Here is a 57671-nt window from a genome sequence, read left to right as displayed (position 1 = left end):
GTGATTCCTCGGCGGATACCTGGTGCGCCTCCACGTGGCGCGGGGACGGCCACCCGGACCACGAAGCCACCGGAGACGCGGCGGCGAGGGCGTGCGCGGACACTGGATCGCGCTTGATCGAGTATCCCATCTGGGCGTGGCATTGGGCCGCGCCGGATCATGCGGCAGTCCCGTGGGAAAGAGCACGAAAGGTGACCTTGCCCTCCGACGTTCAGGCTGCGAAATCTGCTGCCACCAATGAGTTCACTTCACAGATCGCTCCGCTTTCCGATCATCCCGCGGATGCACCCATCCTCCCCCGCCACGCGATGGAACGACTACTGAGGCCGTACGAGACGGTGTTCGTATGAGCGATCGTGAACTCCCCGCGGATTACTTCGCCAAGATGTATGCCGCACAGTCCGACCCATGGGATTTCGAATCCCGCTGGTACGAGCAGCGGAAGTACGCACTCAGTGTCGCTATGCTCCCGAAACCTCGATACCGTCGCGCATTCGAACCGGGGTGCTCGATCGGGGTTCTCACCGAGAAGTTGTCCGAGCGCTGCGACAGCGTTCTCGCCACCGACATCGTCCCGACCGCACTCGAGAGCGCTCGAGCGAGGCTTACCGGACATGACTCCGAATTTCGGCTCTGGGCGTTGGGTGACGACTGGTCCGACGAAACCTTCGACCTCGTCGTCATCAGCGAAGTCGGCTACTACCTGACCTTCGAAAAGCTCATCGAGGCAATGCTGCAGGTCGTCGAGCATCTCGAGCCTGGCGGAACGCTGCTGTGCGCCCATTGGCGTCACGTCGTACCGGAGTATCCGCAAAACGGTGACGCTGTTCATTCGGCTGTGCGCCAGACCCCGGGGTTGGCGCAGTTCGCGTCGTACCAGGACGAGGACGTGCTGATCGATGTCTTCGTGAAGGGTCCGCCGTCACCACCGTCGGTAGCTCGTTCCGAAGGTCTGATCCAGTAGACCTGTGCGCGGTTGAGGAGTGTGGGGACTCCTCGACCGCGCACGGGGGTCAGTCTCGCTGCTCCAACGCGAGGTCCGTATCCGACTGCAGTTCACCGACTTCGGACTTCAGGATCCGCATCGACCTGCCGAGGCCCCGGGCCGCGTCGGGCAGCTTCTTCGAACCGAACAGCACCACGAGCACTACTGCGACGATCGCCCAGTGAGTCGGGCTGAGCGCGCCCATCAGGCGGGTTCCTTGCCGTCGGGGTACACCGCATCGACCTCTACCTCGACGAGCCAACCGGCAACGGGCAGTCCGGCAACCTCGAGGGCGAAGCGGGTGGGCCGGGCGCTGTTTCGCTCGATCGGAGCGATCGGCTCGGCCGTGCCCATCGGCACCAACTCGGTGTCACCCGTGTCGAGATTGGTGTTGGCGAAGAACTGCCGGTACGCGCGATTCCATCCGGTGTAGTCGGCCTTGTCCGATCCCGGCGCGTTGTCGAGGAAGACGCGCATCGTCACGACGTCTTCGAGACTCAATCCCTGAGCTTCGAGGTTGTCGCGGATCTTCTTGAGTACATTGATGCCCTGCGCCTCGGTGACGGTGACACCGGTCGGCAGAACACCGCCGGAGAACTGACCGTCGATGTACGACTCCGGCGAACCTTCCGGCGCCGCCTTGTTTCCTGCCGACGGACCGATGCCGCTGGTCTTGTAGATTGCGGTGTCGCCGCCGATCGCGACGCCCTGAGCGATCATCGGGTTTGCCTGCCCCGCTTCGAGAATCGATTTCGAGACGAACGAACTCGATGTGGTCTCGGCGTCCGCCTCGTCAGACGAGCAGGCAGTGGCGAAGCCCAGTAGCGTGGTGGCGGCGAATGCCGCTGCAAGGACCTTGGTGCTGCGAGATTTCATGATTAGACCTCCAGAAAAAGTGATGGGAAACGAAGCACGTCAGGCAGTTTGCGCAACACGCTGATGCAGGTGGGTCACGACGTCCTGCGCGGACGTGAAGGCCCCGTGCTGCCAGGCGATGGCGTTGGAGAGGTGATCGCCGGCGAAGTAGATCCGGTCGACGGGTTCGAGCAGCTTGGTGTACTCGGGAGTTGCCATGCCGCCGTGGGAATCTCCCGCGCCGGCCCATGATGCCCAGGCGGATTCCGAATACTTGGTGCGACGCCAGCTTCCGGAGAAGGACGACGAGATGTCGCGAGTGTATTTGTCGCCGTGGATTTCTGCGCCTTCGGCGATGGCCTTTGCCAGCCGCTGACGGTGGGTGAGCGATTCGAAAGCCTGTTGACGCTTACCCGAGCTGTAGTACGCGACGACGACGCCGCGGTCGGAGTTGTAGTGATCGTAGGGGAACATGATCTGGGAGATGTCGCGGTCGGTGTTGGACGCGCCACCGTAGATGCGGTCCTCGGTCTCCCACCACCGACGCGAGTATTCGATACCGAGCTTGCCCGACGACGACGGCTTGGCTGCATCCAACGCGAGCAGGATGTCGGAGGGCAGGTTGTTGTTCAGCCGCTTGATCAGGTGCGGTGGGATCGTGCAGATTGCGTAGTCGGCGGTGATCGACTTGGATTTGCCGTCGACGACGTAGTCGACGGTGACGCCTTCCGGCACGTTCTTCATGCCGCTGACCTCGGCGCCGAACTCGATGTTGTCCATCCCGATCGCGTCCTGGAACTTGTAGTAGATCCGGTCCATGCCACCGACGGGGGTCATCATCGTCATGGCCTGGTCGTAACCGAACTCGAAGGAGAATGCACGCCCGATGCCGCCCTGGATGACATCGCTCATCCCGAATGGTTCGATCTCGGTTCCGAAGTTGAGGCCGGCGCCCGGCTCCGCGGAGTGCCCTCGACGCGAGGATCCGACGTAGCGGCCGTCGCTGGAGAGATCACCGAAGTCGGTGAGGAAGGACGAGAGTGCTTCTTTGTCTTCCTTGCTCAAGACCTGGTCGAGAGCGCCCTGATTGGTGGCCTTCTGCAGCAGCTCGGACATGTATCCGTAGGTGTCGGCTTTGGCTGCTCGGTAGGTGATCGACTGATTCGCCAGCGGCTTGTTGCCGGTGTAGTTGACGAAGGTGTTCGCGTTCTGGTTTCCGAACATCTGCAGTTCGACGCCCAGTTCGCGGCAGTAGTCGATGGTGTTGTGATTTTGCGGAATACGCGTCGCACCGAGGTTGTAGAAGTGCCCTTCCGAGAACGTACAGGTCTGTGTCTCACCGTTCAGGTCGGTTTCTTCGGTGCCGTTGCGGATCGACCACACCCGACCACCCGGGCGGTTGCGTGCTTCGAGGACGGTGACCTTGTATCCGGCCTTCTGCAGTTCGTAGGCAGAGCACAGCCCGGACGGTCCGCCGCCGAGGATCACGACGGAGTGATTTCCCTTGACCTTTCCGATCAGGTCACCCGCAGCAGGTGCCTGAAATCGCCTCGGCGTCGACGCCACTGCCGGCGCCAGGCCGATGGACGACATAGCACCGAGTGCCAGGCCGGCGCCGCCGGTGATTCCCAGGCTGCGCATGAAAGATCTACGTGTGTATGGCATTCGAGCTCCCCAGTGTGCTCCCGGTGACCCGGGTGGTTGGTGTTGAACACAGACTTCAGGAGCGTTGGGTCCGGAACTTGACGCGCAGGAAACAGTCGGTGGGGACCGAGTGAGAAACGTGCGAGCGTTCGCATCTTGCTCTCTCACCCGAGTGCGATCAGCGGAAGCATGCCCGCAATATCGGCGTTACAGAACCGGACTAGCGTGACGCGACATGTCCGCTCTCACCGAAGCCATCGCGCGGTCCTTCACCACGCGCGAGAAGCAGCCCCCGGCGCGATCACCGCTGCGGGCGTTGGGCCGTCGGCAACTCTCGGGCGCCGAAGTGCTGGCCCAGTCGGTGGCAACCACTGCCCCTGCTGTGTCGATGGTCGTTCTGCCCGTCACCATGCTGACACACGGCCGATTGTTGAGCGGGATGATCACCATCATCGCGGCCACCGTGCTGGTGACGCTCATAGCCTTCTGCGTTTCGCAGTTCACTCGCCGAATGGCTGCGTCGGGCGGATTGCACAGCTTCGTCTTTCGTGGCCTGGGCACCCGGGCAGCATTGACCACCGGCATCGCCATGCTGGTCAAGTACGTCGGCAGCGCGGTGATGACGCTCTATCACGGCGGACAGGCCGCAATCGCATTGCTCGGCTTCGCGGGTGTGCACGTGGACAAGACTTTTCACGTCATCGCGCTCTATCTGGGGATAGCCTTGCTGATTCTCGGCGCTCTCGTGCGAAGTGTCAGATTTGCCGCGCTCGCGATCCTCGTCGTCGAAAGCTGTTCACTTCTGTTCATCGTCGGGCTCATGATCCTGGGCGGTTCCGGAAGTCAACAAGCACAGATCGTTCCACCCACCTCCGGCCACGGGTTGTTACTCACCGCCCTGGCTGCCGTGTTCGCTCTCGCCGGATTCGAGAGCGCGGCCTTCTTCGGCCCCGAGGCCCGTCGTCCGCTGGTAACCGTCACCCGCACAGTCCTTCTCACTCCGATCATCTGTGGATCGCTCTTCATCTTCGCGGGCTGGGCCGCTTGGTCCGGGCGCAGTGACACCCTCGTCAACGCCTATCTCCACGGAACGGCGACGGGCGTGAGCCCCGGTGTCGTGATCGCGCTCAACGTCGGTCTGGGGTGCTCGTGGCTGGCGTCCTCGATGGCGTCGTCCAATGCTGCGTCACGCCTGGTCTATTCGTTCGGTGTCGAGCGCCTACTCCCCCGCCGGTTCGCCTCGGTTCACAGTGCCTTCCGTACGCCCTACTTCGCATTGACTACCGTGGTCTGCACCGTCCTGCTGGGCGGCGGAACCTTTGCCGTTCTCGGGCGCGGAGAAATCTTCGACGACGTTCGACTGACTGTTCGCGGCGCCGTCATCGTGGCCTATGCACTGACGGCTATCGCATCCGTTGTCTTCCTGACACGGATCGGCGAGCACACTCCCGGCGTTCTCGCGGCCGCGTCGTGTGGCAGTGGTGCCGGAGCGATAGTCCTCGGTTACCTGGTTTATGCCAACACGATCGACCACGCGTACGTTGCACCGATCGCCGTACTCGTGATCCTGACTTCGGGCACACTCTGGCAGTTCTACCTGCGACGCCGAAGCCCCAAAAGTCTGCTGCACGTCGGAGCTTTCGACAGTCCCGAAACCGAGGACGTACTACCAGGAGCTGGGGTGTTCGCCACCGACGCAGCCGGAAACATCGTGCTGGTGGGCGAGCCGACTGCCGGCGCCCGCTGATGGTGGGCCGACCACGCGACCTCGGTGGGCACGAACCCCGAGCGGTTCAGCGCGCCCTTGCCCTCCTCGAGTCGGCGGCCAGGCTCGGATCGGGAGCCACCGCCAAGGACATTGCCGCCCTGGCCGACATCCCACCTGCCACTGCCTATCGGTTACTCAACATCCTTGTCGCCGACGGTTACCTGGTTCGGATCGCCGACCTCTCCGGCTTCGCACTAGGCCGACGCACCCGTGAATTAGCCGGGGCTGCCGCCGAACCCACACCCATCGACAATTCGGTGCTCCTCGAAGAACTCCGCGAACAGCTACGGTTCGGCGTCTACCTCGCGTCGTTTGCAGAAAACAGAATTCGGCTCGTCGATCGCGATCCCGACCACGAACTCAGTGGCGAACGGACACTGGTCACAGCCGTTCACGCGTCGGCTATCGGGAAGCTGCTCCTCGCCAACCGACCCGAATTGGCCGAGGCCCCACTGCGAAAGGTCACCGCACACACCATCACCGACGGCGACGCGTTGGAACTCGAGCTCTCGCGGATCCGGCGCGGTGAGGCCGCCCGTGAGGTCGACGAGATTCGTGTCGGACGCTCCGCCGTCGCCGTCCCGATCCACGACGCGGAAAGGTGTGTCGTCGGTGCCTTGGCTGCGATAGGTCCGACCGGCAGACTTTCCGTCGACGACGCAGACCTGGTGGCACTGCTGCGGGAGTACGCGGAACGCATCGTTGCACCGACGATGTCGAAGGCAAGCTGAAAGTCAGAGGCCGAACACACGTTTGGCAAAGCCGAGATGCTCGTCGGCCCAGCCGATGACGCCGAGCGTGGAATCGAGATTCTGCGGCGGAGTGCGCACCAAGGTGTCGCGTCGGACGAGTCGGTCGAAATCGATCTGAGCGCGGTCGAACTGGACCCCTGCCGTGACCATGATGTTCGCCAGTTCTTGCGCCATCACCCCGTACGCGACTGTCGTGGGATGAACGCCGTCGAGCGAGAAGAGGCCGCCCGAAGCGCGGCCGCCGCGACCGTCGGCGGAGAGGAACAGCGAGTCCGGCACGGGTTGCAAGTCGGTCAGCGCCTTGGGAAGGGGGTACGGCGTCCACCATGACGGCCGCGCATTGACGTCGGTGACGTAGCGCCGTGAGGCCACGCGCTCGAGCAACCCGGCAATATCGCAGAGGTACCAGTCCTTCCCCACCCGACGGGCATTCGCGACGGCTTGCTCGATTCCGTCGTTGTACATGTCGATTGCGGTGTCGACGGCCCACGCCTGCGCGCCGGTGATGTGCTGATCGCGTTGTGGGTCGAAGTCGGTGTCGCGCACCCACGGTCGTGCGTAGTACGGGAAGTAGCGGGATCCGATTTCGATCTTCCCCCCGAGCCCGTGGGCGATCGGTGCGATGGTCACGTGTGGGACGGTGCAGAGGATGACGTGCTGGGCGTTGATCTTGCGGATCGCGGCCAGCACCTCGGCGTACTCCGACGCGAAGTGCTCAGGCCGCCACACCGTGTAGTCGCGCTTGCCGCCCGGATCACGGAAGTTGTTGCCGCTCCACTCGACTCGAAGTTCGGTGACGGTGCGGAGCGCGTTGTTGGCACCGAGGAAGACGATCAGAGTTTCGATGCCTTCCTTGCCCAACTCCGCTGCTGCGTCGAACGCGGTCATACGCTTCTCGGCGTCGGAGCCTCGCGGCAGAACTCGCAGTGCGGCGCGCTCGCCGTTGTTCTCGACGATCTGGCTGATCAAATCGTCGTGCGGTTGGTGAAGAGCATCCTCGCAGCCCTGCGCCGTCTTGGTCAGAGCGTCACGAAGATCCCACCCGTACACCGAGAGGTTGTGGTTGATTGTCGAGAATGTCGGCGCTTCGCTGCCCGGTCCGCGTTCCCAATAGTCCTCTACCTGATCCATGAACGCGCGCGCAGCAAAGAGTGCGAGCGGCACCTCCCAGAGGTCGAGCCGTGGGCCGAAGCGCTCCTCGAGGGTGCGGAGCAACAGTTCGATGTTGAGCGGAAGCCCGCCCGGGCCGCCGTAACGGGGAAAGCGGAACTGGTCGAGCCGGCCCAGCTGGTAAGCAATGATCGCCGGATACGACAGATCGGTATTGAAGATCGCCCCGCTCTGGAATCCCTGAGACAGCGAATCGCCGATGACCACCAACCGGTGGGGAGCATCTCCCCCTGGCGGAACTACCGGAATCCCCACTGTGGGATCGAACTGCGGAACCCTTGGTCCGCCGGCGGCCGCGGCCACGACGTCGTCGGGAGTATCGGATGGAAGTTCCATGCCCACTCACCTCCGGAAAAGTCCAGCTGGTCAGCTTATCAGTGGTGGCTTACGCCGATCGGCATTGTCCTGCTCCGATTGCTTCTCGATCGACCTGACAACCTCGTCGGCCCACTGTTGATTTCGCCCGTCGAATTCCGCGCGGTCCCGACGCGCGATACCCCGCCCCACCAGGATGGCAATCGGAATGGAACACACGACCCATACGAGTAGTACGCCTCCGACAATCCACCACATAACCAGTAATTGTGCCCGATTCGACGACTGTTGTGCTCCAGGTCGAAACATCTGTCCGAATCGTGGCGGTCAATCCAGGTGAGCGCGCAGGTCAGAAACGATCTGCGTCGACAGTTTCACGGGCTTTGCGAACCTGATTCCAACCACGAGCGGCGATGCCGAAGGCAACAAGCGACATCAGATCCGAGACCGTCAGACCGTGTTCTCTGTTCAACGACCACAAGACCTGACCTTCCAGCGGTCCATTGAAGAACAGCCACGCCACCCCTGCACAGACGGTCACAACAACACTGGCTTTGGACGGCTTCATCAAACACACGGTGCTGGTCACGAACAACAAGTTCATGAAAACCAGACCGTAGAAAATTCCGATCATGCGACTCCCCCCGAAGTTCGTTCGTTCAGCCGCGGTTGAAGTTCAGGTACGCCTTCGACGGTGTCGGGCCGCGCTGGCCCTGGTATTTGGATCCGGCCTCGGAGCTTCCGTAGGGGAACTCTGCAGCGCTCGAGAGCTTGAGCAGGCAGAGCTGTCCGATCTTCATTCCCGGCCAGAGCGTGATCGGCAGGTTTGCGACGTTGGACAGCTCCAGTGTGATGTGGCCGCTGAAACCCGGGTCGATGAAACCGGCGGTGGAGTGCGTCAAAAGGCCCAGGCGCCCGAGGCTCGACTTACCTTCGAGGCGCCCGGCCAGGTCGTTCGGCAGCGAGCACACTTCGAGAGTCGAACCGAGAACGAACTCGCCGGGATGCAGTACAAACGGCTCGCCCTCTGCCGGTTCGACCAGGCTGGTCAGCTCGTCCTGGCGCAGTGCCGGGTCGATGTGCGTGTACCGCGTATTGTTGAACACCCGAAACAGACCGTCCAGTCGGACGTCGACGCTCGACGGTTGCACCATGGAGTCGTCGAAAGGGTCGATACCCAGACGTCCAACGGAGATTTCGGCACGGATGTCACGATCGGAGAGCAGCACAGGTAGAGGTTACCGGTTCTGCGGGCAGTGCCGACCCATCGCCGGGGCGATCACACTGTGGTTACCGAACACGATGCGCGGGTTCTGGACTCCCACGGCAGAGCCCAGCCCCACCTGTCTCAAGTTCTCCATGCCGAAAGGCTTTCCCGCGCAGAACTTGTGGGCAAATCATTTACCGATGGCGCCGACTTCCACACGCCTGTGTTGATCAATGACGGCCGGGGACACCGCTGCTTGAAAGCTCGTCTGATAATGTTCGGAAAGCACGTTGATCGGCGGTGAAAACACGTCCGGTCGGCTGCGACGCCGATGTAGTTCAATGGTAGAACATCAGCTTCCCAAGCTGAATACGCGGGTTCGATTCCCGTCATCGGCTCCACAGATTCTCCGCAGTTCAGAGCCCTTTTGGGGCAGTCGAACTTCGCTTGTTTGGGTCCCAAATCCTGTGACAGGTACACGGCAGGTACACAACCCCCTCCATTCAGTGATCAGTCAATGTGAATCCAACGAAAATGGGGGTGCTAGAGGACCGCGTCTCGGAATTCTGCAGTTCATCGATGCCGTCCGACTGGTCGTGCCCCGGCCTGAATCGGTGTCCATTGCGCGCACTGTCAGGAGAGTGCTGTCGACCTCGAAGCCGATGGTCGCCGGTACCTCGGTTCGTTTGCCGTCCATCAGTGATTCGAGCGCGACTACCAACCGATGGGGTTGGAAACTGTCTCCGCTCGGACTCCGCCCGCTTATCAGTTGAAGTTTTTGAAACCGATCTGCCGTAGCGCACCCGGACACCGGGGACCACAACTCACGCAAGAATGCAGATCTTCTCACAATCACAACTGTGAAAATACCCAAGTCCGTCAAAAATCACCTTCGAAAAGCATCAAGTACGTATTCTTCCTAAGTATCGGACAGCCCTAACCGTAAGTCCCAATGCACGACCATCGCTCTGCACGGATCCGGAGAGCCGGATAAAGCTCGAAGAAATACCCCAGTTTCGAGGACTGTCACATTAGCGTCGTGCTACCTTCCCGACGATCTTTAGAAACCGGCAGATTGGCCCCAATTCGATAGAAGGCCGTAAGTGTCCAGAGTCGAAACCTTATTCCCCGCAAGCATCGCAGCGCCTTCCCTGGTTATGACGTTCGGAGCTACGGCTTCTCACGCAACTCCCAAACCGGGCAACTTTGGCGCAGGTGCTTCTGGTGGACCTTGGTTGGTGGACTACAACTCCTCGAATCGCCTCGGATATATCAGGACAGTCACCTCATTGTCCAGGCTCGCCCGCTTACATTGCAGGTCCCAATTTCGATAGCAGGACATCTGCCCTGTATGCAGTAGCGAATCTTGCCGGGCCCTAGACGGAGCGAGGAGGTGAATTCAAATGGATAACGTCCTCTTTGCTATCGTCAACGTGATCGTGGCGATGGCGAACGGTTCCACGATCCCCTTCTCACTAGAAGGCGCAGGGCCACTAACCGCTCCCGACTTGTAGAGAAGATCGGCCGACCGCATGTGGATGACATTTTCAGCTCTGCCTGAAACCTGCATATCAGAAGATGCGTGGATCGTGCGGTGGTCACAAACATAAGCTCCCCTTCCTGGCCAGGAAGGGGAGCTTATGTTTGACAGGTCCCAAATAGTCGGTCGAGGCCGCCCCGAATAGGATCAGCAACCGAATGTCACAGCGCCGACTGGTTTGATCACGCGAGTGTGCACCGTGAGCAGAATTCACACAGAGGTCGATTAATGTGCATCTGCTGAATCAGCCTTCTCAGCTCCGTTTGATCGAATAAGTCTGCTGGCTCGAGTGCCCTTGCTACGGGGAGGCAAGCTACCGATCTCGGACGCGGGCGCTGTCTCTTGATGTTGATGTTGACCACGATGGACCTGTACCTAGTTGGCACTGACCAATTTAGGTCGTCGAACAGGTAGCCCGTGGAAGCGCTTCACTCTTCGGCGTGATCACGAGCGGCCGCTATGTGGTGAGGATCGGTCGGTCTCCTCTTGAAATGTAGTCGGCAAATCGTTCAATTCCTGCTTGTGAGAAGCTTCCTCGACCTGCGCGTCTAAGTGCGGCTTCGACGAATGGGAGCGGTTTCCTGCGGTATGTGCGGTAGATGCTGTCGAGTACTGGTTGCAGTGCCCGGCGTGCGAGGTCTGCTGTTTCCGGGTCTGAACCCCCGAATTTCACTGTCACATTCGGCATAGATACCCCTGCTGGTCGAGTGTCCGATTCCCTGGCCGGAAGCGTACGTATCGGGATTGCAAATCAGTACAGAAACACCAAAACGGGGCGCTAAGTCCCTACTTGCGGTGGATACGACTCCGTCTTTGGGTTGACGAAAAGGGGCCCGACCGCCGCGTGCGGTCCAGCTTCCGTTCTACGACTACGGGTTACGCCCCGAAGCCGAAGCTTCTGGTTTCGCCTGCTTCACGGGTGGGTGGCGAACTGCCGATGCTGACGGGTGTTTGCGTCAACACATAGCGAACTCTCCATCGACAACGTCCATGCAGAATGACCCCCGCGACATAGTTGCCGCCTTCGACGAGGTGGCCGAATTCATTGAGGCGATAACTACCGGCCACCCGAAGGTGCCCCGTCCCGTGGTCGACCACCTAGATCGGCGGTTCCATGGTTCCGAAGAAGCTCAATGCCTGTGCGCAACGCCCCGGGATCTGGAAGTTCGTAGCCGGTCTGCATCCAAGCTGTTCCATCAGCCTCTGCGATGAATGTCCCGATAGGCAGCGCTCGGAGACCCAAGTCATCGGTGCCAGATTCCGCGATCTCATTGCCAACATGCCCCACGACGTTCTATGGTTCATTACATGAGTAATGAACCAGTGAACATCGGGCATCGATCATCGTGATCGACGACGGACGACCACTGTTCCAGCAGATCGCCGAGCAGATCGAAGGCTCGATCATCGACGGCTCCCTGCCGGAAGACGGGCAGGTGCCCTCAACCAACGAACTGGCGGCGTTCCACCGAATCAATCCGGCGACTGCAGCCAAGGGCCTCAATCAGCTCGTAGGCGAGGGGATCCTCTACAAGAAACGGGGAATCGGAATGTTCGTCACGGTCGGTGCCCGCGACGCACTCAGGTTCAGACGCCGAGAAGCGTTCGCGCGCCAGTACATCGAGCCGCTGGTCGCGGAGGCCGACCGGCTCCAGATTTCCCTCGGCGAACTCAAATCCATGCTGGACGACAGGAAGGCGGACCGATGAACGCAAGCACGACAACGACCGAGCCCCGAGTCAGGCGTTTCGACGAGACCGAACTCGTCGCCTCGATGCGTTCGGTGGACAGAAAGTACGGGGATGTCGACGCGCTCGCGGACGTCTCGTTCGAGATCAGCCGCAACAAGATCTACGGCCTACTCGGCCGTAACGGCGCAGGCAAGACGACGATCATGCAGATACTGACCGGGCAGGACCTGCACACCAGCGGCGACGTCGAAGTTTTCGGGGCCGCCCCTTTCGAGAATGCCGACGTCCTGGCGAACGTGTGCTTCGTCAAGGAAAGCCAGACGTACCCCGAAGATCTCAAGGTCAAGCACGTATTCGTCGCCGCCGGCCATCTACTCCCGAATTGGGACCACGCGTTCGCCGAGACACTGCTCGACGACTTCCAACTTCCCTTGTGCCGCAAGGTGAAGAAGCTTTCACGCGGCATGCGGTCGGCATTGGGGGTGATCATCGGACTCGCCTCCCGCGCGCCCCTGACGCTTTTCGACGAGCCGTATCTCGGTCTCGATGCCGTTGCACGCCAACTGTTCTACGATCGACTGCTTGCCGACTACGCCGAACATCCTCGCACTGTAGTGCTTTCGACTCACCTGATCGACGAGGTAGCCAATCTGCTCGAGCACGTGATTGTCGTAGACAGCGGCCGGATTGTCGTCGACGCAGACGCGGATGCACTGCGTAGCCGCGCCGTGGTGGTATCCGGTCCCATTGATGCGGTGGATGCCGTTGCTGCGTCCGGCAGGGTCCTGCGCCGGGAGACACTGGGCGCCCACAGCCGAATCATGTTGCAGGCCGATGTGACAGAGACCGAGCGAAACCGACTGCGGGAGGCTGGAGTCCAAGTGGAACCGGCATCTTTGCAGGAACTTGTCATCGCGACTTCGACGCAGCGCAAGGAGATCACCGTATGAGTATCGCAACGACAGAGCCACGGACGGTCCCGAAGACGCCCGCTCGGTCCAGGATCGGTGCCGTCCTACAACTGCACACGGTCGCGTGGCCGTTGCTGATCGCCTGGCCGGTGGGCATCCTGTTGATCTCGTTCCTGATCAGCTTCACTATCTACGCGATCGTCGGGAACGAGGAGGGTGAAGGATTCACCGGCAGTGTGTTCTCGGTCTACGGTTTCGTGCTGGCGTTCTACCTCCAGTCGATGACGCAGACGTTCCCATTCGCGCTCGGACTGAGCGTGACTCGCCGCGAGTTCTTCACTGCCACCACGGTTATGGCGCTGGCACAGTCCGCAGTCTTCGCAATCGCGCTGCAACTGCTGTCCGTGCTGGAGTCCGCCACCAACGGCTGGGGTGTGCACATGCGCATGTTCGGCATCGCACGCTATTTCACCGACAACACCGCCGTACAGTTGCTCGCACTGTTCGCGACGCTGCTGCTGACCAGTTCGATCGCAATGCTGGCAGGTGCTATCTACCAGCGGTGGAGGATCACCGGTCTACTCGCCTCCCTCACCGGGCTTTTCGGCTTGCTCGGCTTGTCAGCGATCGCGATCACCTGGGCTGGGTGGTGGCCGGCGATCGGTTCGTGGTTTGTCGATACTCCCCGAGTGGTACCGATGGCACTACTCCCTCTGGCCCTTGCCATCGCGTGCATCGCCGGAGCCTGGGCGACGTTGCGTCGAGCAACGCCGTGACCGCGCAATCATGTGCGACGCCACATGTCGCGTCGTCTCGAAGTGCTCGTCGGATCAAACCCGTCTAGACAGCTCGTCCCCCTCCCTGAGTCAGGAAAGGGGGACGAACGTCGCAACAGGGTGCTATCTCGTCCCCGATTTGGTCCGCTCTACTGCCGAGCCACCCGCTCGACAAAACTCGAAGCCCGCAGCACCAGTTCATCTTTCCGGTTCTGGCGCGCAGCGGCGGCATCGTAGCCGGCATACGGGAGCGGGGGGTCGTTACGAACATTGGACGAGCACTGGAAGTCTCGGCAGATCAGTGTTCCGACCGTGCTGCCACGTCGACCGGCGGGCCCGGCCAACTTGGCGCCGTAGAAGACGACCTCGTTGGGGAGTCGCGTGTCGCGGCACCAGGAGCACTGGGCGCGCGATCGCGGAGTGGCCTCGGCTTGAACGAGCAAGACTCCGATGGTCTCCCCGTCGAGTGTCGGGACGATCGCGTAGGCGCGTCGGCCCATTTTCGGATCTCGCCAGCCCAGGTAGTCGAGAGCGTCGAAGTCGATGGTGCCGAAGCCGTCCGGCAGGGTGAGATCGGACTTCTCCTTACGACTCGCGTTGACGAGGCTGGAACGAATAGATGTATCGGTCAAAATGATCATGGGTGTATACCAATCGTGGCTCGGTGAAGGTGGGTACAGCTCATGGCCCGATCAGCACCAAGTGCTGTCGGGTCCGAAATGCGCTATCTGTCGCCGGCGAAGACGACGCCGACAACCCCCTCACGCCCATGGGGCGTCACCGTATACGTATCCACACCGCGATGGTAGCTACAGGCCTGCGTTACAGGCCACTCGATTTATCAGTCACGCCATACCGCCGTGAACTCGTACCAAGGTCCGCCGAGGTGAGTTGCGGAGAAATCATCGAACCCCGATGGTGGGCCGCTGGGCGAGTACACCCACCCACTCGAGGTGATGAACATGCTGTCGTTGTCGATGAAGTAGACCTCATCCGGCCGCACGACATGGGCACTACTGATATCGAACTGGCCGATCTCGAGCTCTTCCACGGTCGATTCAGGCTGCTCCAAAAGACCAATCGCGATGGTCTCGAACTCTCCGCTCTTGTCGAGGAAAGTTGCCGGCGGCATCAACAACACCAGAGCTACTGCAGCGATGACGGCGATCGGGGAGGACAGAATCCACCACGACCACCGCCGGTCCTGGCCAAGGGCATAGAGGGTGCGGATCGCCCACACCAGACCGACCACGATCAAGATGAGCAGAGCCGCGGCGCTGACGAGGAAGGGATCCAACCATCTGTACTCCCCGAACGGCGAAGGCCACCAACCGTAATGCCGGCAGACCAACGCAATGAGCGGAACAACGGTGAATGCCAAAAGAATCGGCCCCGGTGGCTTGGACGACTCCGGAGGGTCAGCTACCAACCATTCACCCAGCGACTTCGGCCTTCTCATCACCCCACCGTATCTGCAGGTCATGGCAAAACTCAGCTACACGGCGAATACCTTTGCAGTACACGCACTCTCGTTCCACTCACATCAACCAACGCAGCGATCGGCACTCTGCGCCACAACCGACACAAGTAGACAATCCGCACAATCCATACAAACAATGCGAATCGTGCGACAATCGGACGGTGAACGAGACCGCGAGTGGAGTTTCGCACCCGCACCGACCGCGACTGCTGAGCGTCGGCGTCCTACTCTCCGCCGCCCTCCTGTGGTCCACTCCCCTCGCCGCTGCCGCGCCCACCGAACCTGGGCCGGCCAGTTGCATATCATTCGGAACCGCCCAACTGCCACCAGGTGCGCCCTCCGGTGGAGGTCGAGTCGGGTTGGCAAACCTACCGACATTCACCGGTTCAACCGCCCCCAGCTCGGTCCAGATCCGCACGCCAACTACGCAATTCAATCGTTTCTGGGACTTCGCGCTAGTCGACCACGACTTACTCGCTCGGCCGCGAGAGACAGGCGCATCAACGGCTCAACCGTGGCGTTTCGTGCCGATGCCCGAGTGCCTGCGTGGACGACTGGTCGGGATATCACTGGACGACGACGAACTCGTCGCGGTCGACGACAACGGCTGGATCTACACGATGGACAACGCATCCCAGGATCCGCTGGTGTGGGATTGGACCTCGGCATGGGGCGCACCGCTGTGGAGCGGTCCCGGCCGACAACTCCCCGGAGACCACCCGAACGGGTGGGCACTGAGCGTCTCGTCGCCTTGGGACAACCAAACTTTCACCGACGTCGCAGGACGGATTCACTTCGTCGGACTCGCCAAGATGACGATGATCCCCACGTTGACCGGGGATGGCAGCCGGATAACCTACGCGGACCCGTGGCTGCCCAACGACGACAGCTACGAGATCGGCGGCCCGCTCGGCGGGCGATTCCAGGCGGACTCGCTGTCGGCGGCCGGATCAACCACTTTCGTGATGAACAAGTACGGCGACATGTACACCCGCACATTTGATTTCGATTCTTCGGGATCGGACTCGATCTTCTTCCGATACAGCTGGGAAGATCAGTCGGACAAGCCCAGCGCACCCAACCTCGTGGCCGAAACACTCGACCGCAGCACCGCCGCGATCCGACTTCCGGCCCCAGACTGGGTGCACCAGCCCAAAATTCCCGGTGAAGTCACATCCGCGATCAGTGTGCACTCACTCGGTCCCGGCCCGAACCGGCGGGAGTTGCGTGTCGAGGGTCTCCGCGGCGCCGAATCCGGCTTCTGGCACAAGGATCTCGTCGGCAGCAACTGGGAGTTCACGCCGACCGGCGCGTCCCTCCTCGGCACACTGATCGAAAACGCGCCGACAGACCGGTCGACGGATACCCTGTCCACCGCTGCCCCCTGGCACTTGTCCACGACCTTGCCCGCCCGCGACGGTGCCATCGACGGTCAGACTCTGATCGACATCGGGTTTCCGTACTCTGTGGTGGATCCGCGCATGCTCGACGCGATCGGCCAGCACGCACAACCGTCCGGATACCGACTGGACGTGGACCATTTCGACCCGGTCGCCACCACGCGGACCGCGACCGTGACTGCACCGGATGGCACGGTTCTTCCGGTCGTCCTGCACACCGCCGACGGACTACGGATGACTCCCCGCGCATCCGGCCTCGATGCCGATCCGCGCCACCTCGTCGGGGCAATCGAGATCCCGTCGGACGCGTACGCGGATCGGGCATCGAACCCCGCTCTGGACGCGTTCGTGCAGGACTGGATGCACGGAAACCCCATTGCCGCGATCACGCTCAGCGCCACCGACCACGACTTGGTGATCCGCTAGCCGAAACCAGCGCCGTCCACCGTGTCGCCTCGATTAGGCTCAGCAGATGGTCGACACCACACCCGATGTGCCGATATCACCCGTCGACGCTGCGAGCTTCCAGCTCGGTGTGCACGTCCAGCCCTACCTGGTCACTATTGCCGGACTGCTCGCTCCTGGCGGCTTCGTCGATCGAGACGGTCGACCTGATCTAGTGCGACTTCACCGCACTCTCGCCGCTCACATCGCGCAGGAGCCGTTACTGCGGCAGCGACCGATCATGCGGAACGGGTCATGGTGGTGGACGGAAAACGACATCGACTTCGACCTCCATCTCTCGCTTGACGAACGCGGGCCTACAGAACCCGACTTCGAATCCGTCTGTGGTCGACTCGTGATGCAACCCCTCGACACCACCCGACCGTTGTGGCACATCGCCTTCGTTCCTGCAGCTCGACCGGGTCTGTGCGGCATTGTCATCCGAGTGCATCACGCGGTTCTCGACGGCGCCAGAGCCAGCGACCTTTTCGAGCGCTTGTTCGCCTCACCTGATTCGAAAAGTACCGACCCGGGCGCTCCCGTGCCGAACATCCCTCCGAAGGCCGCCGGTTCCCTCGACCTCCTCCGATTTCGAATCGGTACTTTCCTGCACCGGCCAATCCGATCACGGGTGTTGCTGGGCGCCATTGGTCCCACGAGATCGATCTCGTCCGTCAACGTCCGCACCTCTCTGATCGAGCATGCCGCGCAGCAAGCGGGAGGCACTTTGAACGATGCCTATCTCGTTGCGGTGGGCGGCGGACTGCGATTCATCCTCCAAGAATGCGGCGAGCCCATCCCCAAGTCGATTGCGGTATCGGTACCCGTCGCAGTCACAGCGATCGGTAGCGCACGCAATGCCGTCGGGTTCATGATCATCGACCTTCCACTTCGTGAAACCGACCCACAACGCACAGTCGCGATCGTCGCGAAGCAAACCGCTGCGGCCAAACCTTCCGCACGCGCTGCGGGAACAACCTTTCGGTCACCGCGTATCGCCGGCGTTTTCGACAAGCTCGCAAAGCGGCAGCACATGATCGGTGCAGTCGTGTCCAACGTCCATGGACCGCGCGGCCCGCTCACGCTCGACGGGGCAGCGCTAGTCGAACTCTGGCCTCTGGGCCCGTTGGCGGGCAATGTCCGCGTCGGCTTCACCGCAGCGTCCTACAACGACACATTCTGGATCGGAATCCAGGCCGATGCCGAGCATCTCCCACCTGCAAGCAAGATCGCCCGAGCCGTCGAACGGACTCTCGACGAAATAGCCGGCACTGCACACTGACTGGATCTACTGCCACTATCCGATGCACCTCGCCGCTTGGGCAACGGATACTGTCGAGACGTCTCGACAACATCTCCACTGATTCGAGCCTGCAAGCCGGTGTCGTCACGACACGATCGTCACGAGGAAGGCGAAAGATGTTCACACCTGCAGAATTCGGCAAGGTCTCGGTACTGGTTCCTGCGAACGGTGGTGCCGTCCCCTACGGGAACACCGTGGTAGTGCACGGATCTGAAAGCACGCTCGTGATCGACCCTTCGCTCTCCCTCGACCGCGATCCCGTCGGCGCAGACCTCGTATTCGTCAGCCACGGGCACGAGGACCACATCGCCGGACTACGCCATTTCGACACCCCGGCCTATGCGCACCATCTCGACGCACCCGCAGTCGCATCCCTCGACACGATGCTCACCAATTACGGCCTTCCTCCGAACGAACGAGTCGAGGTCCAGCAGTCGATTGCTACGCAATACGGCATACCCCCGACCCACGAGGACGTGTCGGGGATCGCGGGCGGCCACGTCTTCGACCTCGGCGACCGCACTGCGACAGTCATTCATTTGCCAGGGCACACCCGCGGACACTGCGGGGTCCTCGTCGAACCAGACGGCTTCTTCTACGTTGCCGACATCGACCTCACCTCCTTCGGCCCGATGTACGGCGACCTGGGTAGCAGCGTCAACGACTTCCTCGACTCCATCGACCACGTCGCAACGATCGACGCACGCTGGTACGGAACATTCCATCAGAAGGGCGTGGTCGAGGGCAGCGACGAGTTCCGTCGCCGGTTGTCCGCATACCGCGACAAATTACTGAGCCGCGAGGACCGTCTCATCCAATTCCTCGGCGAACCAAAACTCTTGGAAGATATAGTCGCTCATCGACTCGTCTACCGCCCCCACGTATCGGCCCCGTACGTCGACGCCGTCGAACGACGGACAGCTCAGCTACACCTCGAACGACTCATCGCATCCGGTGCCGTCACAGTCGACGAAGACAAGGTGTTTCGCCGGACCCTCTGACATCCCTGGCGAACTGATCGCGCCATTTCGGATACTTCCGAAAATCGGACCGAAGTTCACCGAAAAAATCTGGCACTCGAGGTTGCAGAGTGCCAGTTTGGCTGGTTATCATGTTCTCGCACAGTAAGTTCGGTCGCCGTCGAGGTGACGGTGACCTTTCTTAGACGATACGGGAGGTGTGTTGCTGTGCTTCGTTTCGATCCTTTCACCGACATCGACGCGATCACCAAGTCCCTGCTTGCCACCGGAACCGGCAGCAGCCGAAGTCCACGCTTCATGCCGATGGACCTCTACAAGATCGATGACCACTACGTCCTTCACGCCGATCTTCCCGGCGTCGACCCAGGATCAGTGGACGTACAGGTAGACGGCTCGACCCTCACCCTGACCGCGCACCGCAGCGCCATTTCCGAAGAGGGAGTGACGTGGCTGGCCGGTGAGCGTTTCACAGGAACATACAGAAGGCAGCTGTCCATCAGTGAGGACATCGATTCCGAACGGATCGTCGCCTCATACGACAACGGCGTGTTGACCGTGACCTTACCGATCGCAGAGAAGGCGAAACCGCGGCGGATCGAAATCTCGTCGGGACCGCCGTCCCGCACCGCAAACTCCGAGGTGAAAACCCAAGGACAGATCGAAGCCTGACCTGAACGGCTTGGCACGAAATCGACTGTACGAGAGCCTTTCATCCAGGAGGTCCACAATGCTCGCGCCAATCATGGCCCCCGCCGCAGCTCTGGCTGAACCGGTCGTCTGGAACGAAGACCCGCAGCGGCAAGGCTGGTGGAAGCGCATCCTCGCGGCCACCCCGCCCGAGAACCCCACCAACGAAGAATTTCAACCCTGACAAAACCAGACCGTGTTCGCCGAATACGGTCACCCACAAATGAATTGATGCCTTCCGTCCGTCCACCGAGGCGGACGGAAGGCATTTACAGGCGCTCTACACACGTTCAGCTCGATGAAGCATTCCGGCCGAACCGAAGAGCCATCACCTGCAGCAGGTCAGGAACCGCCCGAAATGGGCGAAGCAGGACGAAACACTCACACAACAAGGACGAAGCTCGCCGCCACCCTGCCAACCGTGACTCGTACGGTTGAAATGTAGACGTCAGTGACTGCGCTGACGCTTACCGACCTCGTCGGTCCCCTGAATTGTGTGGCCGTCGAGGTCGTCTCATGTCTATACCCAAACTGAAAGTGGTCAGCCCTCAACCCTCGTCGGAGGAGATGCCGTCGCCAGACCCTCCAGAAGGATTGCCAGACCGCGCTCGAGTTCGTCCTGCCCGTCGTAGTGAGCCATGATCGTAGCCATCGACCGCAGTCTCGGAAACTCGGCAAGCGCAAGCCGATGCAGACCGAGCCGCAAGAGATCGTCCGTCTCCTCGGGATTTTCGACTATTTCCTGAAGCTCGTTGAGAATGTGCCCGTTGAGGAAGCCGAACACTGCTCGGTAGATGTGTAATGCGTCTTCAGGAGTGAAACCGGCCCGTATCAGCAGTTCGAGAATCGCTTCGACGTAGCGCAACGTCCCGGGAGGACGCAATCCGAGCGGGGTGGACAGCGGCCGAGTGACCAGCAAAGGAACCACGTTGGGGTGCGCGAGCGCGAGGCGGCGATACCCGTACGCAACTGCGTGCAGCTGCCCCCTCCAGTCGCGATCGGACGGGTCGACGACCAGTTGTTCGAGCACGGTCTCGACGACCCCGTCCAGCAGGGCCGCCTTGTTGGCCGCGTACCTGTAGAGAGTCATCGGATTTCTGTCGAGCGCTTTGCCCAGTCGGCGCATGGAGAGGCCGTCGGCACCTTCCTCGTCGATGATCGCCAACGCCGTCGAGAGTACGAGCGCCCTGGTGAGGGGCTCCTCGCGGTCCGCGGCGGGAATCAAACCCTTAGTGCGATCTGGCGAGTGTCCGGTCATTCACAAAACATACATCGTATGCCTACGCGTTGACAGAACAGTACGGCTGGTTTACTGTTCGGATACGCCCTATGCATACAACGTATACACACATCGTATACCCGGAATGTCCGGATTTACGTGGGCGCTCATCGATACGTCCCGGCGCCGGAGTCGGCGCGGACGTACGGACTCACTTTCGTCGCATGAGTCCCTTCTTCAAAGGATCGAAGATGAACAGAACATGACAGCACCCACCGCAACACGACGCTCGCGGTTCTTTCAATTCTCGGGTATTGCAACGATTTCCGTTTTCTCCGTCGGCCTTCTCGTCTTGCCGGCCGGCACTGCCGGCGCGGAAGCGACTGCTGTCGGACTCGGCACCGCTGAGCCCTTTGCAGTCCTTGCCGGAGCAGGAATCACCAACACCGGACCGACAACCCTCGGCGGCGATATCGGCACGTATCCGACTCCAACCATCACCGGTGTATCGGACCTGACGATTACCGGCACCAATCATGGTGGCGACGCGGTATCGCAGGGAGCGAAACCCGACGTGTTGACTGCCTACAATACTCTTGCCGGTCAGGGACCCACACAACCGACGGGAGACGACTTGACCGGTCGGACATTGGTTTCGGGTGTCTACAACTCCGGTTCGTCGATCGCACTGTCGGGAACCGTCACCCTCGACGCGCAAGGTGACCCCGATGCAGTCTTCGTCTTCCAAGCGGGATCAACGCTGATCACATCGTCGTCCAGCACCGTTGCACTGATCAACGGAACGCAGGCGTGCAATGTTTTCTGGCAGGTTGGAAGTTCCGCCACCCTCGGCACCAACTCCGTCTTCCGAGGAAACCTGTTGGCGCTGACAGACATTACTGCCACAACCGAGGCAACCGTCGAGGGTCGACTGTTGGCGATCAATGGCGCGGTCACTCTCGATACGAACACCGTTACGATCCCGACCTGTGCGCCTCCTGTCACGACTACGACTACGACCCCGACCACTACGACGACTACGGTCCCGCCTGACACCGCGACAACTACCACCACGACTGTGGTCCCGCCGGTGGTGACTACAACCACGACGGTCGTCCCGCCGGAGGTGACTACAACCACGACGGTCGTCCCGCCGGAGGTGACTACAACCACGACTGGTACACCGGTGGAAGCGACGACCACCACACCAGGGCCGAACGGCACGACTACAACCACTGTGGACGTACCGCCGATCATCACGACCAGCCGAAACATTCCGTCCATACCCGAGATTCCCGGTCTCCCACCACTGCCGGGAATACCTCCCACCGTTCCCGGGACGGTAACCGTCCCGTCTCGTGTGCCGACGACGTCAGCTTCTCGAACGGGTACCCCGACCACTCAACCGGTAGGCCCGGGATCCCCGAATGTTCGAGCCCCTCAGGTGCAGCAGGTACCACGAGGGTCGGTCGACACCGGTGACGGAAGCACACAATCCCAACGCGACGGACAGTCCAGTGGAGGGTGGATCGCCCTGCTAGTCGGCTTCTTCAGCGTCGTGGCTATGTCGGCCCTCGTCGTCCGTCGGACAAGTCGATAGATGAAAGACGAAAACTCCGTGATGGCTCCGCGAACTCGCCGAGCCATCACGGCTCTCGCCCTTACTGTTTCAGTACTCGTAACGGTGGTCGGATGCGCCGGTGGACAATCCGACAGCGGAAATTCACAACCAAACTCGTCGCCTCGACAAGACACCACATCCGCGCCACGCGCCACTGACTCTGCACTGCCCGAAGGGGCGCCGGTAACTGCTGACCACCGCCCCGCGCGCCTCGAAATCCCGTCCATCGGCGTCGACACCGACATCATCGATCTCGGACTCGATACCGATGGAGCACTCGAGGTCCCACCGGATGGGAAGGACGCAGGGTGGTACACCGGCGCTCCCGCCCCCGGTGAGGTCGGACCGGCAATCATCGCCGGCCACGTCGACTGGCAAGGCACCGACGGGGTCTTCTTCGATCTGCGGAATCTCGAAACCGGAGCCGACATCATCGTCACCCGCGAAGACGGAAGTCGCGCAGTGTTCACCGCTACCAGTGTCGAACACTTCCCCAAAGAGGACTTTCCCACCGACGTTGTATACGGCGACATCGACCACCCCGGACTCCGGATCATCACGTGCGGTGGATCCTTCGACGAAACCGCACGCAGTTACAACGACAACATCATCGCATTCGCCGACCTGGCCTAACCGCCTGAGACGCCGCAGCACACCACTTCGAAAGTCCGCACGAACCGTTGGAGAGCAATGACCGTATTCCACTTTCCCGTGCTCGAGAAGTTTCGATGACAGACACCGACGACATTCGAGCGAGCGCCGAAGCAGGTGTCGACGCTCCTGCATGGCGGGATCGGAAGCGTTACTGGTGGCCGTTGGGATTGCTGATCCCGCTGAGTCCCTTCCTGTCCTGGCTGCTGGTCGAATATTTGCACCTCGGCCTGTTCTGGGCGACCGGTGCCTGGATCCTGATTCTCGTCATCCCGATCGTCGACGTCGCAGTCGGCGCAGATGGCCGCAGCCCACCCGACAACGTGATCGCGGCATTGCAGGACGACCGCTACTACCGCTGGTGTACCTACCTGTTCGTGCCACTTCAATACGCTGGCCTCGTCTTCGCCGCATGGTGTTGGGCGCACGCCCCGATGGCAACCGGAGAGAAGATCGCACTGGCGATGACCGTCGGCGTCGTTGCGGGCGTCGGTATCAATGCCGCACACGAACTAGGCCACAAGAGCAGCCGCCTCGAGCGGCGGTTGGCGAAAATTGTGCTCGCTCAATCGTTCTACGGGCACTTCTACATCGAGCACAATCACGGTCACCACGTCAACGTTGCGACGCCGCGCGATCCCGCCAGTGCTCGTTTCGGGGAATCGTTCTGGATATTCCTGCCCCGCAGCGTATTCGGAGGTCTGAAATCGGGCTGGCGGATCGAATCAGCACGCCTGCGCCGGCAGGGTTCACCCGCACTGTCGCCTCGAAACAACATCTTGCAGGCATGGTCGCTGAGCGCCGCACTGTTCGGGACGTTGATCACCTTATTCGGGTGGCAGATACTGCCCTGGCTGCTCCTGCAAGCCTTGGCCGGGATCACGTTCCTCGAGGCCGCAAACTACCTCGAACACTACGGATTGCTCCGTGCGCGAAGACAAGACGGCAGCTTTGTCAAAGCCCGGCCCGAAGACAGTTGGAACAGTGATCATCTCTTGTCCAATTTGTTCCTGTACCAATTACAACGACACAGTGACCATCACGCGAATCCGCGTCTGCGCTACCAATCTCTGCGCAGCGCTCCAACCGCTCCGCAACTCCCTGCCGGATACGCGGTGATGATCGTCTGCGCTGCCGTACCACCACTGTGGCGGCGGATGATGGATCACCGTGTCCTCGGCTACTACAACGGCAACGTCGAGCTCATTCACACCAAGGCGACGATATGAATGACAATGCCCGAGACGACGACCACAGCGACGGGCACTACACGGCCACCGGGCCGACCAAACACGCCAGAGCTGCGTACCAGCCGGCGCGCACCCGGCTCAGACGAGCCGCACCGAGCCTGGACGTCGTCGCTGCCGCGGAGTACCTGTTGACCCAGCCCGACGCATACCTCTATCGCCGCCGATACCTCGACCTGATCACTCAAACCCCCGGGCCCGACGGAACATCGATCACCGACTACGCCGCAGCTGAACGCTACCTACTTGTCACCGCTACCGCGCACCGCAGAACTCACAGTGAGGTTCGTCCATCGCCGGCACCCGGCGATTTTCTGTGAAGTGGTCACCGCAGTGTTTGATGCCAGAGAGTGACAACAGCCTGACGAATGCGGGAGCGCAGCATTTGTCATTTGCCATCACAGCTTTGATTCGCGCTCGCCAATGTCATCGAGGATCAAGAACTCGATCTTCGCTCGCTCCCCGTCCGCATCGAAGTCGTTGTCGCGGTCTGAGACACGCGTGATCAGTTCCGTCAGTGCCGCATGGATCGTCGTGTACAGAAATGCACGCGGGTCGGGCACCCCCATCACGTCGTCAGTGTTCATCTGTACCTGCGCCGTAGCGGTACGCCTGCCCAGAAACACACGCGGAAGCCGGATCCCGGTCGGATCGGTCACCACGGAGATGTCGCCACCAACGACAACAAACAGATCGAAGTCGTACTGCATCGCGATGCCCCTCAGCCGGTGTCTGAGCCGAGTCAACTCCTCGATGAAGTCAAGCGGCACCGACGGTCCACCGAATACTGTCCTGAACGTGACCCCGCGAGTCATCGATCTGCCCCTTTACGAATCATCCATTTCAGGATCGAGGGCCATACCCTCTGTATCCCCCACGCCAAGTGCTCGGGCATATCGACCGGCATACCGCTCCAGTGCGACTGCTGAATCGGCCTCACCTTCCCATTGATCCGGAATCGCGGTGCCGTCACACGTTGTTCGCGACACTTGCGCCTCGGAGAACTCGACAGCGGTCCGGGTGAAGGAACACCGCACAAAACTCGTGGCCGCCGAGAATCGTGCGCCGCCGAAAGTGCACTCCACGAATGAGGTATCGGCGAACTGCGCACCAGTCAGGTCTGTGTCGTCGAATGCGCATCGTTCGAACACAGTATTGGGCACGGAGCGGAGCCCGCGTGCTTTGGCTCCAGTGAAATCGCAATCGACGACCCTCGGTCCGAGCGCCAGACGAGAGAGCGTCGCACCCCGGAAACTGCACCGTTCGAATCGGCGATTGAAACGGGGCTGTCCGGTCAGTGCCACGAAATCGAAACGGCAGTCGAATAATTCGGATTCGAAGACGGAGATCGGACCTCGAGCGAAACTCAGATCAATCCGTTCCAACGTGAGATACCGGATGTCCAATTCAGCGCTACCCGCTGTCAGGCCACGCACATCGATCAGCCCGTCATCGGTCTCCGCCCATGGGGAGACGAGAGTGTGGGGCGGCTTGACGATCCGCGACTGATCGAGCAGCTGCGCCCGTAAATTATCGACGCCCTCATCTGACCAACGTCGACGTAGGGAGGTGATCGCGGACCGGTTCACGGGCTCAATAGTATCGGCAAGATGCCCAGCGATTGGCCGTGGCTGCCCAAGAAGCGAACCACCACACATCAGTACTTCGGTAGGAATCACTTCTCGGAGCGCGCAAAACAGCCGGACCGTGAAATGCACGGCCCGGCTGCAGCGCTCACGCGCACGAAGTGGAACTCGGAGTCAACTGGGGTACTGAAACCGGTCGTGTACGAGCCGTTGACTCATCCCCGGATCAGTATCGAATTATCAACTCTCACAAGTTGATCACGTCGCCCACAAGGATCTGATCGGGATTGACGATCTGCGGATTCATGTCCCACACCTGCTGCCAGGTGAGACCTCGTTCTGTCGCGAGGTCGAACAATGTATCACCGGCTGCAACGACTACCTCTGAGCCGGGCGCTGGAGTCTCCGACTCCGGAATGCTTTCTACCGGTGCAGATTCGGATGTCTCAGAGTAGACAACGGGAGCAGGCGCCGGTTCCGGTGCAAATTCGGGTGCTACGTCCTGTGCCGGCGCGGGCGCGGGAACAATACTCGACCCGGTATCGCACGCCCCGATCGAACTCAGGAAGGACATGGGATCGACGGCGCCTCCACTGTGAATGCGGAGATGCAGATGTGGGCCGGTGGAGCTACCGGTGTTACCCGTTGCCCCGATCTCGTCGCCTACCTCGACGTGTTGCCCCACACCGACCCATGTTTCGGAGAGGTGGCCCATCTGAATCTGCTCGCCACTGTCCGCTTCCAACTGGATGTACGTTCCATATCCACCCGGATCATTGGGTCCGGCAACAGAAATCGTGCCCGATGTGGGCGCGTGGAGCGCGGTGCCGACGTTGACAGCGAAGTCGACTCCGTCATGTCCCGCGTGGTAACCCTGCGAAAGTGATCCGCTTACCGGCCACTCCCAATTGCAACTCGCCGACCAGCCCTGCGCACCGGCGGTACCTGCATTGGCTACTGCTCCGGCCCCCACAAGGGCGCCCAGTCCCGCAGTTACGGCGATGAATCGTTTTGTGCTGGAAGGCTTGTGTTTTCTGTGCTTACTCATGTTTTCCTTGACTGATGTGCTCGGAGCAGGTGCAGGCTCTACCCGCAGACAGCACTCAATACGTGCTGAGCTACTCGGTGTATCGCACCAAGACTCCGTTGGAGTGAGATGTTCGGATCGCGCCATGGAGAGAGGTACGGTGACCGCTCTCGAACGCGAGCGCGCGCATAGACCCGCAGGTCTGCATCTCCTGGTGACAGCACAGGAGATACGGGTTCTACATCGAGGCAGTGCCTGAATCGATCGTTGATCGAGGACTACGAATGCCGGAACAAACCGAAGGCTTCTCATTCGAAGATCGACAGGGTGGGTGTCTACCCGGATGGTCGGAAAGAGGGTGGAACATGGAGATCCTTGCGTTGCGGATGAGGAATCACCTCATACGCTGTCGCTTCACGACGCTCCACACCACGGTTGAATTACCTGGGTACATACCTGTTTTTGCGCATTCGACCCGACCGGTCGATATCAGGCGCGCCTTCGGTGGATGGCATCTGGTCGAACAATCGCCAGTGCCCCATGTCACTTCTGGAGACGATACCGCGTCTTGGTCACCCGGCGCGTCAGCGTTACCGAGATGGGACATACAGGCGGCATTGCTCCTACAAGCCGAACGGGAGACCAGTGCACGTTCCCGGCATCGGAAACGCGTGCTGATCTCCCGTTCGGCGATCTGTTGCCTAGTGGATCTACTGCTGAGTCGCAGCTACTTTCTCGGCTGCGTGGTGAGCGGCAATGTATCCGTAAACCAGCCCCTGGCCGATCGTTGCACCGGCGCCCGGGTAGGTGTGACCGAATGCGTTGGCCGCAGTATTGCCGATCGCATACAGGCCGTCGATCACGCTGCCGTCCTCACGAAGCACGCGTGCATGCTCGTCTGCCTGCACACCGCCGCAGGTGCCGAGGTCGCTGAGCGTCATCTTCACCGCGTAGAGGGCACTCGTGTCGAGCTTCCTCAGGTTCGGGTTCGGGGACACTGTCGGGTCGCCGTAGTACCGATCGTATGCACTTCCGCCGCGACCAAATTCCGCATCGCTACCGGCAGCAGCGGCCTCGTTGAACTTCTCGAAGGACTCGGCAAAAGCCTCCTCGGGAAGACCGACCTTGCGGGCAAGTTCGACCGGACTGCTCGCCTTGTGCGCGATGCCGGAGTCGAAGAATGCCTGCGGAAGCGGCTGACGAGGGAAGATACCGCCTGCGAACACGTAGCTGTTGCGGTACTCCTGGTCGAAAACAAACCACATCGACTCGGCCGGATCTCCGGCCTTTTCCCGTTCGAGCACGCGCTGGCCGAACGACATGTAGTCCGTCGCCTCGTTCACGAATCGACGACCGGTCTGGTCGACGATGAACGAGCCTGGCAGCGCACGCTCTGCGAGCATCACCATCGGCGGGCGGCCCTTGATGCTTGCCACCGCGGGGAACCACCACGACTGATCCATCGATCCGATACCTGCGCCGAGCTCTTGTGCTGCCTCGATCGCTTCGCCGGTGTTGCCCTCTGCGCCCAGGCTCTCGTGCTCACCGAGGCTCTCCGACTGGTACTTGTGGCGCCACTCCATGTTGTGGTCGAACCCGCCGGCTGCCAGAACGACACCACGCCGAGCGGTCACCGTCACTTCACGTCCGTCTTGCACCACAACTGCACCCGTTACGCGGCCATCTTCGGTGATGAGCCGAACCAACGACGTTTCCGTCCACACCGGGATACCGGCCTGGACCACACCTGCGAACAGGCCGGCGGCGAGCGCCTGACCGCCTGCGATGTATTCACGCTTGAGTACGTACTTGCCGTAAACGCCCTGCGCCAGGCGGCGGATGATGCGAGGGAAAGCCTTGCTCGGCTTCTTCACCATCAGGTTCATCCACTTGTAGTCCGCACCTGTCACCGGCATCGGCAGTCCGGCTTCCATCAAACCGGGCCGCAGGCGACCGCGTTCCGCGCCGAGTACCGACGCGTCGAACGGCAGGCACTCGCAGGTACGTCCGGCGGCGCTACCTCCCGGCAGTTCGGGGTGGTAATCGGAGTATTCCTTGGCCCAGAAGAACTTCATGGGCGTCGTGCGGTAAAGCATGTCGACGGTGGCCGCACCGTTGTCGACGAATGCCTCCCCACGTTGGGCAGGGGCAGTATCACCGACCACCGAACGCACGTATGTCTTCGCGCGCTCAACGGTGTCGCCCGCACCGGCTTTCGCCAAGATCGGGTTGGCAGGCATCCAGAACGCTCCACCGGACCGCGCCGTCGAACCGCCAACGTACTGCGTCTTCTCCACGATCAGCGTGGACAAGCCGAGCTCGTTCGCGGTGAGGGCGGCAGCCATGCCGGTACCGGACCCGATCACCAGTAGATCGACAACGATGTCCTTGGCTTGTGTCGCGGGGGGTGCCTGATTCTTCGCCATTGAACAAATCCCTTCACGTGGTTATCGACGTAGAACGCTAAGGCAGTCGCGGCGCAGAAGGTTCCGGATGCCCAGTCAGCGGGACATTGCGAGTGGATTGGCGAGAGAACGGCTCCTGCCACGGTTCGGGCGTTGTGCCCGCCCCAGCAGAATCGCGGCTTGCCTTCTTCGATGTCTACGCTGCTCACGTGAGGACAAATCCCAGCTTCGGCATCGTCGACGAAACGCTCGGCACCCTTGCACGCGGCATGCTTCCCCGCCTACGCCACGTCTTCGAGCAGCACCAGGCTCTTCACCGTCTGGCCGTCGAAGCGACTGTCAACGTCTGACAGACGCGTGCGGTTTGCATTTCATGGACGGGTACTGGCCGGCGGTTCGCTTCAACGGCGACGATGGCGTCGTCGAGGTGACTGTCGAATCCTGACCGCGATCCTCGTCTCGGGCTGTCGGCTGATGTTCCTCGGCACTGATGAAGAATAATCATCTACATGAAATGGAACACCCCTACAGAGACCGGCTGGTTCGTCAACCTCGCCGAAGGTGGTTCGGCCGTATCGATATTCGATCCGTCGGGGAACGTTCAAGGCGAACTGATTCCCGCATCCGACGACGGATCGGAGAGCGTTGCCAGCGGGCGGAAGAGGAAATCGTCAACAGCCGAGCAGGATCGATCCAGGCTCACATTCCGCAAAGGCCGACCTGCATCACTTCGATTGTCCGACGGAACGATCGGGACCCTGATCGACCAGAAGCCCAAGGCCATGCGCCGCAAGAATAAGCTGTGCGAAGTCGATATCGCGGGCAGAACATACCTCTTCGTTCATTCATCGGGCCGAAAGGCAACAGCCCGGCGTAACGGAATCGCATTGGCACACATGGAACGTGGCCGATGGTCCGCTAGAAGCACCGTCGCCAGAAGAACCCTCACGGCAACGGACGCCCTTGACGAATGTGTCCTGACACTGTTTCAGAAGGTAGTGACACCTGGACGTACCGGCGCCTTCGATCAGGTACTGACCGACCTCAGCAACATATGACGTACGCCATTCGGTGGATCTCAACCGCACTCGAGATACTGACTTTCAACTCTCAGGTCCACGGACATGCCTTGGACACAATGAGTTTCACATCGCGGAGCGGAAGGCTGAAACCAGATCATGGTCAATGTCGACGCTTTGAACACGCTCGCCCAGCGATTGTCGCCAGGTGCGATGATCACAGATCCAGATCTACTCCAGTCCTATCGGCAGGACTGGAGTTTCGATCCCGCAGCCGGAACACCGGTTGCCGTAGTACGTGCTTCGACGACGGCAGAGGCGGTTCGACGGACGGCATCTGAGGCCGCCACATGTAGCGAATAGCGACGAGTACCTGAATTCTCCTGTGCAACCGGATATGGTGAGGCTGTCGTCTTCAATGCGGCGATGCAAGAAGGGAAGCTACGACCAAAACGTTACGTCGGGGAAGACAAGCAAATCACCTGGACATGGCTGGAGGCCTCCGTGATGAATCTCGTTCGCCGACTGAGCGTCTGCACATCCGTCGTGATCGCTTCCTCTCTGACGTCGGTAGCGCTCGCATCCGCCGCGGTGACCATTCCATTCCAGATCAACCCTGCGCCGTACGGCAACCCGAACGGCAGCTTCGACGCGCCGGCCGTCCGCTGCGTAGCTGTCGTCGGTGAACAACCCGGCACGGTGACGATCACCGGAGGCAAGGAAGGCCGGTGGGGATGCCTGCTCTCGTCCGAAGTGCGCTGGCTGAACCTTTCGACCGGGGCCTCCGGCTCCGCTCGGCTCTCGGACGGTCTCAACGGAGTCCCAGCAGAGGCGATCGTGCAGACCGGGACCGGTCAAGTCGCTGTTGCCGTGCTGTCCGTGGCCGGATCCATCATCACCCCAGGTGTCACATCGTTCTACGTGCCGTAGCACCAGACTCCGCATCACCGGCACCGTGGGACCTAAGGTCCTGTTTACCGACCCGTCATCCCGGTTAGCCTGAAAAGACGCTACCGAGAGGACACTCATGACCTCGTCAGTGCACGAAACGATCGCCGTGGATCTGGATTTGATCGACCTGTACAAGGACCTCCACAGCCATCCGGAACTGGGGTTTCACGAGCAACGAACATCCAGTCTGGTGGAAAGACATTTAACAGCACTTGGATTCGACACCACCACCGGTGTCGGGACTACCGGAGTCGTCGGAGTCCTGAAGAACGGAGCGGGCCCCACAGCGCTGCTGCGTGCGGATATGGACGCCCTCCCGGTTCGGGAAGAAACCGGATTGGACTACGCCAGTACCGTGACAACGACCGACGATCAGGGGAAGACCGTCTCGGTCAGCCACGCGTGCGGCCATGACCTGCATACGACCTGCTTACTCGGTGCGGCCCGGATCCTCTCTCAGGATACGACGACCTGGTCTGGCACTCTTGTCCTCGTCTTCCAACCGGCTGAGGAACTTGGCGCGGGTGCGCAAGCCATGGTCGACGACGGACTGTTCGAGCGATTCCCGAGGCCCGACATCGTTCTCGGACAACATGTATCGCCGCTACCGGCAGGCACGATCGCCGGGCACGCCGGCCCCTCGTATGCGGGATCGGACTCACTTCGTGTGAGACTGGTCGGAAAGGGCGCCCACGGATCTATGCCGGAGAACTCGGTCGATCCCGTGGTCATGGCAGCCGAAACCGTGTTGCGTTTGCAAACTGTCATCTCACGCGAGGTCCCGAGTACTGCCACAGCTGTCCTCACCGTCGGCTCCATCCATGCTGGAGATGCCGCCAACGTCATTCCCGGCGAAGCAGAACTGCAACTCAACATCCGCAGCTACGACGCAGGTGTGCGTCAGCGCATCCTGGACAGCGTCGACCGCATCGTCCGGGGCGAAGCGGCCACCGCCGGTGCACCCACCCCACCGACCATCACCGAGACGGAGCACTTTCCGATCGTCGTCAATGATCCGGCAGCGCTGGACAAGACACTCGATGCGTTTGCCGAATGGTTGGGGACGAACAAGATTCTCGATCCCGGAGCGGGAGCAGGTAGTGAAGATGTCGGCATTCTCGCGACCAGTGCCGGTGCGCCACTGTCGTACTGGCTGTTGGGCGGTACCGACCCTTCACTGTTCACGACAGGTGACATGACTGATCCGGCTTTGCGAACCGTGCCGTCGAACCACTCTCCGCACTACGCTCCCGTGATCGAGCCGACCCTGACCATCGGTGTGAACGCCTTGGTCGTCGCGGCCAGGACGTGGCTCCCAACTCCCTAGAGTGTTGCGGGTCCGCAATCGATCGATCGTCCATGCGATCAAGGCTGCAAACGCGTAGGCGCCGCCGAGAATACTTGCAGCGCCCCACCCTGCCGCGTCGAAAACCATAGTGGTGGAAACCGCCCCAGCCGCGCTGCCCAACGAATAGAACACCATGTAACTACCGATGATCTGCCCCGACGATTCCGGTGTGTTCGCGACGATCAGATTCTGGCTCGTGACATGAACAGCCTGCACGGCGAAGTCCAACGCAACAACACCGACTACGAGTAACACCAGCGAGTGCGTCGCCTGCGCGTTGAATACCCACGACAGCAAGAGAACGACCAACGACGCCCCGGTGACGCGTTGCGCTTTGCCTTGATCGGCCCACCGACCGGCACCGACCGCGCCCAATGCTCCAACCAATCCTGCGATTCCGAAGAGCCCGATCTGTGTGGTCGACAACCGCCATGGTTCCTCACTCAACGGCAGGGCCATTCCGCTCCACAAAGCACCAAAGGACGCGAAAAGGAACAAGGCGATCAGGGCCCGGGTGCGAAACAGTCGGTTCGTAAGCGTCAACGTCACGACAGACCCCATTGCACGCACGTACGAACGCCTATCGTGTTGCGAACGAGGATCTTTCGGCAGCATCGTCAGCGCGACGGCCGCGACCAGTACCGAAATGAAAGTGGATCCCGCGTAGACCGCCCGCCAGCCTGCCAGATCCGCAACTGCGCCGGCGACAGTCCGAGCGAGGATGATGCCGACGACAACGCCGCTGGTGATGACACCGATGTTTGCGCCCCGCTCGTCCGGGTCACTGATTGCCGCAGCATAGGCAACTATGACTTGAACAACTACCGAGAACGTGCCTGCGACCGCCATCCCGATCAACAGCTGCAGATTCGTGGTGGCCAGAGCAACAAGCATCGTTCCCGTTGCAGCAGCGACGATCTGGATTGCGATCAATTTCTTTCGATTCACGAGATCGCTCAATGGCACCAACACGATCAACCCCACCACATAACCGAGTTGGGCGAGTGCGACTACGAAACCGAGGCCGGCCGGAGGAATGGAAAGATCCGAGCCTATTTGCCCGAGGAGCGGCTGTGCGTAGTAGATGTTGGCTACCGAGACCCCGCAGAGCACTGCGAGCAACAGGCGAAGTCCGCGAGACATTTTCAACTTGCCCCGCGCGTTCTCGACAGCATGACGTGCAGTCACTTCCACCTCAACTTGGTTGCGTTTTGATACCATTTGGAGGTTACGTCAATACAGTTTCAAAACGCAACCAATGAGGAACTCGATGCCGGATCGCGCACAATGGACGGACCCGCACTGCCCGACGGCCCGAGCGGCCGACATCATCGGCGACAGATGGTCGCTGCTGATCGTGCGTGACGCCTTCGACGGGTCATCGAGATTCAGTCAGTTTCAACGAAACCTGGGCATCGCAAAGAACATTCTCACGGACAGGCTCAAAGTCCTTGTCGAGCAGGGAATCTTCGAAGTCCAACCGAACGCGCAAGGTACCCGCAACGAGTACATCCTGACCGAACGCGGTATGGATCTGTTCATCGTGATCATTAGCCTGCGACAGTGGGGAGAGCGCCACGCCTTCGATGACGGTGAGCCACACTCGATCTTGATCGACGACACCACGGGCGATCCGGTTCCCAGGCTTCGACTGATCAACACACGGAATATCGACCTGGACCCTACAAGTACACATGTGGAGAAGGTCGAGGAAGGTTGACCCGCAACTCGCCAGATTGACAGATGGGCGCACATGATTCGAAGTGCGCGCATACTCCGACTATGACTGTCGATCTCGAGTTCTCCTGGCCGCAGTTTCTCTGGATTGCATTCATCTTCGTCGGCGTGCCCGCAACTATCGGCGCGAGCATCATCTGGACAATCTGGCGTTCGGAACGAACTGGCCTGGAGCACTCCACGACCGCCCTCGGCGGCGGGCAGAGATATTGTCAAGACCTGTGGATGAGGGTGTTTCAGGCGACCTCCGTTTCGCTTGATTCGTCGGGCTCAGCGGGTGAGATGTCGATGGGTCGTTCGAGCAGCTTGCCTTTGTGGAACACCGCGCCGGCACGGACCAGCGCGACCAGATGGGGGGCGTTGACCGCCCGCCAGCGGGCTTGTGCGGCGTCGATCAGCTTGTAGGCCATGGCAATCCCCGCTGCGCGTGACCCAGGGCCCTTGGTGACCTTGGTTCGCAACCGCACGGTCGCAAACGTCGATTCGATCGGATTCGTAGTGCGCAAGTGGATCCAGTGCTCGGCCGGGTACCGGTAGAACTCCAGGAGCACGTCGGCGTCGTCGACGATCTTGGCGACCGCCTTGGGGTACTTCGCGCCGTAATCTACCTCGAAGGCCTTGATCGCGACCTGGGCCTTGTCGATGTCCTCGGCGTTGTAGATTTCCCGCATCGCCGCGGTCGCACCTGGATGAGCCGACTTGGGCAGCGCAGCAAGCACATTGGCCTGCTTGTGAAACCAGCAGCGCTGTTCACGGGTATCCGGAAACACCTCCCGCAGTGCCTTCCAGAACCCCAGCGCCCCATCACCGACGGCCAGCACCGGGGCGGTCATCCCGCGGCGTCGGCATGAGCGCAGCAGATCAGCCCACGACTCTGTGGACTCCCGGAACCCATCGGTGAGCGCGACGAGCTCCTTGCGGCCGTCGGCGCGGACGCCGATCATCACGAGCAAGCACAGCTTCTCCTGCTCCAGGCGGACCTTGAGATGGATGCCGTCGACCCATAGGTACACGAAATCGGTGCCCGAGAGATCCCGGTCGGCGAAGGCCTTCGCCTCGTCCTGCCATTGCGCGGTCAGCCGGGTGATCGTCGAGGCCGACAGCCCGGCACCAGTGCCGAGGAACTGCTCCAACGCCGCACCGAAGTCGCCGCTGGACAGCCCGTGCAGGTACAGCAGCGGCAACACCTCGGTCATCTGCGGGGACTTGCGTGACCACGCCGGCAGGATCGCCGAGGAAAACCGTTGCCGTTCACCGGTCTCGGCGTCGACACGGCGGTCGTTGACCCGCGGTGCGGTCACCGTCACCGCCCCCGCCGCGGTGAGCACGTCACGCTCGTGGTGATAGCCGTTGCGGACCACCAGCCGCCGGCCGTGCTCATCGAGATGCTCGGCGAACTGCTCGATGTATGCGGCGACTTCGGCGGCCAACGCCGCCGCGAGCATCTGCCGGGCACCGTCGCGAACGATCTCGTCAAGCAACGACCGACCAACACCGCTGTCGTCGTTGGAGGATTGCTGATCCTGAACTACCGTGAGCATGGGCGTACCTTCCCGAACCAGCGCGCCAACGCCGGTCCTGATCAGAGCTGATGGAATTTCAGATCATTCCCGGGAAGGTGCGCCCACTCACGCCGCCTCGCCGAGAACCATCCACAGGTTCTGATCATTGCTCCGGCGGGCACACGGGATCGGGCTCACTCGGACTGTGGAGCACCGGCCTGTTGGCCTTTGCACTGGGCTTTCTGTCTTGCATGGGCTGGCTCAGCTGGTCAGCCGACTACAAAGGCGGATTCCGCGGCCCCGGCCTGCCTGCCCCGACACAGTTCCCCACCTGGCAGGTCGTCGCCTGTGGACTGACAGTGATTCTGGCGTGTTTCGGTTCCGCCCATTGCTCGCGATGGATGAAGGCCGGCGGTATGACGGCCGCTGCCGGCACTGCTGCGGGATTCACCACCGCATTCAGCATCGACGCCAGTACTGATGTCACCGGACAGGCAGGCGTGGGCGTCGCACTGTCCACGATCGGATGGGGCCTCACCCTTACCGCACTGATGCTTCTGCGCGGCAAGTGGTCGCAACGAGGGTGAATCTGTCACTCAGTGCGGTTCACCCGCGGCGCGTTCAGTGGCGCGGGCAGTGTCGTCGAGGTGACAGTCGAATCTTGGCGTATGAATTGACGTGATGCCCAGGCGGATCAGTATCGCGAGTAGTGCTGAATTTCCTCACGATCGGCAGCGCAGATGCACTTTCGATCGAGACCGCGGTCGGCAGTCACTGCGCAGAAGCGAACCCCGAGCGGATCATGGGATTCCATACTGTGCTGACACGCCGGGCAGATCGACGGTGTTTTCTGATCCTCGTCAGTCGACTCGGATTGCCCTCGTGCATTCGACACATCGGACGGGTTCGACGCCATACAGGCGCTCCAGTTCTCGGCCGTTCGACCACAGACCGGGTTGGCGTCGAGGACGACATGGCTTGACCGCGCATATTCGAATGACCCTCGACGTACCCCACGCTACTCGCTTCGGCACACCGGTTTGTACCAATTTCTGCCCACGCGACATTCCCGGTCGAGCAGGATAGAACTACTGCACGCACCATTTCCGTGCAGGATTCGAATTCGTGCAGCATTCGTCGTGAAAGGGCTTCTCGTGAACACTTTCCAACGTGTATCCGCCGCCGTGAACGTAGTGGTCCAACCACTGATCGGCGCTCCGATCGTAGGCAAACTACTGGGCCGTTCCATGACCGTCATCACCTACGTCGGACGCAAGTCCGGTCGCACCTTCAGCGCGCCCGTGTCCTACAAACGAAAAGGCGACCATGTGACGATCGGCGTTGCCATGCCAGACAAGAAGAGTTGGTGGCGCAATTTCTACCCGGAACAAGGTCCGATCGTTCTCCAACTGGACGGTATCGATCGCCCCGGCGAGGCACTCGCACACCGAAAAGGCAAGGGTGTCTACGTCTCCGTCGAACTCGCTCCCGTCGACTGAGCGGATCGAACAGCCACCGGTGCAATCACATTCAGCTCACACCCACCGCCTCACGAGATCTGGGTGATTCAGATCTCGTGACGGTCGGGACCTTTGACTCTGTGCAATCGAGACTCGGTCTCGCACCCTTCGACGCGGGTTTTTTGTCGACCATCGGTCGGACAACCCGATCCTGTCGGGACATTACCGTCCGGTAACATCGACGGCAGGCGTGAGCTGGAAGAGGTGACCACCGTGACGATCGGCATCTACCTGGTCGACGACCACGAGATCGTCCGTCGTGGATTGGCAGACCTGTTGAATCAGGTATCGGGATTCAACGTTGTTGGCGAGGCGTCGTGTGTTCGCGAAGCCTCGGCCGGAATACCCGAATGCCGACCCGACGTGGTTGTCATGGACGTCAGACTTCCCGACGGTAACGGTGTGGAACTGTGCCGAGAACTGGCGTCGACCTACCCGAGCGCCGCCACTTTGATGCTCACGTCGTACTCCGACGACGACGCACTGCTCGACGCCCTGATCGCCGGCGCACGAGGATTCGTCCTCAAGAACATCCGCGGCCACGACCTGGTGTCGGCGATCCGCACGGTTGCTACCGGCAAGTCGCTGTTGAACACCCAGGCGGTGATCGGTTTGGTCCGGCGCATCCGGTCCGAACAGAAGTCGGGTACTGCGGCAGCCCTGTTGACCGATCAGGAGCTCTTGATCTTCGAGTTGATCGGCAAGGGACTGAGCAATCGAGAGATCAGCTCGCACGCAGAACTCTCGGAGAAAACAGTCAAGAACTACGTCTCACGCATCCTCGAGAAACTGGGTCTCGAACGTCGAACGCAGGCCGCAGTTCTGGCGACAAAGCTTCGTGCGGGCACTTTGCACCCGGATCCTTCGGGCCAGGCGACCACTCACCTGCTGACGCCATCCGGCTCGCCCTTCTCCGCCACCACGGGCACGCACCATGCCAGGTAGCCGCGACGCGCTCATGCTCAGCCTTTTCGGCGACATCGCCGGAAGCGCAGAGCTGACTGCTCTCAACCCGACTGCAATTCCCAAACTGCTCAGTGCCGTGTTGACCGTCGGGTCCACACTCCAGCTCGACGAAACCCTGCAACAGATAGTCGACGTCGCGCGACATCTCCTCGAAGCGGACTACGGCGCGCTCGGCGTGAAATCCCCCGACGGACGCTTGTCCCGATTCATCCACTCCGGTATGACTCAGGGGCAGGTTGCCAAGATCGGGCATCTTCCCGAAGGTCACGGCCTGCTGGGCCTGGTCGTTCGAGAACCGTGCCCGGTTCGAACCGACCGAATCTCCTCGCATCCGTCCTCGGCAGGGTTTCCGACCAATCATCCGCCGATGGACACGTTTCTCGGTGTTCCGATCTTCGTCAGGGGCGAGGTGTTCGGCAGCATCTACCTCGCGGACAGCTCGGAACGGACTGCATTCGACGACCGCGACGAGGCTGTACTCCAGATTCTGGCAAATGCTGCGAGCATCGCCATCGACAATGCGCGTCTGTTCGAGGAATCCCGGACGCGAGAAGCCTGGCTCAAGGCCGTCGCCGCCGTCAATGCACGTCTGCTCAGCGGCGGATCCCGCGACGAGACGCTATCGGAACTGGTTCGGACGACGCGGCACCTCACGGATGGAAATCTTGTGTGCGTCGTTCGCTACGACCTCGGCAGAGAGCCGGTAGTCCACGTCGCCGATGCTGCTGATTCCCAGCCTGTCCCCGCGACCGGATCAGCCGTCGATCTGTCCGGGACCGTGATCGACGACGCTGCGCGGAGCCGGCGGCCGATCTCTGCACCACATGGCAGTTCCGTTCCGGCACTGAATGTTTCCGGCGACGAATCAGTGGTCGCACTCCCCCTCTCCGGGACCTCGTTCGGCGGCGGTGTTCTCTTCGCGTCACGCCGCAGCAACCGCCCGTGGGGAGTGGACGAGATCGAGCAACTGACGGCGATGGCAGACATCGCTTCTGTCACTGTCGAATTCGCAGAACAGCAACGGAAAGAAAGACTGGTCGACGTCCTCGAAGATCGCGACCGAATCGCGCGGGATCTCCATGACCACGTCATCCAACAGCTGTTCGCCACTGGGTTGAGTTTGCAGGGGGTGCTGCAACGTCCAGGCGACGAGGACACCGTTCGAACCGTATTGGACACCTCTGTCGATCAACTCGATCGAACAGTCCGTGAAATCCGCACCGCAGTCTTCGACCTCCATACGAGCGAGATGTCTACTCCCACAAGCCTGCGGCGGCGACTACTCGATGCCGTCAACGGTCTGTCCGGCCACTCGTCGATCACTCCCAGCGTCACTTTCGAGGGAACCATCGACAGTTCCGTCCCGTCTCGACTTGCCCCGCATGCCGAAGCCGTTGTGCGCGAGGGCTTGAGCAACGCTCTGCGGCATGCACATGCCGATGCCATCGACGTCACCATCCGGGCCACCGAGGAGCTTGTCATCAGCATCGTCGACGACGGTGTGGGAATCGACCAGGCAACCAGAATCCACGGTCTCGACAACCTGGCGACCCGCGCTCGTCAGTGCGGAGGCTCGAGCAACATCACCAGCGAGAACGGTGTCACCGAACTGGTGTGGCGTGTTCCACTGAGCCCCAGGCGAAGTCCGTTGCCGATCCAGCATCGTTGAGCGTCAGAGCGGATCCAGTTGGGCCTTGAGCAGGCAGAACTCGTTACCTTCCGGATCGGCCAGGACATGCCATTGTTCGTGCCCTGTCTGGCCGATGTCGGCCGGCCGCGCACCAAGACTCAACAGGCGTTCCAGTTCGGCCTCCTGATCGCGATCGGTGGCGTTGACGTCGATATGCAGGCGGGGCTTACCCTTCTCCGGTTCGTCTCTGCGACTGAGGATGATCGTCGGCTGCGGACCGCCGAACCCTTCGCGTGGGCCGATCTCCAACGAACCGTCGTCCATTCGATCGAGCACGACGAAGTCCAGAACCTCGCACCAGAACCGGCCCAGCACCTCGGGTTCCCGGCAACCGAGCACCAGTTCACTGATACGACATGCCATGACCATCTCGCTTTCTTTCCGCTCGTGAAGACAACTCTCTCGACCGTACCGGACCACGTGATCTACGCCATGCCTCTGTTCCGATCCTAGGGACCTTTTCCCCTCGTCCGAGTTCCCGGTCGCCACGATCATTGCGTTATGTTCCACAGTCCCAGGCATTCTCGGTCTTTCGTCACGTCGATGTGCGTAGGCGGCCGTCGTGGTTGATCTCGCGCCCCGGCCGGTCGGTGAGGTCGATTCTCCCGCCGATGCAATTCCCCGAACCGCTCCGAAGGGTTCGAAACTGGTCGAGATCCTCAGGACCACCGATCACAAGATGATCGGTCTGATGTACATCGTGACATCGTTTGCCTTCTTCTTGATCGGCGGACTGATGGCACTACTCATGCGCATGGAATTGACCGTTCCGGGAATGCAATTCCTGTCCAACGAGCAGTACAACCAGTTGTTCACCATGCACGGCACGATCATGCTCCTGCTGTACGCGACCCCGGTGTTCTTCGGATTCGCCAACTACCTCATGCCACTGCAGATCGGGTCGCCGGACGTGTGTTTCCCGCGACTCAACGCCTTCAGCTACTGGCTCTATCTCTTCGGCGGCCTGATCGCGTCCGCCGGATTCGTAACACCTGGTGGTGCGGCAGATTTCGGCTGGACCGCCTACGTACCGCTCACCAGCGAACTCCACTCCCCCGGCATGGGCGCCGACCTGTGGATCATCGGTCTCGCTCTCGGTGGGGTCGGCACCATCCTCGGCGCAGTCAACATCGTTTCGACGATCGTCTGCCTGCGCGCCCCGGGTATGACGATGTTCCGCATGCCGATCTTCACGTGGAATGCGCTGGTCGCCAGCATGCTGATCCTCCTCGTTTTTCCGCTGCTCGCTGCTGCCTTGATCGGACTGTGGGTGGACCGGCACCTGGGAGCGCACCTGTTCGACCCCGCCACCGGTGGAGTCATGTTGTGGCAGCACCTGTTCTGGTTCTTCGGCCATCCCGAGGTCTACATTCTGGCGCTGCCGTTCTTCGGCATAGTCTCGGAGATCTTCCCCGTCTTCAGCCGCAAGCCGATCTTCGGATACACCGGATTGGTCTATGCAACATTGGGAATTGCTGCACTGTCGATCGCTGTGTGGGCTCACCACATGTACGCAACCGGCGCCGTTCTCCTCCCCTACTTCTCGTTCATGACCTTCCTGATCGCAGTTCCCACCGGAGTCAAGTTCTTCAACTGGATCGGCACCATGTGGAAGGGGCAGTTGACTTTCGAATCGCCCATGCTGTTCTCCGTCGGCTTCCTGGTCACATTCCTGTTCGGCGGACTCTCCGGCGTCATCCTTGCCAGCCCGCCCTTGGACTTTCATGTCACCGACTCGTACTTTGTTGTCGCGCATTTCCATTACGTCCTCTTCGGGACAATCGCGTTCGCGACATACGCCGGAATCTACTTCTGGTTCCCGAAAATGACCGGCCGGATGTTGGACGAGAAGCTCGCCAAGATCCATTTCTGGTTGACCCTGATCGGCTTTCACGCAACATTTCTCGTCCAGCATTGGCTCGGCGCCCAGGGCATGCCTCGGCGGTACGCGGACTACCTGCCGTCGGACAATTTCACTCTTCTCAACACGATCTCGACCATCGGCGCGTTTGTGCTCGGAGCCTCGACGATTCCGTTCATCTGGAACGTTTTCAAGAGCTACCGGTACGGCCGAATTGTGACCGTCGACGATCCTTGGGGCTTCGGAAACTCGCTCGAATGGGCGACGTCCTGCCCACCACCGCGACACAACTTCACCGAACTCCCCCGAATCCGCAGTGAGCGGCCGGCATTCGAACTGCACTACCCCCACATGGTCGAAAGAATGCGCGACGAGGCGCATGTCGGACTGCTTGGTCACAAGTCGGTTTCCGACGTGAGAACTGAGGTGAAACAACATGAATGACGGCACGAAGCACCGAGCCTGGGCAGAAAAGCAGCACCACGAACGCCGAGCGAAACCCGGCCATCTCCTCGCCCCGTTGCTCGTGCTCATGTTCGCTGTCACGACGCTCGTGTGGTTGCCCCTGACGACTGCCGCGTGCTCGATAATCGTCGCAGGATTGCTGTTCGGCACTGTCCTGCAAGCTAGTTCGCATTCAACAGACACAGCTCGAGGAGTTCACGATGAAGCCCGAACTATCGACTGATCTCATCACCTCGGAGTGGTCCGCGGACGGAGCGGTGGTCGTGTGCATCGACGGATCCCCGGTGCGCCCCGACGTGATCACGTGGGCGGCTGAGTTCGCACATCGCCACGGTCTCTGGATGCGAATCGTTTTCGTAGCTCCGAGCGCCGATCTGAACACCTCGGCATCGCCGACCGGCCTGTTCATGGAGGCCATTCAGATCGCCGAGTCGGTGTCGCCAGATCTTCGGATCCGGACCGATCTGATCTCCGGGGAGAACACCGCAATCCTCACCGCGTTGACGTCCGAGGCCGCCTTGATCGTCGCAACACAGGACGATCCCGCCGCACCTGGACCGACATGTTCGTTCGCAAGAGTCGGAACACCGCGTGAAAGCAGCGCTGCGGCAGCCTTGCCGGTTGTCGTCGGTTTGGACGGAAGCGCCTACAGCGAAAGCGCTCTGGCCATCGCATTCAAGGAAGCAGAGGCAGCGAACACCGAACTGGTCGTCGTGCACGCAGCGCCGCCAGAGGCCGAACTGCGTCGAGACGTCGCATCCGGGCACTCGCCCCAGCACTCGACGCCGCTGACGTGGCAACTGTCGGGTTGGGCCACGCTCTACCCTGGCGTCGCGATCCGTCAGATCGAGTTCGACGGCCCCTCGGTTGCCATTCTTGAACAACTCTCCACCGAGGCACGGCTTCTCGTCGTGGGTCGGCGTGGGCGAGGCTCGTTCGACGACACCGCTCTCGGCACCACGAGCAGTGCGATGATTCGAAAAGCACACTGCCCGGTCATCGTTGCCAGCGAAGCCTGAATCAGATCGTCACCCGGTCAGAAGCCGTAACTGTGGATGGGTGCGAGCTGACCGGAGTGATGGGCTTCGATTACGAAACGCTCGTGGTCGACCAACTTCTCCGGGAGTTCGTCAACCGGCCACCACCGCAGATCTGCAGATTTCAACGGCTCCATCCGGCGTGGTTCACCCGACCACGTGCGGCATTCGTAGAAGAAGTCCACTCGATGATCCACCGGTTCGCTCCCGTCCGCGTGGCGGCGATGCAACACGGTCAGCGGCTTCAGTTCCGAGGAAAGCAACTCGACACCAAGTTCTTCCGCAGCCTCCCGAACGGCAGCGTCGATCGCCGACTCCCCCAGTTCGACGTGGCCCGCAGCAGCGTGAGCCCAGTATCCGTCCATGAATCCCGTGCCCTCGCGCAATTGCAGCAGCACCTCGCGCCGTTGTACCGGGTTGCTTCGACAGAACATCACGTACACCGCTGGTACCAGCGCAAATTGATCGGCCACACGACCACGCTATCGTGCGCGTGAAATGACGGCGCCCCGCGAGAACAAGCTCGCGGGGCGTCGTCGACGATCTGCTGGATCAGTTCACGTCGAACCGGTCGAGGTCCATCACCTTGGTCCAGGCTGCGGCGAAGTCCTCGGCGAACTTCTGCTTGGCGTCTGCACTGGCGTACACCTCGGCGAGTGCACGCAGTTGCGAATTCGATCCGAAAACGAGATCGACCGCAGTTGCCGTGTACTTCGGATCGCCCGTCACGCGATCAACACCGTCGTAGACGTTTTCGTCCGTCTTCGACGGCTTCCACTCGGTACCCATGTCGAGAAGGTTGACGAAGAAATCGTTGGTCAACGTCTCGGGACGATCGGTGAACACGCCGTGACGGGTATTGCCGAAGTTCGCGTTCAGCGCGCGAAGTCCGCCGACCAGCACTGTCACCTCGGGCGGGGTCAGCGACAGCATGTACGCGCGGTCGACCAACAGAATCTCTGCCGGAAGCTTCTCGCCTCCCTTGAGGTAGTTCCGGAATCCGTCGGCCCGGGGTTCGAGTACCTCGAACGAGTCGACGTCTGTCTGCTCCTGCGTTGCATCCGTTCGGCCCGGCGTGAACGAGACCGTGATGTCCTGTCCGGCGTTCTTCGCAGCCTGTTCGACGGCCGCTGTACCACCCAGAACGATCAGGTCGGCGAGAGAAACCTTTGCTCCACCAGCCTGGTTGAAGTCCTGCTGAACCCGCTCGAGAGTCTGAAGCACCGCGGAGAGAGCTGCGGGCTCATTGACTTCCCAATTCTTCTGCGGCTCCAGTCGGATTCGCGCACCGTTGGCGCCGCCGCGCATGTCCGTGCTGCGGAAGCTCGCGGCAGACGCCCACGCCGTCGATACCAACTGCGAAATGGACAGCCCGGAGTCGAGAAGTCGACTCTTGAGGATCGCGATGTCTGCGTCCCCGATCAGTTGATCATCGGCCGAGGGAACCGGGTCCTGCCACAGCTGCGGCTCGGGAACCCAAGGTCCCAGGTAGCGCGTGACCGGTCCCATGTCACGGTGAAGGAGCTTGTACCAAGCCTTGGCGAACTCTTCGGCGAATTCTTCCGGATGATCGAGCCAGCGCCGGGTGATCTTCTCGTACGTCGGATCCAGGCGTAGGGACAGGTCGGTCGTCAGCATCGTCGGGGTGCGTCCGGCCGACGAATCGAACGGATCCGGGATGGTGCCCGCCCCCGCGCCGTCCTTCGGAATCCACTGCCACGCACCCGCCGGACTCTTGGTCAGCTCCCAGTCGTAGCCGTACAGAATCTCCAAGAAGGTGTTGTCCCACTTCGTCGGAGTGGGAGTCCACACGACTTCGAGACCACTGGTGATCGCGTCCTTACCCACACCCGTGCCGAAGGCACTCTTCCAGCCCAGTCCCTGCTGCTCGATGGGAGCACCTTCCGGTTCCGGTCCGACGAGGTCGGCCGGTCCGGCTCCGTGCGTCTTGCCGAAGGTGTGACCGCCGGCGATCAGCGCAGCTGTCTCCACGTCGTTCATCGCCATGCGGGCGAACGTTTCTCGGATGTCGCGGGCGGCCGCTACCGGATCCGGTTGCCCGTTGGGTCCTTCGGGATTGACGTAGATCAGGCCCATCTGCACGGCTCCGAGCGGTCCGGACAGCTCACGGTCTCCGCTGTAACGCTCGTCGCCGAGCCAGGTGTCCTCGGGACCCCAGTAGATCTCCTCGGGCTCCCAGATGTCTTCTCGGCCGAATCCGAAGCCGAAGGTCTTGAACCCCATCGACTCCAGGGCGCAGTTGCCCGCAAACACCAGCAGGTCGGCCCAGGAAACCTGCTTTCCGTACTTCTGCTTCACGGGCCAGAGCAGGCGCCGCGCCTTGTCGAGGCTGGCGTTGTCCGGCCAACTGTTGAGCGGGGCGAAACGCTGAGCACCTTGGCCGCCACCGCCGCGGCCGTCTGCAATGCGATAGGTGCCGGCAGCATGCCAGCTCATACGCACGAAGAGTCCGCCGTAGTGCCCGTAGTCGGCCGGCCACCAATCCTGCGACGCCGTCATCAACGCGATGACGTCGCGCTTTAGCGCCTCGACATCGAGCTTGGCGAATTCCTGGGCGTAATCGAAGTCGGCACCCATCGGATTCGACTTCGACGAATGTGAATGCAAGACAGAGAGATCCGGCTGATTCGGCCACCAGTCGCTGTTTGTTCTCGGACGATTCCCGGTAGGCGTCGGAGACGGGATTGCGGGGTTTTCACTTTCGCTGGTGCTCTCGGTGTTTCCGTCGTGAGCAACCGGGCAACTATCGGACACGGTAATCCCTCCATGAGCGAGTAGAACGGACTTCGATCACGTTTGTGATCGCAAACTCTGAGTTGTCGAGCAGTCGGGACACAGGCCCCAGTAAATGACCTCGGCTTCGTCGAGAACGAAACCGTTGTGCGCCGACGGCGTCAAACACGGTGCCTCTCCTTCTGCGCAGTCGACATCTGCAACGACCCCACAGGACCGGCAGACGACGTGATGATGGTTGTCGCCGACGCGTGACTCGTACAGCGCCACCGATCCGGACGGTTGGATCCGCCTGATCAGCCCGGCGTCGGTGAGAGCGTGCAACACGTCGTAGACCGCCTGCCGCGACACCCCCGGCAGAACAGCCCGCACAGCATCGAAGACAGTCTCGGTGGCTGCGTGTGGGCGTGCATGCACAACCTCGAGCACCGTGACTCTGGGACGAGTCACGCGAAGCTCAGCGTTACGCAGTTGGGCTGCATAATCCGGCGTCGAAGGCACCTTTCCACTATTGCGCAATCTTCTGGACTGAACCCAGACTTTCGCGAAAATCATCGCGGACAGGGCCCTCCCGACCGATTCGTCCGTGCTGGAAGTGAGCCGGATTCCTCGCTGTTTCTCACGCCCCCAACAGCGCCTTCAGGTTTGTTGCGCGTCGACGCGTCCCGCTGTGTGGTTCCACAAACTCCGACAATCTCCCCTTCGTCCAACTCCCGTGAAAGGGAGAATCCGCCGAGGTCAGGAGTGCTCGTGCCCAAACTGGAGATCAAGAGGAAGTCAGAACTCTCACGGCAGGAAGTCGCCGACCGACTCATCGCCCTCGGCCAAGCCCTCGCCAGTGGATCGGAAGTGGAGCTGGGGTCGGGTGGGGACTCGATCGAAATCAGTGTTCCGGAACAGGTTCGGTGGGAACTCGAGATCGAAGTCGACGGCAACGAAGTCGAGATAGAAATCGAGATTCACTGGCGCGACGACCCTCAGGAAGAATCGGAAGAGAAGTCTCCGCCTCGCACCAAAGCAGTTCGTCGCAGCCGACCACGCAAGAGCACTTCCACATAGGCCGACTCGAATACGGTTGTTCGGCACTTACGGAGACGCCGACACCTCGAGAGACACGACGCGCAGCAGTGCTCGGAGGTCACTTTCGATCCGTCGAAACAGTTGATACACAACGATGAATCCGGCGATCCCGCCCAAACACAGCGCACGGACTGTTGCGTTGAGTTCCTCACCGGCACCCGAACCGACAAAACTGAGCCCCGCGATTCCCACCAGTGGAACCGACGCCGCGACTGCGAGGTAACGCGTGCTGCTCCGACCCAACGAGCGAATATCGCGTCCGTCATCGCTTCGTAACTCGCCGTGTGACAACAAGATCGGATACAGACATCGAACCGAGTAGTACGTCAGGATGAAGAACGGATACGCGACTGCGACGGCGCCGCACACCGCCAGCGACGACATCAGGTGCACGTAGGCTCGCTGCGGAATTCCGCCGGCGGCAATCTGCAATGCGACCGGATATGCGATACCGGCCAGAACCCACAGACCGAATGCGATCACCACCGCGCGATGTCCGACATTCAGCGTCGCGGTACGCGCTTTGTTCAAGACCTCCGCGCTGTACGTCTGACCGTTGCGCAGTCCGTCAGGCACGGTGAGTGCAAGCCGACACCAATACAGGATCGCTGCGGCACCGAGAGAGAACGCAGCCACCCCGATGACCAGATGAACCTGCTCGAGATGCTGCTGAGCCTGCGGCGAGAGACCCGAGATGATCAGCATCTTGTTGTAATAGTAGTTGTAGCCCGCCGCAAGAAGATTCGGAATTCCGATCGCGGCAAGCACTATCGGCAGCGCCCACTTCCACAACGTCGAACGTGGACTCCCTTCCGGTGGGTCCACCAGATTGCGAGCAGACCGGTCCAGACACAGTGCGAACTGACGAGCCAACTTTCGGCCGCCAGACCACCTTCCGTCTCTCTCCGGCGAGAGAGACTTGACCAGAACTCGGCGCAGCGCCGGCGGACAGTCGTCCGGTAGCCGTGCCTCGGCTGCGGGATCCACCCCGCGCCGGCGGGCCTCGAGCGCCTTCTTGGGCGACGGTGGGCTCTCCCCCGTACCGTCGTCCGTGAAAGGCCTACTCCCGGTGAGGAGTTCCCACAACATCACGCCCAGTGCATAGATGTCGCTACGGGTGTCGAGTGTGCCAGGCGCCCCCACCGCACAGGCCTCCAATTGCTCCGGAGACATGTAGGCAAGCGAGCCTCCGACAAAACATGCAGCGTCCTCGGTCGAGACCTCCTCGCTCGAGCTGACGTTGAAGTCGGCGAGCTTGGGGATGCCTTCGACGCTGAGCAGGACATTCGCCGGCTTGATGTCCCGATGTAATACGCCGTGCTCACGCGCATACTCGAGGGCATCGGCCAGTCGCATCCCCATCCAGGCCACGGTCTCCGGCCACGACATCGCAGCGATCTCGCTCCGCAGGCTCGTCTCGCTGGGCTTCATCTCTCCCTTCTTCGCCAGGGTCTTGTCGATGGCGTCGAGAAGTAGTTGTCCGGACCGCTGGGCCTGCGGTGTCACGCGGACAAGTTTGACCACGTCGAGCAGGGTCCCACCCGGCACGTATTCCATGAACAGGACTCGCAGTGCGCGTTCCTCGAGCAGCCGTTGATCGAAGACCCGGACGATGTTGGGATGGTCGAGCTGGGCGAGAGTCTGTGGCTCGACTCCAATGTTGCGCGAGATTTTCAACGCAACCCACCGCTGCATCGAGAGTTGCCGAGCGAGGAACACTCGGGCGAATGCGCCGTGCCCGAGTTCCAACACCAGTTCGAAATCGTCCAGGTGCTGCCCGATTTCGAACTCGTCGAAACCCGAGAGTCCCAACATCATCACGTCTTCGCGACCGGCCATCGAATCACGGTCGAACATCTGCTCGAAACTCTCTGCCTGCAAGGGAAACTCGCTGAGGTACTCGGCTGCTGCGACGTCCTCCCCACCCTGCTTCCGCAGCCGGAACTCCTCGTACAGGAGCTCGGCCGGTAATGGTTCTTCGAGTAATTCGGGATACTCGGCACAGTAATCCGTGAGCCGTTTCGGGCAATCATTTTTCAGCCAGCGGTACTCCATGTCGATTCCGACCAGTTCGATCAGCGCCGCCCGACGAATCTTGGCTGGATCAGGCAGATAGTCGCTCAGGTCGGACGGGGTTCGTCCCTCCTCCCAATCCGCCACAAGGCGGCCGAGGCCGTCTGCACCGTTCTGGCCGTCACGCATCACCGGCAGCGTTGAGGGGCGCAACTCGGTGACGGTGCCCCGTTCGGTCAGGGGCCCGCTCGCGATTGTCGCGTCACTGGCCTGCGCACCACGTTCATTCATGACACTTCTGTTCCGCACCTCGATCACAATGAATCGGAGTGACTCACTTCAGCGTAACCCCGGTGGTACTCCAGACCCCAGCGAATCTATTCGGCGTGAACTGCCGACTCCGTGCCGATGCGAACGAGTTCGTCGCGCTCTTTGATTTTGATCCGATCACGCCCATGCTTCACACCGAGGGCACGTTCGGCGGCATCGATGCGAAGCCATCCGTCCCAATCGACGGGCACCACTCTGCCGGCCCTGAGGACCTCCGCGATCCGGCCGTGGCCGGCTCGACGCTCGTATGCCGAATCCAACTGTCGCAGCAAGGTTTCGACGGTTTGGCGTGCATCAGGCCGAGCCGCACCGATCAGCCCGGCGGCACCTCGCTTCATCCAGCCCGTCACGAACAAACCTGCGATCGGCGAGCCGCTCTCGTCGACCGCTGCGCCGCCCTGGTGCGCAACATTGCCGCGTCCGTGATCGAAAGGCACCCCGGCAAGTGGCGTCCCGAGAAATCCGATTGCCCGGTACACAGCTTGAACCGGATAGTCGGTACAGATACCCGAAGCGGTGACGTGACCGTATCCGTCCGGGACTGTCCGCTCGACGCGGAGTGCCTCGACTTTCCCGTTGCCGAGAATCTCCACGGGCTGTCGGTAGAAGTGCAGGTGAACTCGACGCTGGGCAGTTCGGTCGGCAGGCGCAGTGTCCGCGAAACCACGGAGTGTCTCGACTGCCAGTCGGGTGTGCACCAACTGTTTGGTCATCCGCTCGACATGCCGGTCCGGTACGACATCGACAGAATCGACGACAACATCTACGCCGGGTAGTTCACCGAGAGCGCGCAACTCGTTCGGGGAGAAGCGAGCGTCGGCTGGTCCGCGCCGGACAAAGATGTGTACTTCGCGAACTCGACTGCCGGCGATCCCTTCCCGAACTTGGTCGGAGACGTCCGTGGCCTGCAGCGATTGCGCCTCGGCGAGGAGCATACGGGTGACGTCGAGTGCGACGTTGCCACCTCCGATCACTGCGACCGATTCCGCGTTCAGCGGCCACTGCGGCGAGCTGTCCGGGTGATCGTTGTACCAACCGACAAACTCGGCGCCACCGAAAGAACCTGGAAGCTCGACGCCGAGAATGTCGAGAGGTGCATCCCGCGGCGCACCGGTTGCAATGATCACGGCATCGTAGGACGAACGTAGGTCATCGACGGAAAGGTCCTTTCCGATCTCCACGTTGCAGAACAGCCGGAACTCACTGGCGACCAGCGTGGTGTGCAGAGAATGGGCGAACTTTTCGGACTCGGGGTGCCCTGGTGCGAGACCGTAGCGCACCAGTCCGTACGGCGTCGGTAGACGCTCGAACACGTCTGTCTTGGTGCCGGGCGCAAGTTCGGCGAGAGCGCCGGCGGCGTGGATTCCCGCCGGCCCCGCTCCGACGATCGCGACACTGAGCGGTGGTGAGAAGAATCGGGGCGCCGCAGGCGGGGATACCGCTGGACCTCTGGCGTTGATCATCCCCCGAGGCTAGGACCTCAACTGCGCTGGAGATCAAGTCCGCTTTCAGCAGCCCGCTTTTCAGTAACCTTGCTCTGCAGGCTTGTGCTCGGTTGTGTAGCGGTAGAAGTCCGCTAGTTGGAGTTCGCCGGCAGCTGCCTCGTCGACTATGACGGTCACGTGTGGATGCAGCTGCAGCACCGACGCCGGGCAGAATGCCGAGACCGGACCTTCGACCGCGGCCCGGACGGCGGGCGCTTTGCGGGCGCCGTCCGCGATCAGGACGAGATGCCTTGCATCACTGATGGTTCCGAGCCCTTGCGTGATCACATGATGCGGTACGTCGGCTGGGTCTGCGAAGAACCGTGCATTGTCGGCGCGGGTCCTCTCGGTCAAGGTCTTCACTCGGGTGCGCGATGCAAGCGAGGAGGAGGGCTCGTTGAAACCGATGTGTCCGTTCAGGCCGATGCCGAGGATCTGCACGTCGATGGGACCGTTTTCGGCGATGGCAGCGTCGTAACGCCGGGCAGCGTCACTGGGATCCGCGGCCCCGCCGTCGGGGCTGAACACTCGCGCATTGTCGATGTCGAGGTGATCCACGAGTTCCGTGCGGATGGTGTGCGCGTAGGACTGCGGCTGATCGGACGTGAGACCTACATACTCGTCGAGAAGATACGCGCTCATCGCCGCGAACGACACTCCCGATTCTCGATGCCTCTTGATCAGCTCTCGATACGTGTGCAGCGGTGACGATCCGGTCGCGAGGCCGAGCGTCCGCGCTCCGTTTTCGATTGCGCCGCAAACGATATCGGCAGCGATTCGCCCGCCGTCCTCCGGACTGGGAACTATGACGATTTCCATTCAGACTTCCTCACTGCTCTTGCCGGCTCCGACGATGGCCTCACGTACCGAACCCGAAGCGCGGTCCAACAGTTCGGTTGCTTCGGCGAAGTCGCATTCGGCCAACAACATGACGACCGCTGCCTTCACATGACCATCGGCATTGTCGATGGTCTCCGCAGCGATCTCGGTATCGACTCCGGTGGCTGCCGCGACGATCCGGTTCGCACGATCGACAAGCTTGGCATTGGTCGGCCGAAGATCGACCATCAGATTGTGGAATGCCTTCCCGGAGCGAACCATACTCGCCGTGGAGAGCATGTTGCACACCATCTTCTGCGCAGTTCCGGCCTTGAGCCTCGTCGATCCGGTGAGGATTTCGGGGCCGGTCTCCACTTCGATGGCCACGCCGGCGTGAGAACTCATTGCCGCGTTCCGGTTGCACGAGACTGCCACTGTTGCAGCGCCGAGTTCGCGGGCGTGATCGAGTCCCCCGATGACGTAGGGGGTACGACCGCTGGCAGCCAGACCCACCACGACGTCGTTGGCGTTCAACGAGATTGCGTCGAGATCGACCCCAGCCGCTCGCGGATCGTCCTCTGCCCCCTCGACGGCGTTCAGAAACGCTCCAGGGCCACCGGCGATGATGCCGATCACCTCGCCCGGATCGGTCCCGAACGTCGGAGGGCATTCCACCGCGTCGAGAACTCCCAGACGCCCACTTGTCCCCGCTCCCAGGTAGATCAGTCGACCACCTTGTGCTCGGGCCGCGACGATCAAGTCGACTGCGGCTTCGATGGCGGGTAGTACCGCTGCCACCGCGCCGGCCACGATTGCGTCCTGTTGATTCATCACCGTCAGCAGACCCGACACCGACATGACATCGAGATCGCGGGTCAGAGGGTTGGGTCTCTCGGTGGAGAGCATTTCCAATTGCATTGTGGCGAGTCCTCCTCGATCGATATTCATTACGACGACTCCTCGTCAGTACTCACAGCGACGACTCCTCGTCAGTACTCACAGCGACGACTCCTCGTCAGTGCCGCTTCGAAGCAATGGCATCATGGCTTCGTTGCAGAGCAGAGAGTGCGCTGGGCAGCGAGTGCGCCACCATCGCAAAAATTGTGTCGACTACCAACAGCTGACCGGTGCGGCTTGCCATCGCAGCCGATCGGAAACCGAATTCTCTACCGGCAGTGAGCAGAACGTGATGTGACTGCACGGCGAGCGTCGATCGTGCCCCTCCGGTGATCGCAGCCGTCGACGCCCCGGTTCGACGGGCAAGGGCAAGTGGTTCCACGACATCCGAAGTCTCACCCGAATGTGAGATCCCCACTGCGATGTCGTCCGGTCCGAGCAAGCTGGCGCTGACCATGGCCGCGTCTCGGTCGAGATGAACCCGGCAGTTGACGTCGATGCGAGAGAGCTTCAACGTGAGGTCTTGCGCGACGATGCCAGAGGCGCCGATGCCGTAGACCTCGACGCGGCGGGCGGATCGAATCCGGGACACAACTTCTTCGAGCGCAGCAGGATCTGTCAATTGCGCCGTGCCCTTGAGTTGTTCGGATTCGAACTCGGCGAGCTTGGCCATCACCTCACCGGCCGAGTCGGCAGCAACGATGTCCACACCGAGCGGGATCGTGTTCTCTGTACCGGACCCGCTGATCGCCGCCAGCGCGAGACGAAGCTGTGGATAACCCTCGAAACCGAGTCGTTTGGCTGTGCGGACCACTGTCGCCGTGCTTGTCGACGCTCGTTCGGCGAGGTCGTTGACCGTCAGGGTGGAGGCCAGACTGGGGTCGGCTTCGATGATTTCGGCGATCCGCAGCTCGGCAGGCGAGAGGCTACTCAGTGATGCACGAATACGAGCAAGCAGGTCGACGGACGCCGGAGCACTCCGGTCCAAAGTCATAACGCCTCGATTCGCATCGTTTTCGGAGCTGACGGCACCGATGTGATTCTAGGCAGCCCACGGCTTCCTGGCGTCAGAGATCCGAGCACACTGGCGTGACGCGCACCGGTGCACGAAGCGATGCTTCCAGGCAATCCGTGTGCGGTGAGATAGCCGAGAACCGCGAAAGCCAATGCTTCCTTGATGTCGGAAGTGACGCCGAGCTCGTCCGAAGGGACAAGCGCGATGTCGCCCAGTTCGTCACGGAGCATCGCCATCAACGTCGGGTTCTTGGTGCCACCGCCTGACACCACCACTTCGGTAGCCGCCAGCGCTTTGACGGAATCGGCGACGGTCCGGGCGGTCAGTGCAGTCAGTGTCGCGACGATGTCGGCCAGAGACAAGGATTCGTAGCCCCGCAGTGCGGCGAGTAGGTAGTCCCGATGGAACAATTCCTTGCCTGTGCTCTTGGGAGCGGGCTGCGCGTAATACGGTTCGCTCAGTAGTTGTGCGAGCAGATCGACGTTCGGTGTGCCCGCTGCGCCCAGAGCACCTCCGAGATCGAACCACTGCTCCCCCGCGGTGAATTCGCTTACCGCAGCGTCGATCAGCGCATTTGCGGGGCCGGTGTCGAAGGCAATCGGTACTGCGGCACCATCTGCCGTCGATGTCGGGACGCCACCCGGAGCAGTGACGTTCGCGATGCCACCGAGATTGAGCGCGACGGAACCCGAAGTTCTTCCGTTGAGCCACAATACGTCGAATGCGCTGACAAGTGGTGCGCCCTGACCACCCGTCGCCACGTCGCGAGAGCGCAGGTCCGACACGACCGTGCATCCGGTCTTCTCGGCTATCCAGGCCGGCTGCCCGAGCTGGAGAGTGCCTTTTACTTGCGCTCCTTCGACCCAGTGGAACATCGTCTGACCATGTGAGGAGATCAATTCCGCACTGCCACCGCACAGTTCCTCGTTCGCCCGCGCAGCGACGGCCGCAAATGCCTGTCCGATCTCGGTGTCAAGTTGGCAGATCTGACCGACAGTGGTGGACGCCGGCGGGACCGCAGCCGCCACCGCAGCCCGCAACTCACCGGAATACGGTTCGCTGACCATGCCCAGTGGGGTGAGCACAAGAGTGTCCCCGTCGATCCGGATGTCTGCTGCGGCAGCATCGATAGCGTCGTACGAAGTACCGGACATCAGGCCGATGACTCTCATGAAATATCCCTTACTCGGATCGTTTCGGCATTCGGAAAAGCTGCGGTCAGTCGACGAGTGCCCGCTTGTGGGCATTTCCTCGCAAGGTACTCAAGGCGATCGCACTGACGGCGCACGTTGCCATCACGAAGTAGGCCGGAATATCGAGATTGGAAGTTTCCTTGATCAGCCACGTGATGATCAAACCGGCGCAGCCCGAAAAGACCGCGTTGGACAGGGAGTATGCGAGTCCCAATCCGGTGTACCGAACCGAGGTGGGGAACATCTCGGAGAGCATGGCGGGTCCGGGTCCGGCAACAAGTCCCACTGCGGCGCCGGCGGCAAACACTGCAAATCCCTTGGCTGTCAAAGACGTCTGCTCGTTCTGCAGGACGTTGAGCAGCGGCAGAGCCAAGACCAGAATTATCACGGTGCCGGTGAGCATGACCGCGCGTCGTCCGATGCGATCGCTGAGTCCACCCGCGATCGGAATGGTCACCGCGAAGCCCGCATTGGCGAGCACGGAAGCAACAAGTGCCTGATGGAAAGTCGCGTTGAGCGAACTCTGAAGATAAGTCGGCATCACTACGAGGAACGTGTAACCGGCAGCAGACCACCCCATCAACCGCCCGATTCCGAGCAGAATCGCCTTGGCTGTCTCTCCGACAGTCGGCTGCACTACAGGCGCCGCTGCATCAGCTGTCGGTTCGGACTGGACTGATCGAGCACGCTCGAACGACGGCGTTTCTTCGAGGCGGAGCCTGAGCCACAGAGCAACCAGACCCATCGGAAGTGCAAGGAGGAACGGAATGCGCCAGCCCCAGTCACCGAGCTGTCCCGAGTCGAGGACAGTAGCGAGGAGTGCTGCGATCCCCGCACCGGCGAGCAGTCCGAGCGCGACGGTGAACGACTGCCACGAGCCGTAGAGCCCGCGTCGTCCGGGCGGAGCAAACTCGGTCATCACCGACACTGCACCGCCGAACTCACCGCCAGCCGACAATCCCTGCAGAATTCGAAGGACCGTCAAGAGCAGCGGTGCCAGAATTCCGACGCTCTCGTAGGTGGGGAGCACACCGATCAGGGTCGTCGCACCCGACATAAGCAGAAGAACGATCACCAAGGTGGGGCGTCGGCCGATGCGGTCACCGAGTCGACCGAACAGCGCGGCCCCCACTGGGCGGAAGAAGAAGGCCAGCGCAAACGACGCGTAGGTCTTGATCAGGCTTTCGAGGTCGCCGGAGCCGTCGGCGCTGAAGAAGTTCGACGCGATGATCGTCGCGAAGAACCCGTACACACCGAACTCGTACCACTCGATGAAATTTCCGACGGAGCCGGCGACGAGCGCCCTGCGCCGTTTGAGCTGCGCACCATCATTCCGTGTCTGCACTGTGATGCCCATGCCGTCCTCCGTTGACGAAACCCGAATATGCAACAAAGTTTCATCTGAACGGAGTAGAAATGTCAAGAAGTTTCACGATTGGATTTTTACTACGCCCCGAAGCCTTATGCTCCCGCGAACGTGAATGCCTCCGCCCGTTCGAACTGGTCAGTGGAGTCACCGGAATAGACGGTGCTCTCGTTCGGTCCGAGTCCGAGCTTTCGGACGGGTGTCCCTTCCGCGAGATCCATCGACGCCACGTCCACCCAGAAGGTATTGGGCGTCATTGCCGACTCGAAGAAATAGAGCGTGCGTTTGTGATCGACGACCGTACGCCAACGGGTCGATGAAATGTTGGGCTCGTCGGGAGTCGAAATACCGAGGGGCACCGACACATTCCGAATAACGCTGAAGGTGGATGCCAACGCCGCCCGCGGATCGTCCGTCTGCGGTATCGCATCCACATAGAACGATGCCCGCGCGAATCTGTCAGCGGCACGGTTGGTTCCGGGCAGCATGACGGTTCCGTTGATCTGCTTCCAGTACTCGTTGACGGCGAGTTGCTGATCGAAGATCGGCGAATTGGTCATCACCTGGTACTCACGGCTGTGATGAATCGTCGGGCGTCCACCGACGTACTCGATGATCGCGCTGTCTCCCCCGGCGTCCGAGAGCGACATGTGCAGCGTTGCGAGGCGGTCTTCGCCGGGAACGGCAGCGGTCACTACCGTGAACGGTTCCGACGCGAGTACTTCGACCGCTTCCTGAACTGTCGCAAAGCGATCCAGGACGTATTGCGCCCACGCCGCGATCGACAATCCCGGGGTCGAACCGTCATACGTCGGGTACTCGGACTCGACCAACCACAAAAGATTGGCAGACAGCCCAGCCTCGTTGACCCCGTCGGTCGTGCACATGTCGTAGGCCGTCGCGACAACACTTCCGTATTTCGACGTCCACTGTATCGAGTTCGGACCTGCACAGCCCTCT

Annotated in this window: 55 protein-coding genes, 1 tRNA gene and 1 pseudogene (2 of these 57 only partly in view); 29 read left to right on the top strand and 28 right to left on the bottom strand. The window is 61.2% G+C overall.

The window, feature by feature from the left end:
• Positions 1-350, top strand: partial view of a PIG-L deacetylase family protein gene (locus M0639_RS06190; protein ID WP_064075804.1) — the end only. Its footprint begins 409 nt before the window's first position; 350 of the gene's 759 nt are visible here — the last part of the coding sequence; its start codon lies off the left edge, out of view; it ends in the stop codon at positions 348-350.
• A complete protein-coding gene (locus tag M0639_RS06185; RefSeq protein ID WP_064075803.1) occupies positions 347-964 on the top strand; it encodes a class I SAM-dependent DNA methyltransferase in 618 nt (205 codons plus the stop codon). The genes M0639_RS06190 and M0639_RS06185 overlap by 4 nt, the downstream gene beginning before the upstream one ends.
• 49 nt (positions 965-1013) lie before the next feature.
• Here M0639_RS06185 and tatA read toward each other — a convergent pair whose 3' ends face one another.
• From tatA to M0639_RS06170, 3 genes are read right to left on the bottom strand one after another with little or no spacing between them, the layout of a single operon-like run.
• Positions 1014-1190 carry a Sec-independent protein translocase subunit TatA gene (tatA, locus tag M0639_RS06180; RefSeq protein WP_003943732.1) on the bottom strand — a complete coding sequence of 59 codons (177 nt, stop codon included), beginning with the start codon at positions 1188-1190 and terminating at the stop codon, positions 1014-1016.
• Positions 1190-1861: a Rid family hydrolase gene (locus M0639_RS06175; RefSeq protein ID WP_007726540.1), complete on the bottom strand. Its 672-nt coding sequence runs from the start codon at positions 1859-1861 to the stop codon at positions 1190-1192. The genes tatA and M0639_RS06175 overlap by 1 nt, the downstream gene beginning before the upstream one ends.
• Positions 1862-1900: 39 nt before the next feature.
• Positions 1901-3481 carry a flavin monoamine oxidase family protein gene (locus M0639_RS06170; protein ID WP_003943721.1) on the bottom strand — a complete coding sequence of 527 codons (1581 nt, stop codon included), beginning with the start codon at positions 3479-3481 and terminating at the stop codon, positions 1901-1903.
• 238 nt (positions 3482-3719) lie between these two features.
• Here M0639_RS06170 and M0639_RS06165 point away from each other — a divergent pair, with 238 nt between their 5' ends.
• A complete protein-coding gene (locus M0639_RS06165; RefSeq protein WP_042452324.1) occupies positions 3720-5231 on the top strand; it encodes an APC family permease in 1512 nt (503 codons plus the stop codon).
• Positions 5231-5983 (top strand): IclR family transcriptional regulator, encoded by a 753-nt coding sequence (locus tag M0639_RS06160; protein ID WP_007726535.1) that lies wholly within the window; start codon positions 5231-5233, stop codon positions 5981-5983. The genes M0639_RS06165 and M0639_RS06160 overlap by 1 nt, the downstream gene beginning before the upstream one ends.
• Before the next feature lie 3 nt (positions 5984-5986).
• On the opposite strand, the gene M0639_RS06155 is transcribed toward M0639_RS06160, so the two are convergent.
• The 3 genes from M0639_RS06155 to dcd all read right to left on the bottom strand — a co-directional run bounded on the left by M0639_RS06155 (position 5987) and on the right by dcd (position 8718).
• The gene (locus M0639_RS06155) at positions 5987-7510 is read right to left on the bottom strand and encodes a hypothetical protein (RefSeq protein ID WP_047269032.1); all 1524 of its coding nucleotides are present in this window, start codon (positions 7508-7510) and stop codon (positions 5987-5989) included.
• 328 nt (positions 7511-7838) lie between these two features.
• Positions 7839-8123, bottom strand: coding sequence for a hypothetical protein (locus M0639_RS06150; protein ID WP_042452329.1), 285 nt, complete (start codon positions 8121-8123; stop codon positions 7839-7841).
• 25 nt (positions 8124-8148) lie between these two features.
• Positions 8149-8718: a dCTP deaminase gene (dcd, locus tag M0639_RS06145; RefSeq protein WP_003943702.1), complete on the bottom strand. Its 570-nt coding sequence runs from the start codon at positions 8716-8718 to the stop codon at positions 8149-8151.
• A 305-nt stretch (positions 8719-9023) separates the two neighbouring features.
• On the opposite strand from dcd, the gene M0639_RS06140 reads away from it, so the two are divergent.
• The 4 genes from M0639_RS06140 to M0639_RS06125 all read left to right on the top strand — a co-directional run bounded on the left by M0639_RS06140 (position 9024) and on the right by M0639_RS06125 (position 13614).
• A tRNA-Gly gene (locus M0639_RS06140) sits at positions 9024-9097 on the top strand.
• Between the two features lie 2485 nt (positions 9098-11582).
• Positions 11583-11945, top strand: coding sequence for a GntR family transcriptional regulator (locus M0639_RS06135; protein WP_007726518.1), 363 nt, complete (start codon positions 11583-11585; stop codon positions 11943-11945).
• A complete protein-coding gene (locus M0639_RS06130; RefSeq protein ID WP_064074897.1) occupies positions 11942-12877 on the top strand; it encodes an ABC transporter ATP-binding protein in 936 nt (311 codons plus the stop codon). The genes M0639_RS06135 and M0639_RS06130 overlap by 4 nt, the downstream gene beginning before the upstream one ends.
• A complete protein-coding gene (locus M0639_RS06125) occupies positions 12874-13614 on the top strand; it encodes a hypothetical protein (RefSeq protein ID WP_007726514.1) in 741 nt (246 codons plus the stop codon). Before M0639_RS06130 ends, M0639_RS06125 begins: the two co-directional genes overlap by 4 nt.
• A gap of 149 nt (positions 13615-13763) precedes the next feature.
• Here M0639_RS06125 and M0639_RS06120 read toward each other — a convergent pair whose 3' ends face one another.
• Positions 13764-14255, bottom strand: coding sequence for an FBP domain-containing protein (locus M0639_RS06120; RefSeq protein ID WP_007726512.1), 492 nt, complete (start codon positions 14253-14255; stop codon positions 13764-13766).
• Positions 14256-14455: 200 nt separating this feature from the next.
• A complete protein-coding gene (locus tag M0639_RS06115; RefSeq protein WP_007726510.1) occupies positions 14456-15073 on the bottom strand; it encodes a hypothetical protein in 618 nt (205 codons plus the stop codon).
• Positions 15074-15255: 182 nt separating this feature from the next.
• Here M0639_RS06115 and M0639_RS06110 point away from each other — a divergent pair, with 182 nt between their 5' ends.
• The 5 genes from M0639_RS06110 to M0639_RS06090 all read left to right on the top strand — a co-directional run bounded on the left by M0639_RS06110 (position 15256) and on the right by M0639_RS06090 (position 20092).
• A complete protein-coding gene (locus M0639_RS06110) occupies positions 15256-16920 on the top strand; it encodes a hypothetical protein (protein WP_231914975.1) in 1665 nt (554 codons plus the stop codon).
• 46 nt (positions 16921-16966) lie between these two features.
• Positions 16967-18220: a wax ester/triacylglycerol synthase domain-containing protein gene (locus M0639_RS06105; RefSeq protein ID WP_042926669.1), complete on the top strand. Its 1254-nt coding sequence runs from the start codon at positions 16967-16969 to the stop codon at positions 18218-18220.
• Positions 18221-18357: 137 nt separating this feature from the next.
• Positions 18358-19242 (top strand): MBL fold metallo-hydrolase, encoded by an 885-nt coding sequence (locus M0639_RS06100; RefSeq protein ID WP_064074896.1) that lies wholly within the window; start codon positions 18358-18360, stop codon positions 19240-19242.
• A 186-nt stretch (positions 19243-19428) separates the two neighbouring features.
• Entirely contained in the window at positions 19429-19890 is a 462-nt protein-coding gene (locus tag M0639_RS06095) for an Hsp20/alpha crystallin family protein (RefSeq protein ID WP_007726499.1), read from the top strand.
• 58 nt (positions 19891-19948) lie between these two features.
• Positions 19949-20092, top strand: a complete 144-nt coding sequence (locus tag M0639_RS06090) for a hypothetical protein (protein ID WP_193595562.1) — start codon at positions 19949-19951, stop codon at positions 20090-20092.
• 357 nt (positions 20093-20449) lie between these two features.
• On the opposite strand, the gene M0639_RS06085 is transcribed toward M0639_RS06090, so the two are convergent.
• A complete protein-coding gene (locus M0639_RS06085; RefSeq protein WP_042452349.1) occupies positions 20450-21166 on the bottom strand; it encodes a TetR/AcrR family transcriptional regulator C-terminal domain-containing protein in 717 nt (238 codons plus the stop codon).
• Between the two features lie 223 nt (positions 21167-21389).
• Here M0639_RS06085 and M0639_RS06080 point away from each other — a divergent pair, with 223 nt between their 5' ends.
• The 4 genes from M0639_RS06080 to M0639_RS06065 all read left to right on the top strand — a co-directional run bounded on the left by M0639_RS06080 (position 21390) and on the right by M0639_RS06065 (position 24966).
• Entirely contained in the window at positions 21390-22727 is a 1338-nt protein-coding gene (locus tag M0639_RS06080) for an ice-binding family protein (RefSeq protein WP_064074895.1), read from the top strand.
• Positions 22728-23381: a class F sortase gene (locus M0639_RS06075; RefSeq protein ID WP_064074894.1), complete on the top strand. Its 654-nt coding sequence runs from the start codon at positions 22728-22730 to the stop codon at positions 23379-23381.
• Between the two features lie 95 nt (positions 23382-23476).
• On the top strand, positions 23477-24628 hold the full coding sequence (locus tag M0639_RS06070; protein WP_054826870.1) for an alkane 1-monooxygenase: 1152 nt from the start codon (positions 23477-23479) through the stop codon (positions 24626-24628).
• Positions 24625-24966, top strand: coding sequence for a hypothetical protein (locus M0639_RS06065; RefSeq protein ID WP_063314901.1), 342 nt, complete (start codon positions 24625-24627; stop codon positions 24964-24966). Before M0639_RS06070 ends, M0639_RS06065 begins: the two co-directional genes overlap by 4 nt.
• A gap of 78 nt (positions 24967-25044) precedes the next feature.
• Here the strand turns inward: M0639_RS06065 and M0639_RS06060 are convergent, their stop codons facing one another.
• From M0639_RS06060 to M0639_RS06045, 4 genes are all read right to left on the bottom strand, one after another.
• Positions 25045-25461: a hypothetical protein gene (locus tag M0639_RS06060; protein WP_042452357.1), complete on the bottom strand. Its 417-nt coding sequence runs from the start codon at positions 25459-25461 to the stop codon at positions 25045-25047.
• 12 nt (positions 25462-25473) lie between these two features.
• A complete protein-coding gene (locus M0639_RS06055) occupies positions 25474-26235 on the bottom strand; it encodes a pentapeptide repeat-containing protein (protein WP_064074893.1) in 762 nt (253 codons plus the stop codon).
• 244 nt (positions 26236-26479) lie between these two features.
• Positions 26480-27280: a peptidoglycan DD-metalloendopeptidase family protein gene (locus M0639_RS06050; RefSeq protein WP_231914974.1), complete on the bottom strand. Its 801-nt coding sequence runs from the start codon at positions 27278-27280 to the stop codon at positions 26480-26482.
• Positions 27281-27969: 689 nt separating this feature from the next.
• Positions 27970-29685: a 3-ketosteroid-delta-1-dehydrogenase gene (locus M0639_RS06045; protein ID WP_064074891.1), complete on the bottom strand. Its 1716-nt coding sequence runs from the start codon at positions 29683-29685 to the stop codon at positions 27970-27972.
• Positions 29686-29873: 188 nt separating this feature from the next.
• Here M0639_RS06045 and M0639_RS06040 point away from each other — a divergent pair, with 188 nt between their 5' ends.
• From M0639_RS06040 to M0639_RS06025, 4 genes are all read left to right on the top strand, one after another.
• Positions 29874-30014: a hypothetical protein gene (locus M0639_RS06040; protein WP_156525064.1), complete on the top strand. Its 141-nt coding sequence runs from the start codon at positions 29874-29876 to the stop codon at positions 30012-30014.
• Between the two features lie 159 nt (positions 30015-30173).
• Positions 30174-30722: a hypothetical protein gene (locus M0639_RS06035; protein ID WP_064074889.1), complete on the top strand. Its 549-nt coding sequence runs from the start codon at positions 30174-30176 to the stop codon at positions 30720-30722.
• A gap of 468 nt (positions 30723-31190) precedes the next feature.
• Complete coding sequence (locus tag M0639_RS06030; RefSeq protein WP_064074899.1) at positions 31191-31613, top strand: hypothetical protein; 423 nt, start codon at positions 31191-31193, stop codon at positions 31611-31613.
• A 97-nt stretch (positions 31614-31710) separates the two neighbouring features.
• Positions 31711-32961, top strand: coding sequence for an amidohydrolase (locus M0639_RS06025; protein ID WP_064074888.1), 1251 nt, complete (start codon positions 31711-31713; stop codon positions 32959-32961).
• A 66-nt stretch (positions 32962-33027) separates the two neighbouring features.
• Here M0639_RS06025 and M0639_RS06020 read toward each other — a convergent pair.
• Positions 33028-34125 (bottom strand): annotated as a pseudogene (locus M0639_RS06020) (MFS transporter); the annotation flags it as partial.
• A gap of 127 nt (positions 34126-34252) precedes the next feature.
• Between M0639_RS06020 and M0639_RS06015 the strand changes: the two are divergent.
• Entirely contained in the window at positions 34253-34702 is a 450-nt protein-coding gene (locus M0639_RS06015) for a winged helix-turn-helix transcriptional regulator (RefSeq protein ID WP_007726458.1), read from the top strand.
• Between the two features lie 253 nt (positions 34703-34955).
• On the opposite strand, the gene M0639_RS06010 is transcribed toward M0639_RS06015, so the two are convergent.
• Positions 34956-36260 carry an IS256-like element ISRer3 family transposase gene (locus M0639_RS06010; protein ID WP_042927240.1) on the bottom strand — a complete coding sequence of 435 codons (1305 nt, stop codon included), beginning with the start codon at positions 36258-36260 and terminating at the stop codon, positions 34956-34958.
• Between the two features lie 50 nt (positions 36261-36310).
• Between M0639_RS06010 and M0639_RS06005 the strand changes: the two genes are divergently transcribed.
• A complete protein-coding gene (locus tag M0639_RS06005) occupies positions 36311-36808 on the top strand; it encodes a hypothetical protein (protein WP_248671224.1) in 498 nt (165 codons plus the stop codon).
• Positions 36809-36915: 107 nt separating this feature from the next.
• Here the strand turns inward: M0639_RS06005 and M0639_RS06000 are convergent, their stop codons facing one another.
• Positions 36916-37137 (bottom strand): RGCVC family protein, encoded by a 222-nt coding sequence (locus tag M0639_RS06000; RefSeq protein ID WP_075832430.1) that lies wholly within the window; start codon positions 37135-37137, stop codon positions 36916-36918.
• Between the two features lie 238 nt (positions 37138-37375).
• On the opposite strand from M0639_RS06000, the gene M0639_RS05995 reads away from it, so the two are divergent.
• From M0639_RS05995 to M0639_RS05985, 3 genes are all read left to right on the top strand, one after another.
• Positions 37376-37720 (top strand): PNPOx family protein, encoded by a 345-nt coding sequence (locus M0639_RS05995; RefSeq protein WP_037129595.1) that lies wholly within the window; start codon positions 37376-37378, stop codon positions 37718-37720.
• Between the two features lie 234 nt (positions 37721-37954).
• On the top strand, positions 37955-38686 hold the full coding sequence (locus tag M0639_RS05990; RefSeq protein ID WP_058038975.1) for a response regulator transcription factor: 732 nt from the start codon (positions 37955-37957) through the stop codon (positions 38684-38686).
• Positions 38676-40376, top strand: a complete 1701-nt coding sequence (locus tag M0639_RS05985; protein ID WP_039972680.1) for a sensor histidine kinase — start codon at positions 38676-38678, stop codon at positions 40374-40376. Before M0639_RS05990 ends, M0639_RS05985 begins: the two co-directional genes overlap by 11 nt.
• A 3-nt stretch (positions 40377-40379) precedes the next feature.
• Here M0639_RS05985 and M0639_RS05980 read toward each other — a convergent pair whose 3' ends face one another.
• Positions 40380-40760 (bottom strand): VOC family protein, encoded by a 381-nt coding sequence (locus M0639_RS05980; protein ID WP_007726436.1) that lies wholly within the window; start codon positions 40758-40760, stop codon positions 40380-40382.
• Positions 40761-40959: 199 nt separating this feature from the next.
• On the opposite strand from M0639_RS05980, the gene ctaD reads away from it, so the two are divergent.
• Together ctaD and M0639_RS05970 are read left to right on the top strand one after the other, a co-directional pair.
• Positions 40960-42702 carry an aa3-type cytochrome oxidase subunit I gene (ctaD, locus tag M0639_RS05975; RefSeq protein WP_007726434.1) on the top strand — a complete coding sequence of 581 codons (1743 nt, stop codon included), beginning with the start codon at positions 40960-40962 and terminating at the stop codon, positions 42700-42702.
• 221 nt (positions 42703-42923) lie between these two features.
• A complete protein-coding gene (locus tag M0639_RS05970; protein WP_058038910.1) occupies positions 42924-43742 on the top strand; it encodes a universal stress protein in 819 nt (272 codons plus the stop codon).
• A 17-nt stretch (positions 43743-43759) separates the two neighbouring features.
• On the opposite strand, the gene M0639_RS05965 is transcribed toward M0639_RS05970, so the two are convergent.
• The 3 genes from M0639_RS05965 to M0639_RS05955 form a co-directional block, all read right to left on the bottom strand.
• A complete protein-coding gene (locus M0639_RS05965; protein WP_003941446.1) occupies positions 43760-44233 on the bottom strand; it encodes an NUDIX hydrolase in 474 nt (157 codons plus the stop codon).
• A 79-nt stretch (positions 44234-44312) separates the two neighbouring features.
• A complete protein-coding gene (gene katG / locus M0639_RS05960; protein ID WP_058038909.1) occupies positions 44313-46535 on the bottom strand; it encodes a catalase/peroxidase HPI in 2223 nt (740 codons plus the stop codon).
• Positions 46536-46571: 36 nt separating this feature from the next.
• Complete coding sequence (locus tag M0639_RS05955) at positions 46572-47015, bottom strand: Fur family transcriptional regulator (protein WP_156525127.1); 444 nt, start codon at positions 47013-47015, stop codon at positions 46572-46574.
• A gap of 249 nt (positions 47016-47264) precedes the next feature.
• On the opposite strand from M0639_RS05955, the gene M0639_RS05950 reads away from it, so the two are divergent.
• The gene (locus tag M0639_RS05950) at positions 47265-47573 is read left to right on the top strand and encodes an amphi-Trp domain-containing protein (protein WP_037129603.1); all 309 of its coding nucleotides are present in this window, start codon (positions 47265-47267) and stop codon (positions 47571-47573) included.
• Positions 47574-47600: 27 nt separating this feature from the next.
• On the opposite strand, the gene M0639_RS05945 is transcribed toward M0639_RS05950, so the two are convergent.
• From M0639_RS05945 to M0639_RS05910, 8 genes are all read right to left on the bottom strand, one after another.
• The gene (locus tag M0639_RS05945) at positions 47601-49898 is read right to left on the bottom strand and encodes a serine/threonine-protein kinase (protein ID WP_063314906.1); all 2298 of its coding nucleotides are present in this window, start codon (positions 49896-49898) and stop codon (positions 47601-47603) included.
• 86 nt (positions 49899-49984) lie between these two features.
• The gene (locus M0639_RS05940; RefSeq protein ID WP_064075787.1) at positions 49985-51400 is read right to left on the bottom strand and encodes an FAD-dependent oxidoreductase; all 1416 of its coding nucleotides are present in this window, start codon (positions 51398-51400) and stop codon (positions 49985-49987) included.
• Between the two features lie 60 nt (positions 51401-51460).
• On the bottom strand, positions 51461-52240 hold the full coding sequence (nagB, locus tag M0639_RS05935) for a glucosamine-6-phosphate deaminase (RefSeq protein ID WP_003941456.1): 780 nt from the start codon (positions 52238-52240) through the stop codon (positions 51461-51463).
• Positions 52241-53158, bottom strand: a complete 918-nt coding sequence (murQ, locus tag M0639_RS05930) for an N-acetylmuramic acid 6-phosphate etherase (RefSeq protein WP_039972677.1) — start codon at positions 53156-53158, stop codon at positions 52241-52243.
• 97 nt (positions 53159-53255) lie between these two features.
• A complete protein-coding gene (locus tag M0639_RS05925; protein WP_003941452.1) occupies positions 53256-54131 on the bottom strand; it encodes a MurR/RpiR family transcriptional regulator in 876 nt (291 codons plus the stop codon).
• On the bottom strand, positions 54128-55324 hold the full coding sequence (locus tag M0639_RS05920; protein ID WP_064075788.1) for an anhydro-N-acetylmuramic acid kinase: 1197 nt from the start codon (positions 55322-55324) through the stop codon (positions 54128-54130). The genes M0639_RS05925 and M0639_RS05920 overlap by 4 nt, the downstream gene beginning before the upstream one ends.
• A gap of 46 nt (positions 55325-55370) precedes the next feature.
• Positions 55371-56702, bottom strand: coding sequence for an MFS transporter (locus M0639_RS05915; RefSeq protein ID WP_007726415.1), 1332 nt, complete (start codon positions 56700-56702; stop codon positions 55371-55373).
• Between the two features lie 104 nt (positions 56703-56806).
• Positions 56807-57671 carry the 3' portion of a linear amide C-N hydrolase gene (locus tag M0639_RS05910; protein ID WP_064075789.1) on the bottom strand. It continues 116 nt past the right edge of the window, so 865 of the gene's 981 nt are visible here — the last part of the coding sequence; its start codon lies beyond the right edge, outside the window — the gene reads right to left on this strand; its stop codon occupies positions 56807-56809.

Origin of the sequence: Rhodococcus qingshengii JCM 15477, assembly GCF_023221595.1 — a bacterium.
GTDB classification, from domain to species: Bacteria; Actinomycetota; Actinomycetes; order Mycobacteriales; family Mycobacteriaceae; genus Rhodococcus_F; species Rhodococcus_F qingshengii.
The sequence above is the reverse complement of the archived record's forward strand: the minus strand, read 5'-3'. Positions and strand labels throughout refer to the sequence as shown.

What these genes read in the sequence shown, in the direction of transcription:
- M0639_RS06185 (WP_064075803.1), top strand. Translation starts at nt 347, where the DNA reads ATGAGCGATCGTGAACTCCCCGCGGATTACTTCGCCAAGATGTATGCC.
- tatA (WP_003943732.1), bottom strand. Translation starts at nt 1,190, where the DNA reads ATGGGCGCGCTCAGCCCGACTCACTGGGCGATCGTCGCAGTAGTGCTC.
- M0639_RS06175 (WP_007726540.1), bottom strand. Translation starts at nt 1,861, where the DNA reads ATGAAATCTCGCAGCACCAAGGTCCTTGCAGCGGCATTCGCCGCCACC.
- M0639_RS06170 (WP_003943721.1), bottom strand. Translation starts at nt 3,481, where the DNA reads ATGCGCAGCCTGGGAATCACCGGCGGCGCCGGCCTGGCACTCGGTGCT.
- M0639_RS06165 (WP_042452324.1), top strand. Translation starts at nt 3,720, where the DNA reads ATGTCCGCTCTCACCGAAGCCATCGCGCGGTCCTTCACCACGCGCGAG.
- M0639_RS06160 (WP_007726535.1), top strand. Translation starts at nt 5,231, where the DNA reads ATGGTGGGCCGACCACGCGACCTCGGTGGGCACGAACCCCGAGCGGTT.
- M0639_RS06155 (WP_047269032.1), bottom strand. Translation starts at nt 7,510, where the DNA reads ATGGAACTTCCATCCGATACTCCCGACGACGTCGTGGCCGCGGCCGCC.
- M0639_RS06150 (WP_042452329.1), bottom strand. Translation starts at nt 8,123, where the DNA reads ATGATCGGAATTTTCTACGGTCTGGTTTTCATGAACTTGTTGTTCGTG.
- M0639_RS06130 (WP_064074897.1), top strand. Translation starts at nt 11,942, where the DNA reads ATGAACGCAAGCACGACAACGACCGAGCCCCGAGTCAGGCGTTTCGAC.
- M0639_RS06125 (WP_007726514.1), top strand. Translation starts at nt 12,874, where the DNA reads ATGAGTATCGCAACGACAGAGCCACGGACGGTCCCGAAGACGCCCGCT.
- M0639_RS06120 (WP_007726512.1), bottom strand. Translation starts at nt 14,255, where the DNA reads ATGATCATTTTGACCGATACATCTATTCGTTCCAGCCTCGTCAACGCG.
- M0639_RS06115 (WP_007726510.1), bottom strand. Translation starts at nt 15,073, where the DNA reads ATGAGAAGGCCGAAGTCGCTGGGTGAATGGTTGGTAGCTGACCCTCCG.
- M0639_RS06105 (WP_042926669.1), top strand. Translation starts at nt 16,967, where the DNA reads ATGGTCGACACCACACCCGATGTGCCGATATCACCCGTCGACGCTGCG.
- M0639_RS06100 (WP_064074896.1), top strand. Translation starts at nt 18,358, where the DNA reads ATGTTCACACCTGCAGAATTCGGCAAGGTCTCGGTACTGGTTCCTGCG.
- M0639_RS06090 (WP_193595562.1), top strand. Translation starts at nt 19,949, where the DNA reads ATGCTCGCGCCAATCATGGCCCCCGCCGCAGCTCTGGCTGAACCGGTC.
- M0639_RS06085 (WP_042452349.1), bottom strand. Translation starts at nt 21,166, where the DNA reads ATGACCGGACACTCGCCAGATCGCACTAAGGGTTTGATTCCCGCCGCG.
- M0639_RS06080 (WP_064074895.1), top strand. Translation starts at nt 21,390, where the DNA reads ATGACAGCACCCACCGCAACACGACGCTCGCGGTTCTTTCAATTCTCG.
- M0639_RS06075 (WP_064074894.1), top strand. Translation starts at nt 22,728, where the DNA reads ATGAAAGACGAAAACTCCGTGATGGCTCCGCGAACTCGCCGAGCCATC.
- M0639_RS06070 (WP_054826870.1), top strand. Translation starts at nt 23,477, where the DNA reads ATGACAGACACCGACGACATTCGAGCGAGCGCCGAAGCAGGTGTCGAC.
- M0639_RS06065 (WP_063314901.1), top strand. Translation starts at nt 24,625, where the DNA reads ATGAATGACAATGCCCGAGACGACGACCACAGCGACGGGCACTACACG.
- M0639_RS06060 (WP_042452357.1), bottom strand. Translation starts at nt 25,461, where the DNA reads ATGACTCGCGGGGTCACGTTCAGGACAGTATTCGGTGGACCGTCGGTG.
- M0639_RS06050 (WP_231914974.1), bottom strand. Translation starts at nt 27,280, where the DNA reads ATGAGTAAGCACAGAAAACACAAGCCTTCCAGCACAAAACGATTCATC.
- M0639_RS06045 (WP_064074891.1), bottom strand. Translation starts at nt 29,685, where the DNA reads ATGGCGAAGAATCAGGCACCCCCCGCGACACAAGCCAAGGACATCGTT.
- M0639_RS06035 (WP_064074889.1), top strand. Translation starts at nt 30,174, where the DNA reads ATGAAATGGAACACCCCTACAGAGACCGGCTGGTTCGTCAACCTCGCC.
- M0639_RS06030 (WP_064074899.1), top strand. Translation starts at nt 31,191, where the DNA reads ATGAATCTCGTTCGCCGACTGAGCGTCTGCACATCCGTCGTGATCGCT.
- M0639_RS06025 (WP_064074888.1), top strand. Translation starts at nt 31,711, where the DNA reads ATGACCTCGTCAGTGCACGAAACGATCGCCGTGGATCTGGATTTGATC.
- M0639_RS06015 (WP_007726458.1), top strand. Translation starts at nt 34,253, where the DNA reads ATGCCGGATCGCGCACAATGGACGGACCCGCACTGCCCGACGGCCCGA.
- M0639_RS06010 (WP_042927240.1), bottom strand. Translation starts at nt 36,260, where the DNA reads ATGCTCACGGTAGTTCAGGATCAGCAATCCTCCAACGACGACAGCGGT.
- M0639_RS06005 (WP_248671224.1), top strand. Translation starts at nt 36,311, where the DNA reads ATGGAATTTCAGATCATTCCCGGGAAGGTGCGCCCACTCACGCCGCCT.
- M0639_RS06000 (WP_075832430.1), bottom strand. Translation starts at nt 37,137, where the DNA reads ATGGCGTCGAACCCGTCCGATGTGTCGAATGCACGAGGGCAATCCGAG.
- M0639_RS05985 (WP_039972680.1), top strand. Translation starts at nt 38,676, where the DNA reads ATGCCAGGTAGCCGCGACGCGCTCATGCTCAGCCTTTTCGGCGACATC.
- M0639_RS05980 (WP_007726436.1), bottom strand. Translation starts at nt 40,760, where the DNA reads ATGGCATGTCGTATCAGTGAACTGGTGCTCGGTTGCCGGGAACCCGAG.
- M0639_RS05970 (WP_058038910.1), top strand. Translation starts at nt 42,924, where the DNA reads ATGAAGCCCGAACTATCGACTGATCTCATCACCTCGGAGTGGTCCGCG.
- M0639_RS05945 (WP_063314906.1), bottom strand. Translation starts at nt 49,898, where the DNA reads ATGAATGAACGTGGTGCGCAGGCCAGTGACGCGACAATCGCGAGCGGG.
- M0639_RS05940 (WP_064075787.1), bottom strand. Translation starts at nt 51,400, where the DNA reads ATGATCAACGCCAGAGGTCCAGCGGTATCCCCGCCTGCGGCGCCCCGA.
- nagB (WP_003941456.1), bottom strand. Translation starts at nt 52,240, where the DNA reads ATGGAAATCGTCATAGTTCCCAGTCCGGAGGACGGCGGGCGAATCGCT.
- murQ (WP_039972677.1), bottom strand. Translation starts at nt 53,158, where the DNA reads ATGCAATTGGAAATGCTCTCCACCGAGAGACCCAACCCTCTGACCCGC.
- M0639_RS05925 (WP_003941452.1), bottom strand. Translation starts at nt 54,131, where the DNA reads ATGACTTTGGACCGGAGTGCTCCGGCGTCCGTCGACCTGCTTGCTCGT.
- M0639_RS05920 (WP_064075788.1), bottom strand. Translation starts at nt 55,324, where the DNA reads ATGAGAGTCATCGGCCTGATGTCCGGTACTTCGTACGACGCTATCGAT.
- M0639_RS05915 (WP_007726415.1), bottom strand. Translation starts at nt 56,702, where the DNA reads ATGGGCATCACAGTGCAGACACGGAATGATGGTGCGCAGCTCAAACGG.